General features: G+C 37.6%; 61 protein-coding genes and 1 tRNA gene (2 of these 62 running past the window's edge). 43 read left to right on the forward strand and 19 right to left on the reverse strand.

Features of this window, described 5'->3' with window-relative positions:
* Both AOB46_RS11055 and AOB46_RS11060 read left to right on the forward strand, forming a co-directional pair.
* On the forward strand, positions 1-164 hold the final stretch of the coding sequence (locus AOB46_RS11055; protein ID WP_131724355.1) for a hypothetical protein. 571 nt of this gene lie to the left of the window's left edge; only the last 164 of its 735 coding nucleotides appear in the window; the start codon falls outside the window, past its left edge; its stop codon occupies positions 162-164.
* Between the two features lie 51 nt (positions 165-215).
* On the forward strand, positions 216-965 hold the full coding sequence (locus AOB46_RS11060) for a hypothetical protein (protein ID WP_062699258.1): 750 nt from the start codon (positions 216-218) through the stop codon (positions 963-965).
* 25 nt (positions 966-990) lie between these two features.
* Here AOB46_RS11060 and AOB46_RS11065 read toward each other — a convergent pair whose 3' ends face one another.
* Positions 991-1962: an iron ABC transporter permease gene (locus AOB46_RS11065; protein WP_062699260.1), complete on the reverse strand. Its 972-nt coding sequence runs from the start codon at positions 1960-1962 to the stop codon at positions 991-993.
* Between the two features lie 24 nt (positions 1963-1986).
* On the reverse strand, positions 1987-2547 hold the full coding sequence (locus AOB46_RS11070; RefSeq protein ID WP_062699262.1) for a TlpA family protein disulfide reductase: 561 nt from the start codon (positions 2545-2547) through the stop codon (positions 1987-1989).
* A 32-nt stretch (positions 2548-2579) separates the two neighbouring features.
* Here AOB46_RS11070 and AOB46_RS11075 point away from each other — a divergent pair, with 32 nt between their 5' ends.
* Positions 2580-3704 carry a ferredoxin--NADP reductase gene (locus AOB46_RS11075; RefSeq protein ID WP_062699264.1) on the forward strand — a complete coding sequence of 375 codons (1125 nt, stop codon included), beginning with the start codon at positions 2580-2582 and terminating at the stop codon, positions 3702-3704.
* Entirely contained in the window at positions 3701-4318 is a 618-nt protein-coding gene (locus AOB46_RS11080; RefSeq protein WP_062699266.1) for a vancomycin high temperature exclusion protein, read from the forward strand. Before AOB46_RS11075 ends, AOB46_RS11080 begins: the two co-directional genes overlap by 4 nt.
* Here AOB46_RS11080 and AOB46_RS11085 read toward each other — a convergent pair.
* Positions 4315-6939, reverse strand: a complete 2625-nt coding sequence (locus AOB46_RS11085; protein ID WP_062699267.1) for a BamA/TamA family outer membrane protein — start codon at positions 6937-6939, stop codon at positions 4315-4317. The two genes, AOB46_RS11080 and AOB46_RS11085, sit on opposite strands and share 4 nt — an antisense overlap.
* Between AOB46_RS11085 and AOB46_RS11090 the strand changes: the two genes are divergently transcribed.
* A complete protein-coding gene (locus tag AOB46_RS11090; RefSeq protein ID WP_062699269.1) occupies positions 6925-7650 on the forward strand; it encodes a TrmH family RNA methyltransferase in 726 nt (241 codons plus the stop codon). The genes AOB46_RS11085 and AOB46_RS11090 overlap by 15 nt on opposite strands.
* A 95-nt stretch (positions 7651-7745) precedes the next feature.
* Here AOB46_RS11090 and AOB46_RS11095 read toward each other — a convergent pair whose 3' ends face one another.
* From AOB46_RS11095 to porQ, 5 genes are all read right to left on the reverse strand, one after another.
* Positions 7746-8243: a hypothetical protein gene (locus tag AOB46_RS11095; RefSeq protein ID WP_062699271.1), complete on the reverse strand. Its 498-nt coding sequence runs from the start codon at positions 8241-8243 to the stop codon at positions 7746-7748.
* A 3-nt stretch (positions 8244-8246) separates the two neighbouring features.
* Positions 8247-8555: a phage holin family protein gene (locus AOB46_RS11100; protein WP_062699273.1), complete on the reverse strand. Its 309-nt coding sequence runs from the start codon at positions 8553-8555 to the stop codon at positions 8247-8249.
* Between the two features lie 82 nt (positions 8556-8637).
* Entirely contained in the window at positions 8638-8988 is a 351-nt protein-coding gene (locus AOB46_RS11105; RefSeq protein WP_062699275.1) for a YtxH domain-containing protein, read from the reverse strand.
* Positions 8989-9082: 94 nt separating this feature from the next.
* Positions 9083-9757, reverse strand: a complete 675-nt coding sequence (gene cmk / locus AOB46_RS11110; RefSeq protein WP_062699277.1) for a (d)CMP kinase — start codon at positions 9755-9757, stop codon at positions 9083-9085.
* A gap of 83 nt (positions 9758-9840) precedes the next feature.
* Positions 9841-10833 (reverse strand): type IX secretion system protein PorQ, encoded by a 993-nt coding sequence (porQ, locus tag AOB46_RS11115; RefSeq protein WP_062699279.1) that lies wholly within the window; start codon positions 10831-10833, stop codon positions 9841-9843.
* 165 nt (positions 10834-10998) lie between these two features.
* Between porQ and pyrH the strand changes: the two genes are divergently transcribed.
* On the forward strand, positions 10999-11706 hold the full coding sequence (pyrH, locus tag AOB46_RS11120) for a UMP kinase (RefSeq protein ID WP_002979821.1): 708 nt from the start codon (positions 10999-11001) through the stop codon (positions 11704-11706).
* 102 nt (positions 11707-11808) lie between these two features.
* Positions 11809-12363 carry a ribosome recycling factor gene (gene frr, locus AOB46_RS11125; RefSeq protein ID WP_062699281.1) on the forward strand — a complete coding sequence of 185 codons (555 nt, stop codon included), beginning with the start codon at positions 11809-11811 and terminating at the stop codon, positions 12361-12363.
* Between the two features lie 54 nt (positions 12364-12417).
* Here the strand turns inward: frr and AOB46_RS11130 are convergent, their stop codons facing one another.
* From AOB46_RS11130 to AOB46_RS11150, 5 genes are all read right to left on the reverse strand, one after another.
* On the reverse strand, positions 12418-13059 hold the full coding sequence (locus AOB46_RS11130) for a hypothetical protein (protein ID WP_062699283.1): 642 nt from the start codon (positions 13057-13059) through the stop codon (positions 12418-12420).
* A 55-nt stretch (positions 13060-13114) separates the two neighbouring features.
* Positions 13115-13909, reverse strand: a complete 795-nt coding sequence (locus tag AOB46_RS11135; RefSeq protein WP_131724356.1) for a hypothetical protein — start codon at positions 13907-13909, stop codon at positions 13115-13117.
* Positions 13910-14280: 371 nt separating this feature from the next.
* The gene (locus tag AOB46_RS11140) at positions 14281-15738 is read right to left on the reverse strand and encodes an LptF/LptG family permease (protein ID WP_062699287.1); all 1458 of its coding nucleotides are present in this window, start codon (positions 15736-15738) and stop codon (positions 14281-14283) included.
* A gap of 119 nt (positions 15739-15857) precedes the next feature.
* Complete coding sequence (locus AOB46_RS11145) at positions 15858-16505, reverse strand: LolA family protein (RefSeq protein WP_062699289.1); 648 nt, start codon at positions 16503-16505, stop codon at positions 15858-15860.
* Positions 16506-16565: 60 nt separating this feature from the next.
* A complete protein-coding gene (locus tag AOB46_RS11150; protein ID WP_062699290.1) occupies positions 16566-19130 on the reverse strand; it encodes an FtsK/SpoIIIE family DNA translocase in 2565 nt (854 codons plus the stop codon).
* A 622-nt stretch (positions 19131-19752) separates the two neighbouring features.
* Between AOB46_RS11150 and ccsA the strand changes: the two genes are divergently transcribed.
* From ccsA to AOB46_RS11225, 13 genes are all read left to right on the forward strand, one after another.
* Positions 19753-23004, forward strand: a complete 3252-nt coding sequence (ccsA, locus tag AOB46_RS11160) for a cytochrome c biogenesis protein CcsA (protein WP_062699294.1) — start codon at positions 19753-19755, stop codon at positions 23002-23004.
* A gap of 165 nt (positions 23005-23169) precedes the next feature.
* Positions 23170-24036, forward strand: a complete 867-nt coding sequence (locus AOB46_RS11165) for an SPFH domain-containing protein (protein WP_062699296.1) — start codon at positions 23170-23172, stop codon at positions 24034-24036.
* Between the two features lie 82 nt (positions 24037-24118).
* Positions 24119-24310 (forward strand): hypothetical protein, encoded by a 192-nt coding sequence (locus tag AOB46_RS11170; RefSeq protein ID WP_062699298.1) that lies wholly within the window; start codon positions 24119-24121, stop codon positions 24308-24310.
* Positions 24311-24677: 367 nt separating this feature from the next.
* Positions 24678-26228, forward strand: a complete 1551-nt coding sequence (locus tag AOB46_RS11180; protein ID WP_062699302.1) for an aldehyde dehydrogenase family protein — start codon at positions 24678-24680, stop codon at positions 26226-26228.
* A gap of 166 nt (positions 26229-26394) precedes the next feature.
* On the forward strand, positions 26395-27720 hold the full coding sequence (gene lat / locus AOB46_RS11185; protein WP_062699304.1) for an L-lysine 6-transaminase: 1326 nt from the start codon (positions 26395-26397) through the stop codon (positions 27718-27720).
* A 62-nt stretch (positions 27721-27782) separates the two neighbouring features.
* The gene (locus AOB46_RS11190) at positions 27783-28013 is read left to right on the forward strand and encodes a DUF2007 domain-containing protein (protein ID WP_062699306.1); all 231 of its coding nucleotides are present in this window, start codon (positions 27783-27785) and stop codon (positions 28011-28013) included.
* Between the two features lie 313 nt (positions 28014-28326).
* On the forward strand, positions 28327-28839 hold the full coding sequence (locus tag AOB46_RS11195; RefSeq protein ID WP_062699308.1) for a GNAT family N-acetyltransferase: 513 nt from the start codon (positions 28327-28329) through the stop codon (positions 28837-28839).
* Positions 28840-28955: 116 nt separating this feature from the next.
* On the forward strand, positions 28956-29411 hold the full coding sequence (locus tag AOB46_RS11200; protein WP_062699310.1) for a transcriptional regulator: 456 nt from the start codon (positions 28956-28958) through the stop codon (positions 29409-29411).
* Between the two features lies 1 nt (position 29412).
* Positions 29413-30597 (forward strand): efflux RND transporter periplasmic adaptor subunit, encoded by a 1185-nt coding sequence (locus AOB46_RS11205; RefSeq protein WP_062699312.1) that lies wholly within the window; start codon positions 29413-29415, stop codon positions 30595-30597.
* Positions 30597-33743: an efflux RND transporter permease subunit gene (locus AOB46_RS11210; protein ID WP_062699314.1), complete on the forward strand. Its 3147-nt coding sequence runs from the start codon at positions 30597-30599 to the stop codon at positions 33741-33743. Before AOB46_RS11205 ends, AOB46_RS11210 begins: the two co-directional genes overlap by 1 nt.
* Positions 33744-33828: 85 nt before the next feature.
* Entirely contained in the window at positions 33829-35244 is a 1416-nt protein-coding gene (locus tag AOB46_RS11215) for an efflux transporter outer membrane subunit (protein WP_062699316.1), read from the forward strand.
* 216 nt (positions 35245-35460) lie between these two features.
* Positions 35461-35958, forward strand: a complete 498-nt coding sequence (locus tag AOB46_RS11220; RefSeq protein WP_062699318.1) for a GNAT family N-acetyltransferase — start codon at positions 35461-35463, stop codon at positions 35956-35958.
* Positions 35955-36434: a MarR family winged helix-turn-helix transcriptional regulator gene (locus tag AOB46_RS11225; RefSeq protein ID WP_062699320.1), complete on the forward strand. Its 480-nt coding sequence runs from the start codon at positions 35955-35957 to the stop codon at positions 36432-36434. The genes AOB46_RS11220 and AOB46_RS11225 overlap by 4 nt, the downstream gene beginning before the upstream one ends.
* A gap of 133 nt (positions 36435-36567) precedes the next feature.
* Here AOB46_RS11225 and AOB46_RS11230 read toward each other — a convergent pair whose 3' ends face one another.
* Positions 36568-37365 carry an AraC family transcriptional regulator gene (locus AOB46_RS11230; protein WP_062699322.1) on the reverse strand — a complete coding sequence of 266 codons (798 nt, stop codon included), beginning with the start codon at positions 37363-37365 and terminating at the stop codon, positions 36568-36570.
* A 130-nt stretch (positions 37366-37495) separates the two neighbouring features.
* Here AOB46_RS11230 and AOB46_RS11235 point away from each other — a divergent pair, with 130 nt between their 5' ends.
* From AOB46_RS11235 to AOB46_RS11265, 7 genes are all read left to right on the forward strand, one after another.
* Positions 37496-38818, forward strand: coding sequence for a TolC family protein (locus tag AOB46_RS11235; protein ID WP_062699324.1), 1323 nt, complete (start codon positions 37496-37498; stop codon positions 38816-38818).
* Between the two features lie 4 nt (positions 38819-38822).
* Complete coding sequence (locus tag AOB46_RS11240) at positions 38823-39887, forward strand: HlyD family secretion protein (protein WP_062699326.1); 1065 nt, start codon at positions 38823-38825, stop codon at positions 39885-39887.
* The gene (locus AOB46_RS11245; RefSeq protein ID WP_062699408.1) at positions 39880-41469 is read left to right on the forward strand and encodes a beta-carotene 15,15'-monooxygenase; all 1590 of its coding nucleotides are present in this window, start codon (positions 39880-39882) and stop codon (positions 41467-41469) included. The genes AOB46_RS11240 and AOB46_RS11245 overlap by 8 nt, the downstream gene beginning before the upstream one ends.
* A gap of 244 nt (positions 41470-41713) precedes the next feature.
* A tRNA-Ala gene (locus AOB46_RS11250) sits at positions 41714-41787 on the forward strand.
* A 95-nt stretch (positions 41788-41882) separates the two neighbouring features.
* Positions 41883-42992, forward strand: a complete 1110-nt coding sequence (locus AOB46_RS11255; RefSeq protein ID WP_062699328.1) for a tyrosine-type recombinase/integrase — start codon at positions 41883-41885, stop codon at positions 42990-42992.
* Between the two features lie 172 nt (positions 42993-43164).
* On the forward strand, positions 43165-44109 hold the full coding sequence (locus AOB46_RS11260; RefSeq protein WP_062699330.1) for a hypothetical protein: 945 nt from the start codon (positions 43165-43167) through the stop codon (positions 44107-44109).
* Positions 44106-44807: a hypothetical protein gene (locus tag AOB46_RS11265; RefSeq protein WP_062699332.1), complete on the forward strand. Its 702-nt coding sequence runs from the start codon at positions 44106-44108 to the stop codon at positions 44805-44807. The genes AOB46_RS11260 and AOB46_RS11265 overlap by 4 nt, the downstream gene beginning before the upstream one ends.
* 46 nt (positions 44808-44853) lie before the next feature.
* On the opposite strand, the gene AOB46_RS11270 is transcribed toward AOB46_RS11265, so the two are convergent.
* A complete protein-coding gene (locus tag AOB46_RS11270; protein WP_062699334.1) occupies positions 44854-45201 on the reverse strand; it encodes a DUF2493 domain-containing protein in 348 nt (115 codons plus the stop codon).
* 213 nt (positions 45202-45414) lie between these two features.
* On the opposite strand from AOB46_RS11270, the gene AOB46_RS11275 reads away from it, so the two are divergent.
* The 15 genes from AOB46_RS11275 to AOB46_RS11355 all read left to right on the forward strand — a co-directional run bounded on the left by AOB46_RS11275 (position 45415) and on the right by AOB46_RS11355 (position 55026).
* On the forward strand, positions 45415-46086 hold the full coding sequence (locus AOB46_RS11275) for an antA/AntB antirepressor family protein (RefSeq protein WP_062699335.1): 672 nt from the start codon (positions 45415-45417) through the stop codon (positions 46084-46086).
* Positions 46087-46561: 475 nt separating this feature from the next.
* Positions 46562-46825 carry a hypothetical protein gene (locus AOB46_RS11285; protein WP_062699339.1) on the forward strand — a complete coding sequence of 88 codons (264 nt, stop codon included), beginning with the start codon at positions 46562-46564 and terminating at the stop codon, positions 46823-46825.
* A gap of 60 nt (positions 46826-46885) precedes the next feature.
* Positions 46886-47110 (forward strand): hypothetical protein, encoded by a 225-nt coding sequence (locus tag AOB46_RS11290; protein WP_062699341.1) that lies wholly within the window; start codon positions 46886-46888, stop codon positions 47108-47110.
* 41 nt (positions 47111-47151) lie between these two features.
* The gene (locus AOB46_RS11295) at positions 47152-47577 is read left to right on the forward strand and encodes an SH3 beta-barrel fold-containing protein (protein WP_082377077.1); all 426 of its coding nucleotides are present in this window, start codon (positions 47152-47154) and stop codon (positions 47575-47577) included.
* A 2-nt stretch (positions 47578-47579) separates the two neighbouring features.
* Positions 47580-47948, forward strand: coding sequence for a hypothetical protein (locus AOB46_RS11300; RefSeq protein ID WP_062699344.1), 369 nt, complete (start codon positions 47580-47582; stop codon positions 47946-47948).
* A gap of 143 nt (positions 47949-48091) precedes the next feature.
* The gene (locus AOB46_RS11305) at positions 48092-48505 is read left to right on the forward strand and encodes a recombination protein NinG (protein WP_062699346.1); all 414 of its coding nucleotides are present in this window, start codon (positions 48092-48094) and stop codon (positions 48503-48505) included.
* A complete protein-coding gene (locus AOB46_RS11310; RefSeq protein WP_062699348.1) occupies positions 48492-48842 on the forward strand; it encodes a hypothetical protein in 351 nt (116 codons plus the stop codon). Before AOB46_RS11305 ends, AOB46_RS11310 begins: the two co-directional genes overlap by 14 nt.
* A 106-nt stretch (positions 48843-48948) precedes the next feature.
* Entirely contained in the window at positions 48949-49647 is a 699-nt protein-coding gene (locus AOB46_RS11315; protein ID WP_062699350.1) for a phosphoadenosine phosphosulfate reductase family protein, read from the forward strand.
* A gap of 136 nt (positions 49648-49783) precedes the next feature.
* Positions 49784-50434, forward strand: coding sequence for a DNA methylase (locus AOB46_RS11320; RefSeq protein WP_241489193.1), 651 nt, complete (start codon positions 49784-49786; stop codon positions 50432-50434).
* 179 nt (positions 50435-50613) lie between these two features.
* The gene (locus tag AOB46_RS11330) at positions 50614-50874 is read left to right on the forward strand and encodes a hypothetical protein (RefSeq protein ID WP_062699355.1); all 261 of its coding nucleotides are present in this window, start codon (positions 50614-50616) and stop codon (positions 50872-50874) included.
* Between the two features lie 57 nt (positions 50875-50931).
* The gene (locus AOB46_RS11335; protein WP_062699357.1) at positions 50932-51405 is read left to right on the forward strand and encodes a hypothetical protein; all 474 of its coding nucleotides are present in this window, start codon (positions 50932-50934) and stop codon (positions 51403-51405) included.
* Positions 51395-52846, forward strand: coding sequence for a phage terminase large subunit (locus AOB46_RS11340; protein ID WP_062699360.1), 1452 nt, complete (start codon positions 51395-51397; stop codon positions 52844-52846). The genes AOB46_RS11335 and AOB46_RS11340 overlap by 11 nt, the downstream gene beginning before the upstream one ends.
* On the forward strand, positions 52846-54240 hold the full coding sequence (locus AOB46_RS11345; protein WP_062699362.1) for a phage portal protein: 1395 nt from the start codon (positions 52846-52848) through the stop codon (positions 54238-54240). Before AOB46_RS11340 ends, AOB46_RS11345 begins: the two co-directional genes overlap by 1 nt.
* Before the next feature lie 109 nt (positions 54241-54349).
* Positions 54350-54589, forward strand: coding sequence for a hypothetical protein (locus AOB46_RS11350; protein WP_131724357.1), 240 nt, complete (start codon positions 54350-54352; stop codon positions 54587-54589).
* A gap of 77 nt (positions 54590-54666) precedes the next feature.
* A complete protein-coding gene (locus AOB46_RS11355) occupies positions 54667-55026 on the forward strand; it encodes a hypothetical protein (RefSeq protein ID WP_062699366.1) in 360 nt (119 codons plus the stop codon).
* 238 nt (positions 55027-55264) lie between these two features.
* Here the strand turns inward: AOB46_RS11355 and AOB46_RS11360 are convergent, their stop codons facing one another.
* Genes AOB46_RS11360 through AOB46_RS11375 form a run of 4 tightly spaced genes read right to left on the reverse strand, consistent with a single transcriptional unit; the run spans position 55265 to position 56505 of the window.
* The gene (locus AOB46_RS11360; RefSeq protein ID WP_062699368.1) at positions 55265-55522 is read right to left on the reverse strand and encodes a hypothetical protein; all 258 of its coding nucleotides are present in this window, start codon (positions 55520-55522) and stop codon (positions 55265-55267) included.
* On the reverse strand, positions 55519-55863 hold the full coding sequence (locus tag AOB46_RS11365; protein WP_062699370.1) for a hypothetical protein: 345 nt from the start codon (positions 55861-55863) through the stop codon (positions 55519-55521). The genes AOB46_RS11360 and AOB46_RS11365 overlap by 4 nt, the downstream gene beginning before the upstream one ends.
* A 7-nt stretch (positions 55864-55870) precedes the next feature.
* Positions 55871-56149: a hypothetical protein gene (locus tag AOB46_RS11370; protein ID WP_062699372.1), complete on the reverse strand. Its 279-nt coding sequence runs from the start codon at positions 56147-56149 to the stop codon at positions 55871-55873.
* Positions 56150-56199: 50 nt separating this feature from the next.
* Complete coding sequence (locus AOB46_RS11375) at positions 56200-56505, reverse strand: hypothetical protein (RefSeq protein WP_062699374.1); 306 nt, start codon at positions 56503-56505, stop codon at positions 56200-56202.
* 122 nt (positions 56506-56627) lie between these two features.
* On the opposite strand from AOB46_RS11375, the gene AOB46_RS11380 reads away from it, so the two are divergent.
* Positions 56628-56731: the beginning of a hypothetical protein gene (locus AOB46_RS11380; protein WP_062699376.1), read on the forward strand. It continues 571 nt past the right edge of the window; 104 of the gene's 675 nt are visible here — the first part of the coding sequence; it begins with the start codon at positions 56628-56630; the stop codon falls past the right edge of the window.

Genomic DNA, 56731 nt, shown 5'->3' on the forward strand with positions numbered 1-56731 from the left:
TGCCGCTGATTCGAGGCAGATATATTCCTACACTCTCACGGGCATTTGCAACCAATATAAGTGCACACAACTTTACGGCTAATACCATTCTTAATTTTGCATATCAGTATACCAATTCAAACTACAGATTGGAATCTGGTACTATTAATATTTATAAATACTGATCAATCATGTTTTCAAAAATATTATTTTCTTTTTCTACAGTCTTTTTCTTTATGATACTTTCCTTGGATATGAAAGGACAGGTGGGAATAGGAACTGTAACTCCCGATCCGTCTTCTGTACTGGATCTTTCAAGCTCTGATAAAGGGTTGCTGATTCCCCGTGTCAATCTTTCCAGCATCAATGATACTTCTGTAATTCCTGTTACAGTTGCTGATCAGGGAATTCTGATATATAATCTTACAGACGCGGGAACTGCACCGGATAATGTAAGGAAGGATACTTTTTATATCTGGACAGGTACAAAATGGGAAGGAATAGGTGAAATTAGTGATATCCGACAAGAAATAGCAGATAATAATACTACCCAGCTTGTTTTTAGTGGTATGTCTCCTGTTGCAGCTTATCAATATGGGCCAGCTAACTCTTATCTTCCCTGGACAAATGTGAATTTCAGCACCGAAAATTATGATAATCAGAATATCCATACGGGAGGCGTTTTTACAATTCCGGAAACAGGATTATATTCTATTACAGGATGTGTAAATATAAGTTTGGCTCAAACCGGCGGAACCAGCAAATCTATTGGGAGCCGTATTTTTAATATTACGGATAATACAGTGCTGGCTACCTCTTATTTTGGAACTTCCGGCGGTGGAAATTCAGGAACTAATCCTATTTACTGGATGGGAAATCTTACAGCGGGTACACAGATCAGGATTCAGGCTAGAATGATTGATACATTAGTAAATGTTATGACAGTTAACACCTCAACAAGTATGGCTATAAGAAAGCATTTTTAGGTAAATAATAGCGTCAATACTATTTTTAGACTCTGTTCTGTTTCAAAAGCATCACCAGGATAACTGGTATCCCGAAAACAGAGCTAATCACATTAAGCGGAATATGGGTTTTTTCTGAAATGATGGAAAAAAGAAGCATAATCAACATTCCCAGAAACATATTCAGAATCCATTGCTGCCACAATTTTGACGGGTTATAGACCAGCCTGCAGAAATGGGGAACAATAATTCCTATGAACAGGATAGGGCCTAAAAATGCGGTAATCGATGCTGAGAGCAGGGAAGAAGCCGCAATAATCAGAATTTTCAGCTGGCTCAGATTTACGCCTAAGCTTTGGGCATAGGAAGTTCCCAGTGAATTGCCAATCAAAGGTTTTATGGTTTTAAAACAGAAAAATAATCCAATGAACACTAAAATGGAAAGCACATAGATCTGATTTCTGGATACCATATTGTTGGCCCCGAATGACCATAAAATATAGTTTTTCAGACTTTGATTCTCCGCATAGAACTGAAGAAGGGAAACAATGGCCCCGGCAAATGCCGAAACAAGAAATCCGAAAATAATAAGATAAGATTTATCCTGAAATTTATTCGACATGGAAAGCAAAACCATCATCAGAACTAAGCTTCCTGCAATGGCCGACATACTGAGAAAACTATTCTGCAGAAATTCCGGAATTAAAATATCATGAGAAAAGAATATATAAAACGCAACAGACAAACTGGCCACTGAAGTAATTCCCAGAATATCGGGTCCCGCCAAAGGATTCTGGAAATACTCCTGCATCAAAAATCCGGAAGTTGGAATTGATATACCGGCAAGCAGCATTACCAGAACACGGTTAATACGGAGTTCAGCGATCTGGCTGTTAGAGGAATCCTGAAAGAAATCCTGAAAACTTAAACTGAGAAATCCTGTGTTCAGATTAATCACTGCGGTCAGTATAATGGCAGCTGTTAAGATTAAACACAGGATCTTGAATTTATTTGACATTATTCAGAATGAATTCTGTAAATTTTATTTTAAAAGGGTGCTGATTTTTGAATTCAGAACCTCTTCTGTCATCATTCCTAAATATTCGTCGGTTTTATCTCCTTTTCTCATATAAGTAAAAGGAATGGAGCCGCCGTCCCATTGTTTGAAGTTATTGGCAAAAAACGTCTGGTCCAGTTGCTGCCCATCCAGAAGAATAATGTTTTTAGCCAGATCATTTTGCTGGGCAAAACTTTTTACGGAACTATTCCATTCAGATTTATCATCCAGATTAATGAATGTGAATTTAACAGGCTGGTTTTTCAGCTCCTGCATCTTGCTTTTGAAATGAGGAATTTCTCTCATGCAGGGCCCGCACCATGTTGCAAAAAAATTAGTTACATAAAGAGTATCATTACTTTGAGCTAAATATTTCCCTACATTTTCAGGAGAAAGTTCTTTTGAAACGTAAGCACCTGTTTCCGCAGCTGCATTTTCTTTTACAGAAAGTGAGTCTTCAGCTGCTGTATCTCCTGTTTTCGCACCTTCCTTGTTACAGCTGTAAAGGGCGGAAAGAATAAGCGTTGATAAAATTATCTTCTTCATAAATTATTTTTTGTCTATTTTTGAATTGAAGTATGGAACAACAAATCTATAAAGGGAAACTGATACAGTTTCATCGGTTAAAAGTAGCGAAAAAGGAAGAACTGACCAAAAATACTTTCTCTCTGGAGTTTGAAATTCCGGAGGACCTGCAGGAGAATTTCAGATTTGAAGCCGGACAGTTTGTGAGCATAAAATTTATGGCTCATGGAAAGGAAATAATCAATGATTATTCAATGACTTCTGCACCGTATGAAAAAAGGATATGTCTGGGGATAAAAGTAAACGCTCCGGAAGGAGCGGCTTCACAGCTGTTTCATAATTACCATGAAGGAGATGAAATGCTGGTGAGTGAGCCTTCGGGAAGGTTTACGCTGGTTTCAAAACCCAGTGAATTCAGGACGATCGTTGCTTTTGCTGCCGGTATAGGAATTACTCCGATCCTAAGCCATTTTAAAAATATTCTGCATAATGAGCCGCGAACAAGGCTGTTCCTGTTTTTCGGAAATAAAAGCTCCGAAGAAGTAGTATACAGGAATCAGCTGGATAATATGGCCAGAACATGCGGAGACAGACTTCAGATTTTTTACTTTTTCTCACAGGAAAAAACAGCGGACCCGTTTTTTTTAGGAAGACTGGATGAAAAGAAATTAGCCCTTATTATCAATCAGATCCTACATCTGGATGATACGGATGAAGAATCTACAATCTGGGATGCTGTAGATGAAGTCCTGATCTGCGGAAAAGGAGAAATGATTAAAACGCTGGCTAATGCATGCTATCACCATGGTATTCCTAAAAAAAATATTCATTTTGAATTGTTTGAAGAGTTCAATGATGATATTTATCCGATAGAGAAAGAATTTCCGCTGATCAAAAATGTTGAAGTGAAATTCAGATCATTGGGGAAAGAGTATCAGGCCGAACTTCCGGATAATAAAGAAAAAATACTTCAGCAGCTGCTGGTTCAGAACTTTCCGGTTCCTTATTCCTGCAAATCCGGGATCTGTGGAAGCTGTGAATGCTATCTGGAAGAAGGTGAAGTGGAACTTCTGGAAAATGAATATCTGACAGAGAAAGAAGAGGCACAGGGAAAAATATTAGCTTGCATGTCAATAGCAAAAAGTAAAAAAATAAAGCTTAACTTTGATCTTAGTTGAGAATTATTAAAAACATATTTAATTTAACTTTCGTATCAATAGAAATGGGAATTCTGTTGATTATTCTTTGTAATGCCTGGGTTTTCGGGCTCACAAACGGACGTACCTATACCAAGATTTCAAAAATTCCGCCCAGAGAAATTGCTTTGGTTCTGGGGACTTCTCCCAAAATGAGATCGGGACTTTCCAATCCTTATTTCACAAAAAGAATGGATGCAGCTGCACTTCTTTATCATCATGGAAAAATCAGGAAGATTATTGTAAGCGGAGAAAAAAGTAAGGGGTATAATGAGCCCGCTGCCATGAAGAATTATCTGGTTTATCAGGAAGGAGTTCCTGAAGATATTATTATAGAAGACCCGAAAGGATTCAATACCTATAAAAGTATTCTACGCTGCAAAGATGTTTATAAGAAAACGGATGTGATTATTGTATCGCAGGGCTTTCATAACCTGCGGGCATTATTTTTTGCCAGGAATAATAATATGAACGCGCTGGGATTTGATGCGCAGGATGTGACAAAACCCGAAAGCTACTACAGAAACCAGTTCCGGGAGATTTTAGCCCGAGTGGTTGCTGTAGTATATTTTATATTGGGTATTTCTCCGGATTAGAAAGGATATCCGAATGCTATATTCAGGGTAGGTTTAAAAGGTTGAAAATTCTTAAATCTCCATCGGTCTCCGTCCGGTTTATTCGGATCGTAGATCTTGTAAGCAAGGTCTAGCCTTAGGGTGATGTAAGCAATATTTAGTCTTAAACCAATACCACTTCCAATTCCAACCTGTCCCAGGAACTTATTGAATTTGAATTCGTCTCCATAACCTCCGCTTCCATCAGGTTTTCTAAGACTCCATGTGTTTCCTATATCCGTAAATAATGCCCCTTCATACATCTCATTAAAAGGAATCCTGTATTCTATGTTCGTAGTTAGTTTTACATTGTTCGTCATATAAGTACGTACTCTTTCATCAATCTGGGAATCTGATGGCCCCAGTCCCCCAAAAGCTACCCAGGCTCTGATGTCATTAGATCCACCGTTGAAATAAGACTTAATCACAGGCATATCCGTAGAATTTCCGTAAGGAATACCAACACCAATGAACTGTCTCAGCACTAAGGTCTGATTGCCATTAAACTTAAAATATTTTCGGGTATCGATATCAAATTTCACAAATTGGGCGTAAGGGAGCCCGAAAATTGTTCTCTGAGGGTTTGCTATAACACCTCCCGCATCTCTTTTTTGATTGAATATGCTTAAAATATTACCCGCAAGTTCTACTTTACCGTTAAAATAGAAGGCATTCGGATAGTCTTTTTTACCAATCTCACTATAAACAAAATTATAGATCATAGAAGAGATAAGGATATCCTGAGTCTGTCTGTCTTTATTCACGAGTGACCCCATAAATGCCAACAGGAGATCCTGGCTCTTCTTATCCAGTGAACTTATGTAAGCATTGTCTTTAAGAATCATTTCCGAAATATCATCAATACTAAGCTGCCCTGAAAGATATCTGCTCTCAATATCCGTCATTCCGGAAATAGTAGACGTGTAATCAAAATAATTTCTGAACATATCATCCTTGATCCTTTCGTCATTGGTGAAATAATCATAATAGGCGTCTTTATTTTTGGTAAGGCTGACCTGGGTGTTGAACAGGGTAAGCCTGTGTGAAACCTGATCATTGACGTTGGCCTGATAGTTAAGCCCTGTATTAAAGTTAACCCTTCCCAAACCGATATTATTTTGTACTGATGCTCCCAATAGAATAGAGGAAGTAGGAGTGTATCTTTTAGGAAGAAGCTTGTAATAATCAAAAGGAAGCAGCAGCCTCGGGAAATTAAGGGAAGCCTGGGCAGAAATTTCATAAGCCAGTTCTCTTTTACTGATATCCTTGGTACTTCTTATGGATCCGAAAGCTCCGGAAAGGCTGGTAGAAAGGTTTTCCGCACCCCTGAAGACATTTCTTGTGGTAAGATCTACAGAAGGGGATATTCCAAGATTCAGAATCTGGGAATAATTAACGTCGGTTCCTACCTTCAGTTCATATTTCGGGAGAGGTTTTAAGATGTAAAGAACATCAATGATGCTGTCATTAGGTGCCATGCCTCCGCCTCTTCTCAGCGAGTCTCTTGCTTTTACAAGGCTGAAGTTATTCATGGCAAGAAGGTTTCTCTTGGTAAGATCCAGTTTTTTCTGATCGTATACCTGCTTATTATCCACGATGATAGACCTCCAGAGCGATGATATTTTATAATTATCGTTCACCTTATGGAATCTTATTCTCCTTAGGCTGTCTTTAACCGTATTTTTAGGGTAATCACCGGGTTCATCTATGATAGCTACATCAATATTTCCGATGGTGGAAACCTTATAAGGACGGTCCGTTGAATCTCGGTGGATTTCAAGTATAAGCGGAACCTTTTTTTTGCTTTTTAAGGAATCTGCTACAAAGGATATTTCCTCATTTGAGCTGTTGAATCTATAATATCCGTTTTCTCGCATCAGATCAGTAATTCTGGCAGCTTCCTTTTCAAGGACGGTCTGATCCAGGATCTGCCCGGATCTTATCAGACTTTTATCAAGTTTCTGCCAGTAAAGACCTTTAACGATAGGGTCTGTAATATTATAGTAGTAATCCTTAATATAAGTGGGCTCATTGTGTTTGATAAAATAATTAACCGCAGCCTTTTTTGAAGCAGAATCCAGCACATGTTTAAAGTTTACTTCTGCGTCCCAGAAACCTCTGTAAACCATCCTTTTTTCAACAGATTCGGCACTCTTTTCACTTCTTGTCTGATCTAGGATAACTGGCGGGCTTCCCCAGTTGTGAAGGAGACGGTCAAGAAAGAGTGTTTTTCCTACACTGCTCTTCATATCATATTTAATGAATAGTGAGTCTCTCAGTTTTTGACTTCTCATTTCGCTGGGATAGGTCATGTATTCATTAAGCAGCGTATCATATTTAGGATTAGCCATATTATAGAATCCCAAGCTTAACGGCATGAACAGAAGCTGTTTTTTATTGGGCTTCTGCTGTACATAATCTTTCAGTTCCTCATCAAAAGGTTCTTTTTTATCTTCAAACTCAAAATTGTTCTTGGTAAGCAGATATTCACCATCCGGAACCTTTTTGGTGGTACTGCATGCATAAAGGAGACCAACAAATGTTGCAAATGAGATAATTTTATAATATTTTTGAGGAGAATTCTTATAATGCTTACAGCTCATACAATAAAAGTTTTACAGTCTTTAGATAAAAAGAAGTTCAGACAAAAATACAATTTGTTTTTGGTTGAAGGTAATAAAATCATTTGTGAACTTTTCAATTCAAATATTAAAATTAAGGAAATATTCTCTACCGATCCGCAAAAATTGGGCCGTACGGAGGCTCCTGTTATTCAGATCACTGAAAATGAGCTGAAAAAAATCAGCTTTCTTAAAACTCCGAAAGATTCCGTTGCGGTATGCTATCTGGGGGAAGAGGAGAAAATGGATGACAGGGAAGTACAGCTTGTTCTGGACGGGATTCAGGATCCCGGAAACCTTGGGACCATTATCCGCCTGGCAGATTGGTTCGGAATTGAACAGATTATCTGCAGCGAAGATACGGTAGATGTCTATAATCCCAAAGTGATACAGGCCAGTATGGGATCTTTCACACGTGTAAATGTTGTTTATACTGATCTTACAGAATATCTGTCCGGAACAAAAAGTGTTAATATCGGAACGGATATGGAAGGCGAGAATATCTATACGTTTGAAAAGCCGGAGAAAATGAACCTTATTCTTGGAAATGAAGGAAACGGAATGCGCCCTGAAACAGAAAAGTTACTTCAGAAATGTGTAACAATTCCCCGGTTTGGAAAATCCCAGTCTACAGAAAGCCTGAATGTTTCAATGGCAGCTGGAATTATTTTGGGACAGCTCTTCAGAGGATAAATTAAATATTCAGACATCAGATTTCAGATATGTGATGAGTACTTTTGTCCTCAATAAACCCTCTGAAATCTGATGTCTTATATTCTTATGAGTTATTATATCAGTTGTTCCATACTTGAAACACTTTTGTTTTTCTGATATTCTTCAAGTTTTTTTCTGACATATTTCAAAGCAATAGGAGCAAGGTAAATCATAGCTGCACCCAGCAATTTCTTTTTCCAGTTAGGGCTTTTCATATTCTTTTTGGCGTAGTTGCCAACCAGTGCTGTTACTCCCAATTTAATAAGCCCGTCTGTAACATTTCCACCTAATGCCGTACTGGCAATGCCTACCGCTGTATTTTTATTAATCAGCAGATCTTTTACTTCTGAGGTAAGCTGCTTGGCAATAACATCTTTGCGGAGAACCACTTTTTCATCACCGTCTTCATCTACTTTCTCCTGAAGATACTGATCACTCAGTCCGTTGGTAAAAGCACTTAAACTTTCTTTTGTATTTTTAAAGGTAAGAAGGTTTTCCAGATCGTTTATTTCGCCTTTAAGCAGTTTTTTCTTTCTTCTTAGCTCTTCGATGCTTTCATATTTTCTGCCCATAGCTTAATGATTTAAAAATTTAATAACCTGATCTGCAACCGTATTGACAATTCTATTCTTGAAGACGACTACCAGCGCCATGATAACAGCGTAAAATGCAGCAACAATCAGGAAACCGTAAGAAGTATTATCCAGTGCTTTACCGATAAGAAAGGCAATTCCAAAGTTGAAAAGGATAATAAAAAAAGCAAAAGCAACAAGCAGCACTACAAAGTAGGTAATGAGCCCAGCGGAAAGAGAAGATTTTTCAGTAGCTTCAATTTTCAGAAGATCTATTCTCTTCGAGGCATATTCTTTAATAGTCTCTATCATTGTTTTTTTTTAAAGTTACAAAAAAAGGAACTTTCGCGCAAAAAGTTCCTTCCCATAATTTACTCAAAAAATAAATTACTTATTATTTTTTAAGATCATTCAATTCAGCTTCTACATCTTTTACTACGTCTGCCGTTTTAGAAACGATCTGGTCTTTGTATTTATCATATCCGTCTTTTACCGTATGGGCTACATTATTAGCTGTTTCTTTGAAAGTAGAAGAAATATTGCTGTACTGGTCTTTTACTTTTTCAGAAACCTCGCCATATTTGTTTTTAGCCTGGTCTTTTAGGTCGTTTGCTTTATTTTTGATTTTCTTTCTTGTTTCTTTACCTTCTTCAGGGGCATAAAGCATTCCTAAGATTACACCTGCTGCAGCACCTGCAAGAAGTCCTGCCAATATACCTGCTGTATTTTTTCCTTTTCTAGACATTTTAAGTTTTTTAATAGTTAATAAATAGTAGTTTTTACTGTGTTAAAATGTACAATTTGCATACCAAAGGAGGTCAATAGCCTATTAAAAATTGTTAAATCTTATGGATGTGGGATAAAATCAGGTCTATTGTTTCATCTTTTGTCAGCGTTGTATTATCAATAACAATAGCATCTTCAGCCTGTTTCAACGGTGCGATTTCCCTTTCACTGTCGATCTTGTCACGTTCAATAAGGTTCTGTTTTACCTGCTCTCTGTCTGCTTTGATTCCCAGGCCTTCCAATTCAAAATATCTTCTGTTGGTTCTTTCGTCAATGCTGGCAGTAAGGAAGAATTTATAGTCCGCATTTGGCAGAACAACTGTCCCTATGTCACGTCCGTCCATAATAATGCCTCCTTTTTCTGCCAATGAGCGCTGTGACTGAAGAAGAAAATCTCTTACTTCTTTCTGTTTGGCAACAATGCTTACGTTATCAGATACTTCATTGGTACGGATCTGCTTGGAAATATCAATATGATTAAGATAAAGAACCAGTTCTCCGGCATTATTTCTGAATTCCAGTTCAATTTCATTGAAAGAACTGAACAGTTTCTGAAGATCAACGGTGTTATCCTCGTTCATACAGTTCTGTAATGCAAACCAGGTTACCCCTCTGTAAAGTGCTCCGGTATCCAGATGAATAAGACCCAGTTTATCGGCAATGACTTTAGAGATTGAACTTTTTCCGGTAGACGAGTACCCATCGATAGCTATTACAGGTTTTTTCATACCGCAAATTTCAAGATTTTTTTTAAAAAACCAAGGCTGTAAAGAAAAAAATCTACATAACAATGTAGATTTATAGTGTAGAATTATTCTCCTGCATGGCTGCTAAGGTCTATGGAAACACCAATTTGGTTTACATTGGAAGAGTTATGATAACGGATGTGAGCATAATCGATGCGGAATTTTCTTAGCTTAATTCCGAAGCCTCCGGAAAGTCCCGAAAAGTTTCTCTGATCTGCCACGGCAAGTTCATTACCTCTTTTTACATTATATCCCAGCCTTATATTAAACCCTTTTTCCGGGAAAAGCTCAGCTCCCACAGAAAAGTGGTCTGCAAGCTTTCTTCCGAAGCCTACTTCCTGCCCGTTTACATTATACTGATCTGAAATATCAAACTGCTGAAGATCGTGTGCAGTAATGGTAATGGCAAGCGGAATCATTTTCAGAATCCTGGTATAGCCCAGATCCACTCTGAACGGAAGGTTTTCTCTTGTTCCGTTGAATGATTTCAGCTGAAATCCGAAGTTTCTTAGTACTAAGGAAAGGGTTTCTTTGTTTTTCTTATTATAGTAAGTAACTCCTGCTGTTCCTGAGATGGCAGAAGACGTATAGTTGTCAATTTTTGAAGTGATGAAATTAATCCCTCCGCCAATGGTCCAGTCTTCTTCAAACTGGTAGGCATATCCTGCACCAATGGCTACATCTGAAGCTTTGAAATCTCCGTTTTGATAACCGCTTTCATCAGTTCTCGGAATACTTCCGTAGCTCATATACCTTGCATTAATGGTGGCCATATGTCCGTTATCGAAATCTCTGGCATAGGCAACGGTTCCGTATTTGGAGTCGGCAAGATAGGCTGCAGCGTTTACAGAGAGCTGTTTATCTGAATCTTTATTAAGAAGGGACGGGTTTGCAATAGCAAAGGAAACATCATGATCTCTTATGGAAATTGCATCACCGCCTAAGGCAGCCTGTCTGGCAGATACAGGGATGTTTAAGAAAGGGTAAACATTTGTTCCTGTTTGCGCATAAGAAACAATTCCTGATAGAAATAATGAAAAAATGATAATTTTCTTCAATTCAATTTATAATTAATGCAAAAATAATCCTTTTTCGTACTTATCAAAATATTTCTAACATTATTTGTGTGTAAATATTTTTCTTTTACCAATATTTTTAATGATTATATTTGCAAAATCAAATTTCGGGGAAATCACCTCCAATAAAATTTATTAAAATTAAAGATGAAATATAAAAGAATCCTTCTAAAACTGAGTGGCGAGGCCTTAATGGGGAACAGACAATACGGTATTGATAATGAAAGACTGCAGGAATATGCGGCAGAGATCAAAAAAGTAGTAGATAAAGGATGTGAAGTGGCGATTGTTATTGGAGGAGGAAACATTTTCCGTGGAGTAGCAGGAGCTGCGAAAGGAATGGACAGAGTGCAGGGAGATTATATGGGGATGCTGGCAACGGTCATCAACGGAATGGCTCTTCAGGGAGCATTGGAAGATGCCGGAATCAAAACAAGGCTTCAGTCTGCCATTGAAATGGATAAAGTGGCAGAACCTTTTATCAAAAGAAGAGCAGTAAGGCACCTTGAAAAAGGAAGAGTAGTGATCTTCGGAGCAGGAACAGGAAACCCTTATTTTACTACGGATACGGCTGCCACATTAAGAGCTATTGAAATTGGGGCAGATGTGATCTTAAAAGGGACCAGAGTAGACGGAATTTACGACAGTGACCCTGAGAAAAATGCTGATGCCGTAAAATATAATTCATTATCTTTCGATGAAGTATTTGAAAAAAACCTTAAGGTAATGGATATGACTGCCTTCACTTTAAGCCATGAAAACAAACTTCCGATCATTGTATTCGATATGAATAAAGACGGTAACCTGGAAAAAATCGTGGACGGAGAAAATGTGGGGACTCTGGTTGATTTGTAGACGGTATTAAGCGAAGTAAAGGCTTTTAATAGTATTCGTTGCTGATTACTTATCTCTTATCATTCATAAATAATGTGTAATTTATCAAACTATAATATAATAATGGAAGAATTAGATCTTATATTAGACTCTGTAAAGCAGGACATGGATGCAGCTGTAAAGCACCTGGATCACGCATTTCAAAGAATTAGGGCAGGACGTGCTTCTACGGCAATGGTTCAGGATGTGATGGTGGAATATTACGGAGCAATGACTCCTATCAATCAGGTTGCCAACGTGTCTGTTCCGGATGCAATGACAATTTCTATTCAACCTTGGGACAGAACGGCTATCAATGCCATTGAGAAAGCGATCATCAATTCCAACTTAGGCTTTGCTCCTTCTAATAACGGAGAAAACATTATCCTTAACGTTCCGCCTTTAACTGAAGAAAGAAGAAAGGAACTGGCAAAACAGGCCAAAGCAGAAGCAGAGCAGACTAAAGTAACGGTAAGAAATGCAAGACAGGATGGTTTGAAAGAACTTAAAAAACTGGAAGGGGTTTCTGAAGATGTAGTAAAAGGAGTGGAAGAAGAAATTCAGGCTTACACCGATAAATACGTAAAGCTTTGCGATGAGCATCTTAAAACAAAAGAAGCTGAAATTATGAAAGTATAATTTTCAGTTTTTGATAATACAAAAGAGGTTTCCACGGAAGCCTCTTTTTGTTTTTTAAAGACATTGCTTTTTTTCTTTCTGATCTTTGTTTTTTATGAGCAGTTCATAGGTTTTCATAAGGCCTTCAATTGTACACGGAATTTCTTTTCCGGGGATTTTAGCAGGATCCGGTTTTTCCGAACCATCTGATCGTATGCTGTATGTCTTTTCAAGGCACCTGATAGGTTTTCCGTTTTGGATATAAATTCTGGTTTCTGTAATGTCATCTTTAGTAATAGGCTTTTCCGAAGTTCCGCCATCGAAACTCCATACGGCTTCTTCTCTGAATATAAAGAATGGCTTTCCGTTTTTAATAAAATACTGTTCAACAGCTGAAAAATGGCTGTGTTCAGCATAAGAATGCCGGATTACCTTAATTTCGCCCTTATCCGAATAGAAAGTTACCTCTCCCGAAGGCTCCTCATTGCAGTTGTAAGTGAAGCCTTTGGTAGTGAGTTTTTTAGCTTCCAGAAGAGCATGAAGCCTGTTATACTCTTTTCTGATGCTGTCAGCCGGATCAGATGAATCTGCTGGTGCAGAAACAGTTTGGGCAGCAGAGCGATCTGGATTGGCAGATGGCTGAAAGATTTCCTTACTGTTCTCTTTTCTGCATGAAACAAGGAGTGTCAGGAATGCTGTAATAAATATTGTTTTCATATTTTGTAAGAGGGTATTAAAAACGGAGGCCTCCTTGGGAAATCTCCGTATCTGTTTATTTACAGTTTTCGTTATAATCTGTTATAACTTCTTCCACAATCTGCGGAATGTTTGACATAACGTCATCAATCTGGCTTTTGATCAGTTTTCCAAGTCCGGATCTTTTCTTTTCATCATTTTTAAGAGAAGTATAAGAGCCGGCGGTTAATTTTCCTTTGGCATAGCTGCAGTCTGTAATAATTGTTTTGGCTTTGGCAAAAGTAAGCTCTTCCGGTTTGCTCCCTTTTTTGGTATAAATATAAGAAGGGAAATTTCTCATTCTTTCATTTTCCTTGTCGGCAGCAGCGATTTGTCCGCCGGCGGAGAATGTGGTAGGGTAGCCGTAAAGTTTATATACTTTGATTTTTCCGTCTGTTACCACTTCTGCAAACTGTGTATTTTTGGTAAGGTTATTAAAGGCTTTAAGATTACCGCTAAGTCCACCGGTTGCTGTATTAAAGCCTTCTTTTGTATTGGTGTACTTTATGGTTTCAAAATGTCTTTCATTGTTGTTTTCATCAATAGCGGTGTATCCTTTGATGTCATCTGCATCAAAACCTTTGAACTTCTGTTTCTTTTTAGATTTGTCAATATCAGCAGCTGCAATGAATTTCACTTTTTTCTGATTATCCCAAGGATTTCTTTCATCTCCGTTCAGCCGTACGATTCCTTCAATTTTTTTGCCGTTCTTATCAATGATATACCCTAATTTTTCATCATTTTTCAGATCATAATCATTAGAGGTGTCTTCCTGCGCATACCCATGTATTGACGTCATTGCGAATAAGCTCAACAGTAGTAATTTTTTCATGTAGTTATTATTTATTTTTAACAATTTTTGTAAATATACTCTTTTATGCTAAAGCTGTTCAAACTTTTTTATAAAACCACAAAGTTTCAAAAGATTGAAATACTTTATTTAAAAACTGATGATTACTCTGAAAAAGAGGTGACATAAGCCTTTAAAATCCTAAATTTTTTATTCTTTTGAAAGCTTTTATCGCGTAGGGTTTGGTTAAGTATAAAATGAGTTTAAACAGACTGATTTTATGCTTTTACTATCCTGCAAAAAAGTGCAAATAAGTTTACCTTATGACAAAGCAGGAAAAATATCAGACCGCCAGGGATAAAAAAGACCCGGATCTTTCCGGGTCTGTATTGATCATTATATTTTTATTGTCATTACTGATATCTCGTATGCTCTTTTGTTTTCACAAATAACTTTGTAACAGGCTTAAAGAACGCTTTATATTTCTCTGCATCAAACAACTGTGAATCGGTAAGAGCTTTATACGTCATCCAGACACCGAAAGGAAGAAGAATCAGATTAGGAAGCCATGCGGCCAGATAAGGGCTCATTTTTCCGCCCCAGGCTACGTTTTCAATTCCAAGATTCATCACATAAAAGATGATGAAAATAATGATGGCTATGATCACCGGAAGTCCCATTCCTCCCTTTCTGATAATGGATCCTAAACTGGCTCCGATCAGGAAGAAGATGATACAGGTTACCGAATAGGAAATAATTCTTTGCTGATAGATGACAACCTTACTGAAGTATTTGATATTGGAACTGAATTCATTCTTTTTATCTGCTGCCGTTGTTTTCAGGCTCTCCAGATTATTATAGGAATTATAAAGAAGTTCCATTTTTTTATCTCCTTTTATTGTGTCTAATTTAATCTGTGATTTCGGAGCGGCTTTTGATTTTACATTTTTATCCATGTAGCTGATGACCGAATTGGTACGGCTCAGGACATCAGTTCCGATGTTGGTGAAAAAATCAGCGTTGTCTTTTTTGTTTTTAGCCACCGTGGCGTTAAGCTGGCCGTAAGTCTGGAAACGGTAATCGTCTGTGATCTGTTCTTTTTCAATAGCTTTGTTAACGATTTCGCTGACATCGAAGTGAGAAACCAGCGTATCAAATTTAATAGCCTGATCCGGCTGCTTTTTTCTTACATTTTCTCCCTTTCCTGCAAAATTGTCTTCTAATATATAGCCATTATACAGTTCCAGCTTCAGAAAGTTTTTATTGGCTATGGGTACAAATCTTCCTTTTTCAGCTACAATAGACCTCTGATTTTCATAGGTGCTGGCTTTTTTGTGAACAAAGACCCCTTCAATATGTTCACCGTTATCCCCATAAATCTTATCAAATTTCACCATATATCCGGGAAGCTGATCAATAAACTGTCCCGGTGTGAAATTTAGGGCCGGCTTAGTCTGGGCAATGTTGAAAAGCATATTCTTAGCCTTTTTCTGGAAGTCCGGAATAATATTATTGGAGAAGAAAAAAAGCATGACCGCCAATACAGTTGCCACTCCCAACAGCGGGGCCATTACTCTTGTTAGGGAAATTCCCGCAGCTTTCATGGCGGCAAGCTCATAGCGCTCTCCGAATTCTCCAAAGGACATAATACTTGCCAGAAGAATGGTAAGCGGAAGTACCATACTGATAACGCTTACCCCAAGATAAAAAAGAAGTTTAAGGATTTGCCAGTAGCTTAATCCTTTACCCATAAACTGCCCTAACTGAACCCAGATAATGTTTACAATAAAAATGAAAAACAATACGCTGAATATAAAGAAAAACGGTCCAAAGAAGGTTTTTATGATATATCGGTCTAGTATTTTTAACATGCGCCAAAATTAATCAAAAAGCCACAAATTTTACTTGTGGCTCTTATAATTTTTATATTTTTCTTTAAAAACTAAAAAACAAAGACGAATTTGTAGATTCGTAATTTACCTTTTCCATTTTAAAGTTCTGTGATCACGTAGTTTTTGAACTTATTCTTATCAAAAACGAACATATTAGGATCCAGTTCCTGGTTTTCCTTATATTCTTTAATGGCAATTACAGCTACGTCTTTATTATTTCCGTGCTGTTCAAGTTTTACCATCTGCTTCTTGGCAGAATCTACAAAAAGGTAAACATATTTTATTCCGTTGGATTTTACCGGAGTCAGCTTGATAAAATCTGTGTTTACTCCGTTTACTGTTTTTTTTCCGTTATAGGTTACATTATAATCATTTCTGTAAGTGGAAAGATAGTTGATAGGGGAGAACATGGTGCTGCTTCCGTTAGGTTTGGCAATCGTTACTTCCATATCATCAGCATTGATGTTGTAAATCTTGTTTCCGTCATAGATTTGTTCCGTATCCATGATTTTCAGCTTATATTTATCACCGGCAGAATAGTAGATTCCCGGTTCCGTCTTGGTTACCTGACCGCTTACACCGCTTCCAAATGAAAATTTGAAGTAAGAATTCTTTTTAGAATTATAGTTGGCCGTAATATCATCCAATATCTTTTTCGCTTTTGCATCAATTTTCTGTGCCTGCGCTAATCCAACTGCACCTACAACAAAACTTCCCAATATAACTTTTGAAATACTATTTTTCATTTTCTTTATTTAATAATCTTTAGACTTTTAATTTTAAGGATAAAGCCATCTGTTTTTTCCTTAACTACGCAGATCTTCCAAAAACTGTTCCAAAGAGTGGAGATCACTGATCAGTACCTCTCTTGCTTTGGCTCCGTTAAATCCACCTACAATGCCGCTTGCTTCCAGCTGGTCCATAATTCTTCCCGCTCTGTTGTAGCCCAGTTTAAGCTGTCTCTGAAGCATAGAAGTAGATCCTTGCTGTGTAGAAACAATAATTCTTGCCGCTTCTTCAAACAGGGCATCCTTTTCATTCGGGTCAAAAGCACCAACAGAACCGGATGAATCTTCAGAAACATATTCAGGAAGAAGGAAGGCAGAAGCATATCCTTTCTGTTCACCAATATATTCTGCGATTCTTTCCACTTCAGGAGTATCAACGAAGGCGCACTGGAGTCTTAAAATTTCATTTCCGTTAAAATAAAGCATATCTCCTTTACCAATCAGCTGATCAGCGCCCGGAGAATCCAGGATTGTTCTTGAATCTACACTTGATATTACCCTGAAGGCCGCTCTTGCAGGGAAATTGGCTTTAATCATACCTGTAATTACGTTTACGGAAGGTCTCTGTGTAGCAACAATCAGGTGAATTCCTACGGCTCTTGCAAGCTGTGCCAATCTGGCAATGGGTAATTCCACTTCTTTCCCTGCAGTCATGATTAAATCTGCAAATTCGTCCACTACCAATACAATATAAGGAAGAAAGCGGTGCCCGTTTTCAGGATTCAGTTTTCTTTCCGAAAACTTTTTATTGTATTCCTTCAGGTTTTTACAGAAAGCATTTTTAAGAAGATCATATCTTGTGTCCATCTCAATACAGAGAGAGTTCAGGGTATTGATTACTTTATTGGTGTCTGTAATGATGGCTTCCTCGGCATCCGGAAGTTTAGCCAGATAATGTCTTTCAATTTTTGAATATAAAGAAAGTTCTACCTTTTTAGGATCTACCATTACAAATTTCAGCTCACTTGGATGCTTTTTGTAAAGAAGAGAAGTAAGGATGGCATTAATACCTACCGATTTACCCTGTCCTGTAGCTCCGGCCATCAGTAAGTGAGGCATTTTTGCCAGATCGGCCATAAAAACTTCGTTCGAAATGGTTTTCCCGAACACAACAGGAAGATCCATATCTGTATTCTGGAATTTATGAGAGGCAATTACAGACCTCATGGATACCATGGTAGGATTCTTTCTCGGTACCTCAATTCCAATGGTTCCTTTCCCCGGCATTGGGGCAATAATTCTGATTCCGAGAGCAGAAAGGTTCAGCGCAATATCATCCTGCAGTTTTTTGATGGCTGCAACACGGATTCCCGCTTCCGGAACAATTTCATACAGAGTAACAGTTGGCCCGATGGTAGCCTTAATTTCAGCAATACCTACATTGAAATTCTTTAAAAGACCAACAATTTTATTTTTATTTTCTTCCAGTTCTTCTTTATTGATCGAGATTTCTTCATTTCCGTAATCTTTCAGAAGATCTACTGTCGGCATCTGGAATCCGGCAAGATCAAGCTTATGATCATACAATCCATGTTTTTCAACCAATTCCTGGGATTTCCTGTCTGAATCATCAAGGGTATCTATTACCGGGGCTATTTCCACATTGAATTTGATGTTTTCCTGTGCCGGGGTTGAAACAGGTGCTGTTGCCTGAACAGGAGGCACAGGGCTCATATCAAAGGCCTGCTCGGGAGTGGAAGTGGGAACAGATGGTTTTGTATTAAAATTAAGACTTACCGGTTGAGAGAAATCTTTTTTATCGTCTTCAAAAGAAGTATGGTTGGGGGTGACAATCGTTTCAACTTCTGCTATTGGCATAACTTCGGGAAAACCTTTCGGAACCTGTACAGGCTGCGGTTCCTTTGTTTTTGACCTGTCAGGTTGTTCAGAAACATCAGTTACCGTAACATTGGACGCTGTATTTTCAGCTTCTTCTTCAAGTTCATCATCAGCCTCAAAATTTTCATCAGAGCTTGGCATCATTGATTTTACTCTTCCAATGGTGTTTTCATTAATGCTGTCCAGCTTAGCCTTGATTGAGCTTGGACGAAGGTTAAATTCTAAAATAAAATATAAAAGAATGCTTGCTGCCAAAACAACCCATAAACCTACCGTTCCGATGATGGCATTAAGGTAATCCATGATCTGATAGCCGTAAACACCTCCCATTACTCCTTGTCCTTTGGTGATGGCTCCCATAAAAATAGGAAGCCAGCATATGAAAAAGAGAGAGTGGCCAATGGTTTTCCATGGCTTGAATATTTTTTTCTTAAGGATCAGAGTTCCTACCGCCATAAATAAAAAAGCGATAATAAATGAAGCGATCCCTATACTTTCAAAGATGAAGATATTTCCCAGCCAGTCACCGGCCTTCCCGAAAATATTGGAGGATTTTATGCTTTTGTCAAGCATGGTTCCGGCCTGGCTCTGATCTGCTTTCCAGTTCATTAAATAAGAGATGAACGAGAGTGTCAGAACTACAGAGAAAAGGATGAAAGTAAGCCCGAAAAATATGCGGGGCTTTGATAAGATTTTGCCTGTGTCAGGCGTTTCTGTTGGTTTTGTCTGTGTCTTTTTATCCATAATATCAATGTGGGCAAATTTAATGTTTTTTCAACATTAAAAGAATCTTTTTTACTCAAAAAGAAAGCGTAATTTATGGTTATTTTTTTGAATTTACGGTGCCTTACAATGATAATTTTAAGCTAAAATTTTTTAAATCTTTTTCTTTGATGCTGAAATGAAGTTCCGTTTTTGAAATCACTTCAAATGTTCTGGATTCTGCTGCTATATTTTGTACAGGTACGTTTAAAAAAGTAATACCATGAACATTGTATTGAACAGAATTATGGCACCGGGCCTGATTTTAATTTCATTAGTAACTGCTAACGCACAAAAAAACATGGAAATTACAGCATCATTAATTATTGATGACAGAGTGGTTGTTTCCCGGAGAGAAAATGTTCGTTATATAATGTTAATCATAAAGATGATGTGGTCTTTCAATAGAAGATTTCAATAGTCTGGATAGGTATTATAAATCCTGGTTATTGTAATATTTGAAATTGAATTTTCTTCAATGTTTTTCATGTTATTAAGAATGATTAAAAATAAGTGAAAAGGGCTTTAAAGTGACAAAAAACAGCTTTTTTTAAGCTCTTTGTGGTTTTTCATCCTTATTTTTGCATGTCAAGTACAATAAATCATGAAGAAGCTCCAAGATATTCTTATCTCAACCAGAACAATGGCTGTGTTGTTACTGGTGTACGCAGGCTCAATGGCATATGCGACATTCCTTGAAAACGACTATGGAACGCCAGCAGCAAAAGCATTAATTTATGAAGCAAAATGGTTCGAACTGATTATGCTTCTGCTCATTCTCAATTTCATAGGAAATATCGGAAGATACAGACTGTGGAAAAGAGAAAAATGGCCGGTTCTGCTGTTTCACCTTGCTTTTGTATTCATTTTTATCGGAGGTGCCATCACAAGGTATATCAGTTTTGAAGGAACCATGCACATCCGGGAAGGAGAAACTTCCAATGAGATCATTACAGATAAAAATTTCTTGAAAATTCAGATTGAAGAAAAAGGAGATGTTCTTAATTATCAGGATATTCCTTATCTGATGTCTCCTTTGCATAAAGATCTTAAGGCTACTTATGACTTCCGCGGAAAAGAAGTAAAGGTTATCGCTAAAGAATATGTACAAAGAAAAAAAGACAGCTTAGTTGCTGAACCTAACGGAGCAGAATACCTGCACCTGGTTTCTACAGGAAACACCGGAAGACAGAATATCTATATCAAACCGGGAGAAACAAAATCCATCAACGGAACACTTGTAACGTTTAACAGGGCTATTGATGGTGCCGTAGAATTTAAAAATGAAGGAGGAAAACTGTTTATTAAAACACCGGTTGACGCTACTTTTATGACCATGGCAACACAGGCAACCGGAAATACCAAAAAAGATGAATTCCAGCCTTTGGCGCTGAGAAGTCTTTACAGCATCAACGAACTGAAGCTGGTAGTTCCCGAAGGTCTTAAAAAAGGAAAGCTGATTGCTTTTGAAGGAGATAAAAAGAAAGACCTGAATGTTCCTGATATGCTTAAAGTTGAATTGCAGGGGCCAAAAACAAAGCAGATGGTTGAACTTTCAGTTGAAAAAGGAAATCCGAATGCCTACAAGCAGATTACGATGGACGGACTGAATATTATGCTGGGTTTCGGGCCTAAAGTATACAACACACCATTTGCCTTAAAGCTGGATGACTTCGTAATGGAAACTTATCCGGGAAGTTCATCTCCGAGTGCTTATGAAAGCCATGTTAAAATCATTGATGAAGGAAAAGAAACGCCTTATAAAATCTATATGAACCACGTTCTTAACCATGGCGGATATCGTTTCTTCCAGGCAAGTTTTGACCCGGACAGAATGGGTACCGTGCTTTCTGTAAACCACGATTACTGGGGAACTTTGATCTCTTACATCGGATACGGACTTTTATTTTTAGGAATGTTCATTATCTTCTTCTGGAAAGGAACGCACTTCTGGAAACTGAATAAAATGCTGTCTGATGTTAATAAAAAGAAAGCAGCAGCCGTACTTCTGATCTTCTTAAGCTTAGGACTGAATGCTCAGAAAATTGAAACCCACGGGACCACTGACGGAAGCAGAGAACATGTTCATACAGAAGGAGACGGACATAACCACGCGCCGGCTCCGGAAGCAAATGTTTCTACACAGAATTCTGCTGCATCACCTATCAATAAAATGAGAATGATTTCTGCAGATGAGATTATTGCAAGAAATAAGATCAGTAAAGAACATGCGGATAAATTCGGGTATCTTCTGGTTCAGAATATTGAAGGAAGGATTGTTCCAATGAATACTCAGGCACTGGAAGTTCTGAGAAAACTATACAAGCACGACCGTTTTAAAGGAACCGACGGAAAATCTCTAGATGCCAACCAATGGTTCTTATCCATCAATACCGATACGGAAAGCTGGACAGCTGTCCCTTTGATTAGTGTTGGAGAAGTAAAAGCACTTCAGAGAAAAGCCAAAGCCAATGAAGAAGGATATACATCTCTGCTTAATCTTTTCCCGATTGATAAAAGAACCGGTATGATGACCTATGTTCTGGAAAGAGACTACAATATTGCATTTGCCAAAAAACCGGCAGAACAATCAGAATATGACAAACAGATCATTAAACTTAACGAAAGAGTTCAGATCTTCAATGAGTTTTTCAGTGGTCAGTTCATGAGAATTGTTCCTGTAAAAAATGATGCCAACCATACATGGCATTCATGGCTTGATCAGAAACTGGAACCGGATATGGAGTCTCAACAGGTAATGGGGCCTTATTTTGCCGAAATCCTGCAGGCACAGAAATCAGGAGACTGGAGCAAAGCTGATGCTGAATTGGCGAAACTTTCAGATTATCAGCAGAAATGGGGCAAAGCCGTTGTTCCTTCAAAATCTAAAGTAGATCTTGAAGTGTTCATGAATCAGGTAAATATCAACTTTAAGCTATTGATTTTCTATACCATTATTGGAGGATTATTGATGATTTTAGGATTTGTTGAACTGTTTAAACCCAACAAGACCCTCAACAAAATAATTAAAGCGATTATTGTATTAGGTGCAGTAGGATATGTATGCCATTTCCTTGGACTTATCGCACGATGGTATATTTCGGGACACGCACCCTGGAGTAACGGATATGAGGCGATTATCTTCATTTCATGGGTAGGTATCACGGCAGGATTTTTTCTGTACAGAAATGCCAATGCTCTGATTCCGGCAGCCGGGTTTATGGTAGCGGTTATTATGATGGGGTTTGCTCATGGCGGATCAGCGCTTGATCCACAGATTACTCCGCTGGTTCCGGTATTGAAATCGTACTGGCTGATCGTTCACGTAGCCATTATCGTATCCAGTTACGGATTCTTTGCACTGTCTATGATTATTGCGGTAATCAGTCTGGTGTTCTATATTATTTCCAATAAACCTACCTATAAAATACACCATGATACTACACTGAAAGAATTGGTTATTGTATCTGAAATGTCTCTTACCATTGGTCTTTTTGCCTTAACGGTAGGAAACTTCCTTGGAGGGATCTGGGCCAACGAATCATGGGGAAGATACTGGAGCTGGGACCCGAAAGAAACATGGGCTTTCATCTCTATTATGGTGTATGCATTTGTACTCCACATGAGATTGGTTCCCGGATTGAGAAGCAGATGGGCATTCCATGTAGCCACAATGTTTGCATTCTGCTCAATGGTAATGACCTATTTTGGAGTAAATTACTACTTAAGCGGGCTTCATTCTTACGCAGCTGGAGATCCGGTTCCGGTTCCGGCCTGGGTATACATCGGTTTAACAACGATGGCTTTACTGGCCATAGTGTCTTATTTCAAGTTCAAAGCACTGACTAAAAAATAAAACGATAAAGTTATAATCAAAATCCCGGAACATACATTCCGGGATTTTTTGTGCGTTGAAGTGGAGGTGCTCTATGTGAACCGATCAAAAAAATATATTTTGTAATGGATTATATAGAATTAATTTATATCTTTATGATATCAAAATAATATCAAATTTACTATTATGGAAAAAGTTTTAAAACCGATGTCAGGGTATCTTACCTTAGTGATCTGCCTGGTACTGTTTGTAGCATCGATCTACCTTTTTATTTCCGGGGTTGATCAGAGTATTACGCTTGTAGCCATTGCTATGCTATGTTTTCTGCTGTCCTGTTTTTTCCTGAAAGGCCTGATGATTATTCAGCCGAACCATTCAAGAGTACTAAACTTTTTTGGCCGCTATGTTGGAACCGTGAAGGATAACGGGTTGTTTTTTATCAATCCATTGTATTCGTCCCAGAAGATTTCCCTGCGTTCAGAAAACCTGCAGGGCCAGACTTTAAAGGTAAATGACAAAATGGGAAATCCTATTGAAATTGCCGTTGTCATTGTATGGAAAGTGGGAGATACCTATAAAGCGGCATTTGATGTGGAGCGTTATTCAGACTTTGTGAAAATGCAGAGTGAAGCAGCAGTACGTCATCTCGCGATGAGTTTCCCTTATGATAACCTGGAAGATGATCATGCACCAATTACTTTGAGAGAAGGGGGAGACAAGATCAATTCCATTTTAGAGCAGGAACTTACAGACCGTCTTTCAAAAGCAGGGATTGTTATTCAGGAAGCGAGAATTTCCCATCTGGCCTATGCTTCAGAAATTGCAGGAGCGATGCTTCAGAGACAGCAGGCAACAGCCATCGTAGCGGCAAGAACCAAGATTGTAGAAGGTGCTGTAGGAATGGTGGATCTGGCACTGAAAAAGCTTTCTGAAGAGAATATTGTAGAGCTTGATGATGAAAGAAAAGCAGCAATGGTAAGCAACTTAATGGTGGTTTTATGTGGTGAAAAAGCAGCAACTCCCATATTGAATGCAGGTACGCTTTATAACTAAGTGTAAAAAATTAATCGGTATATTTTACTGTAGACTCCTACCTTAAAATAATTCAGCTAATCATGTCAGAGAAATTTAGAAAATGAAATCAGAGAAAACTCAGAATTCTTCGGAAAGTAAAAGTAAAAAATCCTTTGTTATAAGGATTGATGATTCTACGTATAAACTTCTGGAGAAATGGGCCAATGATGAATTCAGGAGCGTAAACGGACAGATTGAATATCTGCTGCATCAGAGTCTGGTGAATTCGGGAAGAAAAAAGAAGGAAGAATAAAGGTAAATTCCTTTGTGCTTCCGGAAATATATCAATTCAGTTAACCTTACAGCAAAAAGAAAAGCAGAGATTTTTTCTCTGCTTTCTTATTTTATACAACTTTGAAGCGTATCTGCTCCAAAATAGAAGATCACAAGCCACATCAATCCTTTAATGGTAAAAAAGGCAAATCCTGCCCATCCTACACGTTTGAACCACTTCATGAATTTCGAGTTATTATTATTCTCAGAATTTTCCATTTCTGTTAAAAATTACCTTACAAAGATAAGCATGTTTGTAATTAGTCCAAATAAAAAGCCAGTTAAAAATTAAAATTTTGAGGTTCGCATAATATTTTTATCTTTAGAGGAACGAAAAGTAACATTTTATGTCTAAAAAAGTAAAGGATTTCGGAATCGAAAAAACACTCAAAAATCTTGGGATCAAAGAAGAGAATAAAGGAACCTCAACAGGAGGGAAATATTTTGCTTCTGGAAAAACAATAGAGAGCTTTTCCCCCGTAGATGGCAAGCTGATTGCCAAAGTAAAGACTTCCGGACAAAGTGATTATGACAAAGTAATTGAGACCGCTCAGAAAGCGTTTCAGGAATTCAGAATGATCCCTGCTCCTAAGAGAGGGGAAATTGTAAGGCAGTTAGGCCAGAAATTAAGAGAATATAAAGATGATCTTGGGAAACTTGTTTCGTATGAAATGGGTAAATCCCTGCAGGAAGGTCTTGGTGAAGTTCAGGAAATGATTGATATCTGCGATTTTGCAGTAGGAGTTTCCAGACAGCTTCACGGATATACGATGCATTCAGAAAGACCGGGCCACAGAATGTATGAACAATATCATCCGCTGGGTGTAGTGGGAATTATTACCGCTTTCAACTTCCCGGTAGCCGTATGGTCATGGAATACCGCTTTAGCATGGATCTGTGGAAATGTTACCATCTGGAAACCATCAGAGAAAACACCAATGTGTGCTATTGCATGCCAGAACATTATGGCTGAAGTATTGAAGGAGAACAACCTTCCGGAAGGAATTTCAAGCGTATTGGTGGCAGATCACGAAATAGGGCAGAGATTGGTGGATGATAAGAGAGTTTCACTGGTATCTTTCACCGGTTCTACAAGAGTAGGAAGAATGGTTTCTTCTAAAGTAGCAGAAAGATTCGGAAAATCAATCCTTGAGTTGGGAGGAAATAATGCAATTATCATTTCTAAAGACGCGGATATCGATATGTCTATTATCGGGGCTGTTTTCGGAGCGGTAGGAACTGCCGGACAGAGATGTACCACAACCAGAAGACTGATCATCCATGAAAGCGTATACGATGAAGTAAAGAACAGACTGGTAAAAGCATACGGACAGTTAAAGATCGGAAATCCTCTGGACGAAAAGAACCACGTAGGACCGCTTATTGACGTAGATGCTGTAAACCAGTACGAGGAAGCAATCAAAAAATGTAAAAAAGAAGGCGGGAAATTCATCGTTGAAGGCGGCGTACTGAGCGGAAAAGAATACGAATCAGGATGCTACGTTAAACCATGTATTGCAGAAGTGAAAAACTCTTATGAAATCGTTCAGCACGAAACATTTGCACCGATTTTATATTTAATCAAATACAAAACATTAGAAGAAGCTATTGCTATTCAGAATGATGTTCCGCAAGGATTATCTTCGGCTATCATGACCCAGAATTTAAGAGAAGCAGAATTATTCCTTTCCCATGCCGGTTCAGACTGTGGTATTGCCAATGTAAATATCGGAACATCCGGTGCTGAGATTGGTGGTGCTTTCGGGGGTGAAAAAGAAACAGGAGGCGGAAGAGAATCCGGTTCTGATGTTTGGAAATACTACATGAGAAGACAAACTAATACTATAAATTATACAGCTCAACTTCCTTTAGCACAAGGAATTAAATTTGATTTGTAAAAGTTTTAATTTAACTATGAAAATTTAAAATTGAGAGATTTGAAAAATCATTCGGTCTCTCAATTCTTTAATCCAATCCACATTCAAAAATTAATAACCGGGATAATTCTAGGCTTTATTTTTAATCTTTAATTACCCCACTTATTAAATCACACATCAATTTATTATGGAACAAACATTAGATATAAAAGCAAATAAAGTAAAAGAAACAGTAGGAAAACACGTTTTGGCTGATGGCTTTGATTTCGTGATGGACATCGAAAGATCTCACGGCTCATGGTTATATGACAAATTAACAGACAGGGAATATCTGGATATGTTCTCTATGTTTGCATCCGCTTCCATTGGTTATAACCACCCGTATCTTGTTGAAAGATCAGAATGGTTAGGCAGAATGGCGGTAAACAAACCAACCCTTGCAGACGTTTACTCCGAAGAATATGCTCAATTCCTGGAAGTTTTCGAAAGAGTAGTAATTCCTGAAGAACTTCAGTATGCATTCTTTATCGAGGGCGGAACGTTAGGTGTTGAAAATGCGATGAAAGCATGCTTTGACTGGAAGACCCGTAAAAATTTCGAAAAAGGTCTTCAGACAGAAGCCGGAATCTGCATCCACTTCAGACAGGCCTTCCATGGAAGAAGCGGATATACTTTAAGCTTAACCAATACTTCAGATCCAAGAAAATACCAATATTTCCCAATGTTTGAGTGGCCAAGGATCCTAAACCCGAAATTGACTTTCCCAATCACAGAAGAAAACCTGGAAGAAACCATTAAAAATGAAAAACTGGCTCTTCTTCAGATTGAAGAAGCAATCCTGATGCACCCTGATAAAGTAGCCTGCATCATTATTGAGCCCATCCAGGCAGAAGGAGGAGACAATCATTTCAGAGATGAATTCCTGATGGGATTAAGAAACCTGTGTGACCAGAACGAGATCCTTCTGATCTTTGATGAAGTACAGACCGGAATCGGAATTACAGGGAAAATGTGGGCTTTCCAACATTTCACCGCTAAGCCGGATATTATTTCTTTCGGTAAAAAAGCACAGGTATGCGGAGTGTTGGCCAATAAAGAAAAATTTGATGAAGTACCAAACAATGTTTTCAGAGAAAGCTCAAGAATTAACTCCACTTTTGGAGGAAACTTTATCGATATGCTTCGTTTCCAGTTAGTGATGGAAGTGATAGAAAAAGAAAACCTGGTTGAAAATGCAAGAATAGTAGGTGATTATCTGTTGGAAAGATTAAAAGAATTAGCTCAGAAATATCCTGAAAAAATTTCAAATGCAAGAGGAAGAGGGTTAATGTGTGCTATTGATCTGCCTTCAGGAGAACAAAGAAACCATATGATGAATGAATTGTTCAGGGATGGGTTAATTATTCTGCCGTGCGGTGATCAGTCGCTTCGTTTCAGACCTCATCTGAATGTTACCAGAGAAGAAATTCAGCTGGCCTTAGATAAAATTGAAAACAATATTAATAAAATTTAAAACCAAAGATTTGTAATTGTAAAAAAAACATTGTACATTTAGATACTCAAACGATATAGAATATGGAAAGAAGTACGAGAGTATCGGTTTTTGAAAGTGATAAACCTTCAGAAATCCAGTTAATTAAGTCTAAATTGGATGATGCACAAATTACAAATACCGTCGAAAATAATTACCTGACCTTTACGACAACGCCCACTGCAACGTCGCTGAAAATTATGGTAGATTTAGAAGACGAGAAGAAAGCATTCGATATTATTGATGCCTATCTTCAACAAGTTGAAAACCAATAAAAACAATTTCATAATTTTAAATTTTACTACTTCGAACCGAAAATTAATTTTTAATTAGTTTTCGGTTTTTTAATTCAAATGAAAGAAGGTATCTGAAATTGTAGAAATAAGATCCTGATTCACCGGAATTAAGAAGATCATACCCATTATAATAATTAGAAAATCAAGAGGGAAAGGTTATTAAGGTTTTCAATAATGCATCTTTATTCAACAGAGGCGGGCTTTAGCCCATCACAACAAAAATCATTCAGCCGGCTTCAGCCAAACCCTAAATTACACCATCCATCTCTTCATTTTAAAATAACCAGCAACAATGAATTCAGAGACAAAATTAAGAAAAGCAGAAATTGAAGACAGAGACATCATTTGGGAAATCATTCAGCAGTCTATCGAAAGAAGAAAACAGGATGGAAGCACACAATGGCAGAATGGTTATCCTAATCTTGGAACAGTGGAAAGTGATATTGCAAAAGGATTCGGATATGTGATGACAGTGGATGGCCATATTGCAGTATATGCAGCCTTAATCTTAAATGACGAACCTGCTTACAGTAAGATTGAAGGAGAATGGCTGAGCAACGGAGAATTCGTGGTTGTACACAGAGTGGCTGTAGACAGAAAATTTGCGGGCCAGGGTATGGTAAAAAAACTGTTTGATCATATTGAAGATTTTACCCGATCTCATGGAATTCAAAGTGTAAAAGTAGATACCAACTACGATAATATAGCTATGCTGAAGATCCTTGAAAGCAAAGGGTATTCCTACTGTGGAGAAGTTCTTTTAGCAGATGGAATGAGGAAAGCTTATGAGAAGATTATAATTTAACCCAAAAGTTAAATCCATCTTCATTGAATTTTTAAAAGAAGCCCTATTTATAAACTCTATCATCTTTGTTCGTTTAGTTCTGAACTAATTTATACTTTTGTTCAAATTTTTATATTATGCATAAAAGTATAGAAATTGATGAAAAAATTTTTCAGGATGCCGTAAAATTTTATGGCACCATCTTCAATTTACCCCCTTTAGCTTCAAAAATTTATTCCTACCTTCTTTTCGATTATGAGAAAGTAGGAATTACTTTTGACGAGTTTGTTGAAGTGCTCTCCGCGAGCAAAAGCTCTGTTTCCACCAGTATTTCATTATTATTGAATGCACAGTTGATTGTAGATCACAATAAAATGGATGAAAGGAAACGGTATTTTTTCATCAATGATGATTATAAGAGAATACGGTTTGAAAAAATAGTTCAGAAAATGAAAGACGAATTAAAACTACTAGATGACTTAAACAATTTTAAACAAAATCAGGACGATGGATACAATGAAAGAATAGAAGTTTACAAAGCACTTTTAAATAAAAACATAGAAAATATACAGGAATCTCTTAATAAACTATAAAATGAATAATAAGCTAGTTATACTTTCTATTGCAGCGCTCTCACTGACAGCCTGCAAAAAAGAAGCTCCGAAACAGGGCGGCGCTAAGCCTTATCCTGTGATTTCCGTGGAGACAAAAAATATAGTGGGTTATCAGACATTCCCGGCAACCGTTCAGGGAAGGGTAAACAATGATGTCCGTGCAAAAATACAGGGATATATTACTCAGGTATTGGTAGATGAAGGGCAGTATGTTACGAAGGGACAGCCCTTATTTCGTCTGGAAACCAATATTCTGAATGAAAATGCAGCTGCTTCCAAAGCAGGAATAGGTGCCGCAGAATCTAATATTGCTGCTGCCCAGGCTTCAGTGAATGCTGCACAGGTAGAAGTGAACAAACTTAAACCGCTGGTTCAGAAAAACATCATCAGTAATGTACAGTTACAGACGGCACAGGCCAATCTGGCACAGGCACAGGCACAGCTTCAGCAGGCAAATGCCGCAAAAAGACAGGCTGTTGCCAACTATAAAGGAGTAGAAGCCAATATTGAATATTCTATCATCCGTGCTCCTATTTCAGGAGTGATCGGAAAGCTTCCTTTAAAAGTCGGAAGCTTGGTAGGACCTACTGATCAGACCCCTTTAACAACAATTTCCGATACCTCTCAGGTCTTTGCTTACTTTTCCATGAACGAAAAAGAATACTTTGACTTCCTGGAAAAAGCACCTGGCGCCTCTATGCCTGAAAAGATTAAAAATCTTCCCATGGTAGAACTACAGCTGGCCAACGGAAGCCTTTATCCTGAAAAAGGGAGAATTGAAGCCATTACAGGTCAGATTGATCCGGGTACAGGGACTATTCAGTTCAGAGTAGCTTTCACCAATGCCCAGAAACTTCTGAGCAACGGAAACAGCGGAACCATCAGATTCCCTCAGCACTATGACAATGTTCTGGTTGTGCCGGAAAGTGCAACTTATGAGCAGCAGGGTATTGTTTACGTATATAAGGTAGAAAAAGATACCGCTAAAAATGTTGTAGTGAACGTTATTGACAGAATCGACAATATGGCTCTTATTAAATCAGGAGTTAATAAAGGAGAAACGGTAATTGCTGCGGGTATAGGAGGCTTAAAGCCGGGTACACCTGTGATTCGTAAACCTGTAAAAATGGATAGCCTTGTTCAATCAATAAAACCGAAATTCTAATGATAAAAAACTTTATTAACAGACCGGTTTTATCTACCGTAATCTCAATTCTGATTGTGATTCTCGGTATTTTAGGACTTGTCTCGTTACCGGTTACACAGTATCCGGATATTGCACCGCCTACAGTAAGTGTTACCGCCAATTATACAGGTGCCAACGCAGAAACTGTAATGAAAAGTGTGGTTGTTCCTCTGGAGGAGCAGATCAACGGGGTAGAAGGAATGGATTATATTACTTCTTCTGCAGGAAATGACGGTTCAGCCAATATTCAGGTCTTCTTTAAACAGGGAGTTGATCCGGATATAGCGGCGGTAAACGTACAGAACCGTGTAGCCAGAGCAACACCTTTGCTGCCTTCTGAAGTAACCCGTTCAGGGGTCGTAACCCAGAAACAGCAGACCAGTGCCCTGATGTATATGTCTTTCTACTCTGAAAATAAGGATCTGGATGATGTTTATCTTCAAAACTTTCTGAATATCAATGTTATCCCAAATCTGAAGAGGGTCAATGGTGTAGGGGATGCCAATGTTTTCGGGGGTAAAAACTACTCGATGAGAATCTGGCTGGATCCAGCAAAGATGGCGGCTTATAATGTGACACCTACAGATGTTACCAATGCAATTAATGAGCAGAGTAGAGAAGCAGCAGCAGGTTCTATTGGTCAAAACAGTGGTAGTTCATTTGAATATATCATCAAGTACGTCGGAAAGTTCAATGATAAAGAACAGTATGATAATATCATTATTAAAGCATTGAATGACGGCCAGAACTTAATGCTGAAAGATGTTGCCAAAGTAGAGCTTGCCGGTCAGTCTTACAGCGGAATTGGTGAAAACGGGAACAATCCTTCCATCAGTATGGGGATCTTCCAGACTCCGGGATCCAACGCCCAGGAGATCATCAAGAATATCAAAGCTTATCTGAAATCTGCGGAAAGTACTTTTCCAGAGGGGATTAAATATACCTTTAACTTTGATACCAATGAATTCCTTGAAGCTTCTATTGAAAAAGTAGTGCACACCCTTATTGAAGCCTTTATTCTGGTATTTATTGTAGTATATATCTTCCTTCAGGACTTCAGATCAACCCTGATCCCAGCTATTGCAGTTCCGGTATCTATTGTGGGGGCATTCTTCTTCCTGAATTTATTCGGATACTCATTAAACCTTTTAACCTTATTCGCGTTAGTACTGGCGATTGGTATTGTGGTGGATGATGCTATTGTAGTCGTTGAGGCCGTCCACGCAAAGATGGAACACGGTATTTCCGATGCTAAAAAAGCAACTGTAGAAGCTATGGATGAAATTACAGGAGCAATCATTTCGATTACCCTTGTAATGGCAGCTGTATTTATTCCGGTAACCTTTATCACCGGACCTACTGGAGTATTCTATCAGCAGTTTGGGGTTACGCTTATTGTAGCGATCATTATTTCTGCGGTAAATGCATTGACGTTAAGCCCGGTTTTATGTTCATTATTCCTGAAGCCTCACGCAGAGCATCATGAGAAATATCAAAGCATGAATTTTATGCAGAAGTTTTTCTATAAATTCAATATTGCTTTCAAAACAGCTACAGAACGTTATGGAAGAGGATTTGTATTCCTGTTGAGGCATAAATGGGTAACCCTGGTTATTTTTGCTGTTACAGGAGGTATTTTATTCTGGGCGAGCAGCAGCATGAAGAAAGGATTTGTACCTACTGAAGACAGAGGAATTATCTTTACCGATGTACAGCTTCCTCCGGGAGCTTCCATGGAAAGAACCTACAATGCTCTGAAAACGCTTCAGGCTAACGCTATGAAAGTGCCGGGAGTTCAGAATGTAACGATTTCCACCGGTAGAGGATTCTTATCCGGAAACGGTAGCAACAATGGTCTTGCTTTCGTTAAACTGAAACCATTTGAAGAGCGTAAAAAAGACGGCCAGACCTCTGAAGATATTACCAAAAAACTATTTGGAATTGCAGGATCGGTACCGGATGCCAAAGTTGTATTCTTCCAGCCGCCGAGTGTTCCTGGATTCGGGAGTAGTGCCGGATTTGAGATGGTACTGCTGGATAAATCCGGTGGTGAATATGCCGATCTGGATAATAAAACCAATGAATTCATCGGTAAGCTGATGGAGAGACCGGAAATTGAATTTGCCCAGACTTCATTCAATACAAAATATCCGCAGTATCAGATGGAGATTAATGTTCCTCTGACCAAGCAGCTTGGAGTTTCCGTAAGTGATATCCTGGCAACGATGCAGGGATATATCGGAGGGGTCTATACAGCTGATTTCACGAAATACGGGAAACAGTTCAGGGTAATGGTTCAGGCCCTTCCTGAAAACAGAAAGAACATTGAAAACCTGAATGAATTATATGTAAGAACCGGTTCCGGTGTAATGTCCCCGATTTCTCAGTTCGTAACGCTTAAAAAAGCATACGGGCCGCAATCGGTAAGCCGTTATAACCTGTTTACATCAGTGAAGATTACAGGAGCGAACTCTGCAGGATACAGCTCCGGGGATGCCATTGCTGCCGTACAGCAGGTTGCCGGAGAAACATTGAATCAGAATTATGGAGTAGAATTTACCGGATTATCCAGAGAGGAATTGGCTTCCGGTTCTCAGACGCTTCTGATCTTTGCGTTAAGTCTGATCTTCGTTTACTTTATCCTTTCTGCTCAGTATGAAAGTTATATCCTTCCATTGATCGTTGTGATTTCCCTTCCTTTAGGAGTAATGGGAGCTTACTTCGGCCAGAAAATCATGGGCTTGGAAAATAATATCTACTTCCAGATTGCCCTGATCATGCTCGTCGGATTATTGGCGAAAAATGCAATTCTTATTGTAGAATTTGCCGTTCAGAGAAGACATCATGGAGAGACCATTGTTATGTCTGCCATTAATGCGGCAAAAGCCAGATTAAGACCAATCCTGATGACATCATTTGCCTTTATCTTCGGATTATTGCCATTGGTGCTTGCAAGCGGAATTGGTGCAGTGGGGAACAGATCCATTGCAACGGGTGCAGCGATCGGGCTTTTAATAGGTACTATCTTAGGATTATTTGTAATTCCGGTACTGTATGTGATCTTTGAGACACTTCAGGAAAAAATCAAACCAATCAAGAGAGAAGACATTAACTTAGCAGAATAAAAATTAAAAATTTGAGGTTTGAAGTCAGATTCCAATATTAAAATCTAACTTCTAACCTCTGATTTCTAACTTCTAATTTTATATAATGAAGAGTTTATTAAACATTATAAAAGGAATAACTTTTTCAGCGGTTATACTAGGAGCCATTACGTCCTGTATGGCCAGGAAGGAGTACGAGAGACCGAAGAATGTTGTGGACGAAAAGCTTTTCCGTACAGATATGCTTCCTTCAGACAGTACTACAATTGCGAATGTTTCATGGAAAGAAATTTTCACAGATCCTATACTTCAGGGACATATTTCCAAAGCTTTGGAAAACAATCTGGATATCAGAATAGCCCTTCAGAGCATTGGTTCTGCGGAAGCGTATTTAAAGCAGAGTAAGGCAGCCTATCAGCCTACGCTTTCAGTAGGTCCCAATTATACGTTCCAAACCCAGTCGATCAATACCCAGTTTGGACAGATCATCGGAGAAAGACGTTATATCAACCAGTTTGACATTACCGCCAGCATTGGCTGGGAAGCAGATCTTTGGGGAAAACTGAAAGCACAGGAAAAAGCACAGCTTGCCACATATTTAGGAACTGTAGCAGCCCATAAAGCCGTTAAAAGCGACTTGGTGGCATCTGTTGCGTCTGCTTATTATCAGCTGCTGACTTTTGATGCACAAAAAAGAATTATTACAGAAACCATTGCTGTAAGAGAAAGAAACCTGGAGACGACCAAAGCGTTAAAAGCCTCTGGAAATCTGACAGAAGTTGCTGTACAACAAAGTGAAGCGCTGGTATTAAATGCAAAATCTTTATTGATTGATATTGATACCCAGATCCAGCTTCTTGAAAACACAATGAGTCTTCTGATGGGAGAACCTTCTCATTCTATTGAAAGATCTACTCTGGAAAGCCAGAAACTTCCGATTGATGTGAAATTAGGATACCCCGTACAGCTTCTTGCCAATCGTCCGGATGTGATGAGAGCAGAGTATAACCTGATGAATGCTTTTGAATTGACGAATGCTGCAAAAGCACAGTTTTATCCTACTTTGAAGCTTACCGGGAGTGGTGGACTGCAATCGGTGGACCTTGACCACCTGTTCAGTGTAAACTCTCTTTTCGCTAATGTTGTAGCAGGTCTGGCACAGCCTATTCTGAATAAAAGACAGATCAAAACAAATTATGACGTAAGCCTTGCCAACCAGGAAACAGCTTACCTGAACTTCAGAAAAACAGTGCTTACTGCCGGAAAAGAAGTTTCTGACGCTATCAGGGTATTTTCAGTACAGGATTCTTTCATAGAATTAAAGCAGAAAGAGCTGGAAGCCTACAAAAAATCAGTAGATTATTCCCAGGAATTGGTGAACTATGGTATGGCTAACTATCTTGAAGTATTGAATGCCAGTGTCAATTCATTGAATGCAGAATTGAATATTTCAAATGCAGAATACAACAAAATGAAAGCGGGTATAGAACTTTATCAGGCTCTTGGAGGAGGCTGGAAGTAAATATTTTTGCTTAAAATAAATTAAAACGTATGTCAGTAATGGCATACGTTTTTTTGTTTCCCGCAGAATTCTAAATTGTATTGAATTGATTGGGATAATTGGAACAGCTAATACAGATTTAATTCTTTAAGTTTAGTTAAAAAATTGATAAAATCAGGTTTTTGTTTGTATATATGTAGTTAACTACGTAGTTTTAATTTGTAAAAATTATATGTTATGGCTCTAGAAATTCAACAGATAGGAAATTTATATTCAGAACAGGTTATAGATCTCATCCTGAATATCCAGCAGAAAGAGTTTAATATTCCGATTACGATAGAAGACCAGCCAGATCTTACCCAGATCGAAAGCTTTTACAGGGAAGCTGGCGGAAACTTTTGGGGAGCTTTTGCAGAGGGAGAGTTGGTTGGTTCCATCGCTTTGGTTAAATTTGATGAAAAGGCGGGAGCAGTGAGAAAAATGTTTGTAAAAAAAGAATTCAGAGGAAAAGAACTGAATATTGCACAGCATTTACTGGAAGTCCTGATCCGTTTCTGCCGGGAAAACAAAATAGATACTATTTACCTTGGAACCATTGATGTTCTGAAAGCAGCCATGCGCTTTTATGAACGTAACCATTTCAATCAGATCGAAAAACAAAAGCTGCCGGTACGTTTTCCGTTAATGAGCGCAGACAATGTATTTTATTATTTAAACCTTAATACAGCAATATGAATATAATAGACGAATCAGGTATTCTTGCCATATCTACAAGACTTCAGCGGCTTAGTGAACAGCTGAGAAAAGATGGCGCTCTGATCTATAAAGCCTTCGGTATCGACTTTGAGCCTAAATGGTTTCCTGTGATATTTACACTGCATCACAAAAAAAGACTTGGTGTTGTGGAAATTGCGAATGAAATCGGGTATACCCATCCTTCCACCATCAGCCTGCTCAAAGAATTGGAAAAGCAGAAACTGATCGTCTCTAAAAAAGACAAGCAGGACGAACGCAGAAGACTCATTGAACTGGCCCCAAAAGGAAGTGAACTGATTGAAAAAATGAAACCGGTATGGGAGCTGATGTCCAAAGTGCTGGGTGAAATTGCAGACAATGAAAATCACCTGCTCACGGCCATTAACGAAGCAGAGGAGAAAATCGCGCAACAATCATTTTATCAAAGGGCAATGTATAATAAAAGCAAGCTGTAGCAAATTGTGCAGCCTTTTTGGTTTACCAATTAACTTTATATATTTTTTCTGAAACAAGGGTAAAACACAGTATATTTTTGGATACTTGAGAAATTAACTCCTGTTCTTGCATAAACTTTTTATGTTGAGTGCATTAACGTGATCCCTTGGTCTTTCTCAGATCTGTAGGTCTCGACTGTGTAAATTCATGAAAAGTATCACTAAACGAGCTGATAGAGCTGTAGCCTACATCATCCGCAATTTCATTGATGGATTTATCAGTATTAAGAAGCAGTTCAATAGCTTTGATAATCCTCAATGTTTTCAGATACTGGAGAAAAGAAATATCCATATCAGCCTTAAAGAGGCGTGAAAGCGTGCGTTCACTAAGCCCGAATTTTTCACTGATGCTGGCCAGACTGTGCTTTCCTTCTATATTTTGTTCCAGATACGAAACAATTTTCATCATCTGTTTGTTCTGCGTAGCGGGAAGAATGATTGGTAAAGGCTGCTGATGGGTTTTGGGAAGTATTTTTTTTAAAGCCACTAAAAATTCGAAGTTCTCATCTGCAGCGGTCACGTGCCGTTCATCCCAGATTTCAGTGTACTTGATCATCTGTATGAGTAATTCGGAAGCCGGGTATATTCCCAATCTGTTAAAGAAAGGATCAGAGAGATCATCATGGGCATAAAAATATAATGATCTCAGTACCGTTGCAGAATGCCCGATCTGAAGAATATGTTCCATTCCCTGGGGAATCCAGAAAAAGTGCCTGGCGGGAACCACATAAGTACGGTTATCTATGGTGATATAAGCAATACCGCCTTCCACATAGCTCAGCTGTCCCTTTGTATGTTTGTGAAAAGGAATGAGTTTCTCTGATTTTTCGTGCATAACAAACACACTGTCATCATGTTTGTCGATATCCGGGAGCGCCGCAATTAATCCCATAAAATAGTTGTCAATGAATGGATAGGCAAAGATAATAATTTGGCCGGAATCATGTAAAACTTGACTATTTTAGATAAAAATAATCTCGGAAGAGCCAATAAATTTGCAGTGCAATAATTCGAAAAATCAGATGAAAATCTACCTCACCGGACTGCTGATCCTTGGAAGTTCCCACATTGCAACAGCACAGACAGGCAGTCCAGTCAATGACACAGTACGGCTTAGTTTAAAAGAAGCATGGCTGAAAGCCGAAGACAACAGCCGCCACATCAGAATCAGAAATATAGAAACAGAAATAGCGGATGCTGAACTGAAGGATGCCAAAAGAGAACGCCTCCCGGAAATTGAAATTAAAGGTTCCGCAGAAAAAGCCTCCAACATCCCAATCTATGAAAACGGCTTGTTTTCCAGACCAACCCAGCACGAAGTAATTCATACCCTCTACAGAGCCGGAGCAGATTTCTACCTGAATATCTATAAAGGGAACAAGCTGAACCTTAAGATCAAAGAAGAAGGAACATTGCAGAAGATCAAAGAAATCCGGAAAGATCAGGCTGTTTCCGATATTCACTATAAAACAGCTACCCTTTACCTTGAGCTTCAGAAAACAATGATATTCCGGGATCTGGTCACACAGGATATTGCCGACCAAAAGGCACAGCTGAAAGAGATAAAGTCCCTGTATAAAAACGGAGTAGTTCTGAAAAGTGACCTTCTGCGCGTAGAACTGGAACTTTCCCGCCGTGAAATGGCCCTTATCACCATTAAAAATGATATTCTCATCGCTACCCAGAAGCTGAATATTATTTTAGGCCTTCCAGATGAGCAGACTATTATTCCTGAAGCTCCTTTTAATCAATGGGAAGAAAATATTACCTATGAAGAATATGTAAAAAGAGCTTTGAAACATTCTTTTGATTACCATATTTCAGAACAGCAGGCGGAACTGAGCATGCTAAAACTCAAACAGGTAAAAGCCAATGTAAACCCGAAAGTTGGCCTGTATGGAGAGTTCTACTATGCCAATCCGCAGATATTTCTATATCCTTATAATCCATACTGGTATTCATTAGGGATAGTGGGTATAAAAGCTTCATTCTCCCTGTCCTCACTGTATCATAATCCTCAAAAGGTAAAAGCAGCCAGGCTGGAATTTGAAAAAGAGGAAGAAGCGCATAAAGATACAGAGGATAAGATACGCCAGCAGGTTAAGGAAGCTTATCTGAGATATGAGGAAGCCCTTGAACAGATTAAAGTAGCAGAAGCTAACGTGGTTCAGGCTAAAGAAAATGCGAGAATTATTAAAAACACCTACTTCAGCCAGACCTCCCTGGTGACGGATCTTCTTGATGCAGATATTCAGCTGCTTCAGACAAAATTTGAACTGGAAGCCGCTAAAATTACAGCACAGAACAATTATTATTCATTACAAAATATCATAGGGACCTTATAATACAATGAAAAAAAAATACACGCCTACAGACAGGCTCATTACCAGAATTACAGGATGGATAGCTGCTTTTATTGTGGCCGCACTCGCCGTTTGGGGCATGATCAGCCTTTTTAATTTTTATCAATATGAACAAACCAATGATGCTCAGGTTCAGGAATATGTAAATCCTGTTATTTCAAGAGCCGGGGGCTTCATTGTTGATGTCAAATTTGAGGAAAACCAGGAAGTAAAAAAAGGAGACACTCTTCTGGTAATTGACAACCGTGAATATAAGCTGCAACAGGAACAGACCCAGGCGGCTATTCAGAAAGCCCGTGCAGAGCTGAAGGTACTGGAAAGCAATACCCATACAACAGAAAAAGAAGCAGCTTCCGCTCTGGCGCAGGTAGAAGCCAGTAAAGCCAAGGTCTGGAAACAGGAACTTGATTATAAACGGTATCAGGATCTTTACAATGAAGAATCTGCAACAAGACAACGTCTTGAAGACATTAAAGCCGGACTGGACGTTAATAAAAGTGATTATAAATCTTCGCAGGATAATTATGCTGCTTCCCGATCTAAAATAAATGATATTCAGGCCGAAAAAACAGTGGTGCGGGCAGAAATAGCCAAACTGGAAGCGCTGCTGGACCGCCATAAGCTTGATGTAAGCTATACCGTAATTACAGCTCCTTACAACGGAAGGATGGGCAGACGAACCGTGGAAGCGGGGCAGATGATTGATGCAGGAGAAACCCTTGCGTTCATCGTAAATAATGAAACCGATAAATGGGTGGTTGCCAATTATAAAGAGACACAGATCAGGAATATGCATATCGGGGATCATGTGAAAATTGTAGCAGATTCTTATCCCGACCAGAAGTTTCAGGGAACCATTATTTCTCTGTCTCCGGCCACAGGTTCCAGCTTTTCCCTGCTGCCTCCGGATAATTCTACTGGGAACTATGTGAAAATTGTACAACGTATTCCGGTAAGGATCAGAATAGACGGAAGGAGAAAGGATATAGAAGTTCTTAAAGTGGGAATGAACGTTAATGTATATGCCCGGAAAAAACGTTTCAATGGTTAGAAAAGTTCCTTTTTTTAAAAGTCGGATTCCCGAATGGCTTGTTAAGATCATTCTTTTCCTGATGACCCTTCCCGGAATTACCATATTTTTCCTTCCTCTGGCGAATGTAAATGCTGCGGCGGGGTATTATGGCTGTGAGCCCGCTGATATTCAGTTTTCAGTAGCTTTGTTTTATGCCGGATATGTCGGATTTTACAGTCTGGAAAGAAGATTTTTCAGTTTTCTTGCCGCTAATGAGTATTTCCTTTTATTTATGACCCTGCAAATCACAGCCTGCCTTATCTGTTATTTTACAAGGGAAATTTATATTCTCTTTCCTGTACGTTTTATTCAGGGTATGCTGTTTGCCTGTAATGTTAACTTGTCGCTGACCTTAATTTTTACACGATTGAGCAGTGAAAGAGGACGGGAGATCAGCTTTTCTGTGTTTTTTGGAATTCTCATCTGTGCCCTGCCTTTCAATAACCTGATTACGGCTAACCTCATCGATTCCTATAATTTTAATATTATTTACAAGGGAGCTATATTCTTATACGTACCGGGATTTATTTTTCTGGCTGTTGCTATGAGTCATTACCGGATTAATGCAAGATTTCCATTGTACAAGCTTGATTGGGAAAGTTTCGCGCTTTACAGTGCAATGCTGGTGCTCATCGGCTATATCATGATTTTCGGGCAGGAATACTACTGGCTGGAAGATAAACGTATTTTGGGAAGTGTAATAGCCATTGCCGTTCTGTCGGTTTTATCGGTATTTCGTCATAATGCTATGAAAAGACCTTATATTGATCTGCGTGTTTTCAGATACCGCAATTTTAAAGTGGGGCTTGTGATTCTTTTTGTGATGTACATCTGCCGTTTTGCATCGGGAATTACCAATAATTACTTTATTTCTGTACTTCATTTTGATCCTTTTTACCTTTCCTATATCAATGTTTTTAATATTATAGGCCTGGTTACGGGAGTTATTATTGCGTGCTGTATGGTGCTTCAGAAGAAAAACATACGTTATATCTGGGGACCGGGTTTCCTGCTGCTCCTGATATTTCATGTGGTGATGTATTTTTCATTTGATGTACAGGCAGATGAGTTCAACTATTATATTCCGTTATTTATTCAGGGGTTAGGAGTAGGGTTGATTATGGTTCCTACCATCATTTTCATTATTTCTTCAGTTCCTGCATCCATCGGGCCATCAGCAGCTGCTACAGCGCTTGCCATCAGATATCTGGGATTCTGTGTAAGCATTGCACTGATCAATTTTTTTGAGCTTTTTGAAAAAAGCAGGCACTATAATGCTTTTCAGGATCATCTCAGTGTAATAGACCCTGCTGTAAAGAACTTTATTCACAGCCAGACGGTAAAACTCAACAGCAAAGGAATGCCTGAGGACCATGCGTTGAAAGGAGCGGATAAACTATTGGCAGCAAGGATGAACGTACAAAACCAGGTACGTTTTGCTATGGATTATTATGAAATGATAGTCTGGATTCTTTTCGTATCGCTGCTATTGATACTTCTTTTTCCTTATCTGAACCGTACAGCGCTTTACCTGAAATCTAAACGTCTGTCACCGGCATAGCTAATTACTCTTTCTTATAATTTGTAATACAGATGGCAATGAATACAATAATCAGAGTGGAAGAGGATTTTGAGTGAAATAATATATTGTCTGGAAAAATAAAACAGGCCATAAAAAATATAGATGGCTGTAATCCATGAAATTAGACTTTTGGAGCCAATAATGATTTATATTTTTAAGAAAATAATTTGATAAAATATTTGCATATATCATTTAAATACTTACTTTTGTACCGCTTAAACAAGGGGGATTGGCGCAGTTGGCTAGCGCGTTTGACTGGCAGTCAAAAGGTCACGGGTTCGAATCCCGTATTCTCCACATTGACAAAGCCCTTCCCACAAGGGCTTTTTTCAGAATTATACTTTTTGGAAGCGTATTAATCAGTAACAAAAACAGTAACAAAATTAATACGTATGAAAAACCTTAATTTCGGATGCAAAAGATCCGATTTCCTTGTGACCAATTCAAAAGATGATTGGTTCGTTCAATGTCGCTTTTACGAACCAGATCGGGAAAAACCATTTACCTACCGGCGAAGACTAAACAGGTTTAAAGATGAAAAAGAACGTAAGCAAATTGAAAAACTGCTTCTAAAGCAGATGACAGTTTTGCTTGATGAGAAAGATTATAATCCTAGAACAAAACAATTCATGTTTGAAGAAGAAGAGTTGAATCCAAATCTATCATTGAGCGAAGCATTAGAGAAAGCGCTGGAAAGAAAAACTTATACACCGGAACATGTAAAAGTTGTTGTATCTGCATTAAATCGATTTAAGTTGAACTTGACAAAATTGGAATTGGATTACCTTAAAATCAAAGATGTTGAGCTGATCCATGTGAAAAAAATTCTCGAAGCCTGCAGCCTGTCAAACTATAGTTATAATCAGTACAAAAAAATGCTGTCATCTCTTTTTACAGATCTGGTTGATGAATCCTGCTTGAAAGTAAACCCTTGTACCGGGATTAAATCAAAAAAGCATATTGTAGAGAAAAAGGAAATATTCACGGATAAAGAACTTGAAAGAATTGCTGAAAGAATTCTAAAAGATGCTCCATTGTTTTATAACTTTTATCAGATCTTTTATATGTCCGGATGCAGGATACCAGAAATGATCGGATTAAAAGCCAAAGATGTTAATTTAGAAAAGCAGGAATATACTATTTTACTAAAAAAAGGAGATTTATATGTTCGAGAAAAAAGAGCTATCGTTCCTGATGCAATGGAGTTTTGGACGCGACAAATGAAAAAAGTGAAAGACGATCAATATATTTTTTCTTATGGCTTTATTCCAGGGGACACATTGTTAACAAGGGATTATGTTTATAAATTCTGGAAGAAAAAAATAAGAATTGGTACAATTTACAAGTTAAAGTACACATGGCTGGATAAGGTTGAAGAGGCTCATTATAGCGCACAAATCATGGCCGGGCACCGTGATGATAGAACAACATCAATTTACACAGTAGGGCGTGAAAAAAGGAGATTAGAAGCTCAGAAGCAAATTAAAATCAAAATGTTTTAATAGCAGGGACTATAAGTAGTCCCTTTTTTATTACCTTATGGGAAACCGTATTCCTAATTATGTAAATAAATGTATATTTGTCTATAACTAATAAGAATGATAATAAAATTAATTTGGAGCTTAAATCCTCCTAAAGAGAGTGTGTTTCAAACCCTTTCAAAATTACCACAAAATGAGCAATGAATTAAAAATTAGGATCGTTAGGGATTCTCAAGGTAATGATCTTGATCTAAACAGGATTAGCATTGAGGCGGCAGATGCTTTAAATATATTTATAGATTCTCTTTCTAGTTTTGCCAAAACATATGATGATACTTCTGGTATTAAAATGCGCCTGGACAATGGATCTGTTACAGCTTGTTTGGTGCTGCCTGACGACGGCGCAAATATAGCGGATGAAATAGAGGAAATAATGATGAATAGGTCACAGAATAATGAAAGGATTAAGCCTCTAAAAACAATTCAAGATAAAATTCAACAAAACGGTTCAGTATACGAAGTTTATCTTAAAAAAAATAGCGCTCAGGAAATAAATGTAACAAATTACTTTAAAGGAGATAAGTTTCAGACAAGGAGACAGCAATTAAATAGAGTATATGCAATAGAATTTATTAAAGGTAATCTCTATGCAATTGGAGGAAAAAAGAATCCTAATGTTCATATTGAAGATTTAGAGAGTAATACTACGTCTAAAATTTCTTGCTCTGTTGAGGCTGCAAAAGTTCTTAATAAAGGATTATATGAAGAAATGTACTTTTCAACAATTAGGACAGAATCCGAGCAGGGTATTTCTCATAGTTATGTTGATAATTACTCAAGTCTTGAAGATTTTCAGAATTTCAAAACACTACATGAAACCTTATTAAGCACAGATAGTATTGAAAAATACGATATTATTTATGATTATATTTTAGAAGTCGTAAATAATGAAGATAGATCTAATGAGGAAATTATTAAATTAATGACTTTGTACAACAATAAATTTAGTGAGAAAGGAATTGTCCGAACAATACTCATGACCCTAAAGCCAATAATTGAAAGAGAGACAGGGTTAATACCGCATTATCAAAGTTTAGTAGAAACATTTAGGTCAAGAAGTAAAACTGGGAAGATATGAGTTTAGATTTAGAAAATCAGTTAGTAAAATACAATGAAAGAAATCTTCCAAACACCTTTGTTTCATTAGCAGTTACTTTAGGTGATAGCAATATACCTGAACATGCAGTAATATTAATACGATATCGAACAGTTGACTATATCTTTCATTTTCCTGGAGCAGATCCTCCATTAATAGAAAACATTACTTCTAGAGTTGATCCAGTTTTATTTTACAAAATTCTTGACAATTTTGATACGGAGGACGATTCTGATGTTGGAGCTTTTTTAAGACAATGTCAAAGAATATGTAACGAAACAGATATAACTTATGGATTTATATTCGATGCATCTACATATGGGGAAGACGGAAGGTATTTGAGCCTTTCCGGGCTACCCGAGATTGCAAGTTGTGTCGGGTTTTGTGTAAATGTCATTTCTAAATACGTTATTGATTTTTCCAGCACATATTTTAATCTCGATGATTGGGATGATAGCGGAATAGAAGGTCGTATCGCATTTTTTGACCAATGGGCACAGGAGGAAGTAATAAAAAAATACCCATCAGTTGATTGGAGCTTGTATAATGCATTCAAAAAAAGGATTACCCCATTAGAGTACCTGTGTTCAGGCTTCTGCAGTGTTTACCCAATTACAAAACAAACTATAGAAAATATTAAACCATATGTAGAAAGAGAAATAGCAAGAAAATTGGCTTAAAAATATAAATACATGTTAAGATTATGCCCCGTATTCCGGGGCTTTTTTATATAAGAACGATTTTTACTTTCAATCCCAATTCCTTGGCAATGTTAATCATGCTCAAAGTTCCTTTGCTTTTACTGTCCCAGAAAGCTATAAGCGCGTCAGCATATTCTGCCATTTCCCTGTTGCGAATCGGGCCTGCTTTTGGACCTAAATCCCAATTAGCAGGAAAACGGGAAATATTGTAGCCATTCTCTACAGCATATCTTTCCCCTAAAAGATCAGCTCCCCGGGCGCCTCCAGAAATTATTTCAATTTCCTGATAGTTCTGCAAATAATAATCACACCTCTCCTTCAAGAAAGAATAGTCCTCAAATGTTCGGGTTCCGGCAATGATTACTTTGAACATATTTATTAAAGTATAACTTTAGATAAAAAATATAAATTGTTGTTAAATAGTTGTTGGAATATTCGTTCCTCGTTTTTATATTTGTACCGTCAATACTTCATGCTTACTAAATAGCTATAAACTTTACGAACATAAAAAAGCCACTTTAAGGGTTTACACTGCGACATGTATGATGTATTGACACCCCTTATTGTGGCTTTATTTTTTTAGACAATGACAAATATAACAAATTTTGGTGGAAAAATCGGAAATGAATTAATTAGAATTTCCGAACAAAATGGGAAACAGGCTGTATCAGCCAGAGAGCTGTATGAATTTTTAGGTTATGATCTTAAAAACTGGAAAAGATGGTACCTGAAAAATATAGTTGAAAATCAATTTGCAGTAGAAAATGAAGATTATCAAACGTTCGTCATTGAGAGGAACGGTAACGAAACGCTAGATTTTGCCCTGTCCATTGATCTTTCAAAAAAAATATCAATGATGGCAAAGACTGTTAAGGGTGAAGAGGCAAGAGATTATTTTATCAACTGTGAGAATAATTACAAAAATTCAATTCAGATTTTCCAAAATGATCCCTTCATCCAATTACGGATGAATCAAATTCAGCAGCAGCAACAGATTGTACAATTGGAGACAAAAGTTCAAGAAATAGAAGCAAAGACAACGACAAGACCAGATTATTTTTCAGTTATGGGATATGCTATTCTCAACAAAATTACTGTCGGACTAACATTAGCATCAACCATAGGAAGAAAAGCGGCAGCGATTTGCCGGAAAAACAATTTGCCAACAGACGAAGTTCCGGACCCAAGATTTGGAAAAGTCAAACTTTACCCTCGCAATGTCTTGGAAGATGTTTTTAATCAAACAGTATTCGCATAAAATAGAGCTCCAGTAATTGGAGCTTTTTTATTTCTTTCTTATTCCTAGATAATCAAACTAAGTTATTTCCTTGCCTTTATTGTACTCTTTTTTTTGAAAGTGGTAGGCATTGTTGTATTCAAACTGGAATGTATTCGATTTTGTAAACTGTCTATAGTAATAGTCGTAAGACCTTATATCTCGTATTTCTGAAGGCAGAGCAGATATAAGGTCTTTTAAATTACTGTCGCAGCCAATCACCTCATTATTTTTTATTACAAAAAACAGCTTGCTAACATTTTGATTCATAAGGATATTTTTATAATGCAAATATACATTTAAATATTTGTAAAACAAGCGAAATTTTTCACCTTGAAAATCAAATAGTTACAAATAATCGTAAGAATAATTGTAATTATATTTGCATAATACAAATAAACGTATGTATATTTGTAACATCAAAACGAAACAATAATAACAAATAAATAATACCATTATGAAAACAGTAGCTAACACAGACAAAATGTTTATGATCGAAGTAACTAACATTGCAATGCCTCAGGCTGATGACGCAAATTTTGATGTAGAGGGTGTTATACATGAAAGAAAATTTTTCGAAACTGAAAAAGAAGCAAAAAAATACTTCAATAAGATAGTTAAAGAGAATGACATGAGAGTAATAAGAAATATGGCCCGTGGTAATCACAAAGAACTTTATTTAACGCCTGTACAGCCTTCTTACGCTGAGAAATTCAAATAAGTACAATGAACCTGGGTAAGTTCAAAAAAGGCCCTTAATTAACCTTACATATATTATACCATGAAAAACACCATGCCGACATTAAAACCAAGAAAACAAGCAAAAGAAAGAGAAATATATTTCATGCAGGCCGTGGCCCTTACGAATTACGCTAAGCTCTGCAACAAATTAAAAGAAGTGCCGAATCTTGATGTAATACATACGCTGGCCAATAGCGAAGACATAAAGAAGTTAATAAAATCAAATAATCTATTCATTTCACAATTTGAACAATCAGCGGGGTAAAGCCCGCTTTTGGTGGTAAAAGACAAAAAAAATACAGCAATATGAAAACTTCAAATACCTTCAGAAAAACAGTAATGCTGCGAGCATATCACATAATGCAAGAAACTGGCAAAGAGTGGGCAGAATGCTTGCGTAAAGCTTGGCAGTTATACCGAATAAATAAAGAGATGCACCAAGGCGAAGTAACATTTTATTTCGAGAAAAAAGACGGTTCTATAAGAAAAGCGATCGGCACGTTAAAAATTGACTACGAATTTAAAACACAAAGCCAGCCGAGTACTTCTACCTTTTCATATTTTGATGTAGATATAAATGATTGGCGTTGCTTTAAAATAGCTAATTTTATCGGCCTTGCTACTGTAGATCACTTCATGCCATTAATGACCGAATTGCCTACCGGCAGCAACTATATTAAGCCTAAGGCTCAGAACCTAAGAAACAGAAGACAAAAACTAATAAGCAAATAAATATGAAAACTAAAAAAAGACCCTCAACAGTTCAAAGACGCAGAATGAAAATCGTTACAACGCCTAAGGCGTTAATAACTAAAACAGAAGAAAATGAGCAGGTAAAACCTCTCTTTTTGATCATGCAAAAGAAATATTTTGACCAGATCGAAAAAGGCGAGAAAATCGAAGAGTATAGAGACGACACATCATTTTACCGATCAAGACTACTAAATAAGGCGCAAACCGCATTTAAAAGATATAACACGGTTATTCTGCAAGAGGGTTACCACAAAGGGGCCAGAAGAATGATTATCGAAGTAAAGCAAGTAACATTGAACAATTATTTTACTATTCACCTGGGCAAGATACTTGATCGGCAAAATTTCTAAGCATAATCAAAATAAGAAAATTAACCACTCTAATTATTTGAGTGGTTTTTTTGTGGTTTAAAAATCAAATATGTATAAAGCAATGCTTTAGTTGTTGTTTGTATATATCAATAAGTCAATGTAATAAATAATTTTGTTATAAGATGATTACGGCCGAATTAAGAAGCAAATACAAAGGCAGAAGCATTGAGAGCCTTATTGATACTTTACAGAAGCTTGTAAACGCTAAAGTTCGTAAGAGAGACAGTAAAGACGGGTATTTTATCTGCATTTCGTGCGATGAAATGAAGCCAGTACAACAGATGAATGCCGGGCATTATTTTGCCAAAGAATTTTATAAGTCGGTACGGTTTGATCTCGATAATATGCACGGGCAATGCGTAAGATGTAACAAGTATTTAAGCGCGAATTTGATACCGTATAGGTCGAATTTACTTTTAAAGATAGGTGAGCATCGTTTACGTCAATTAGAACAAAAAGCAGCCTTAAAAAACTTCAAATTCAGTCGTGACTTTTTGATTGAACAAATAGAAAAATATAAACATGAAAAATACTAAAGAACTGTATTTGGTTCTGACCAAAAAAAACTTTGTTGATATTCTTAAAGGTGTCAAAAAAGAAGAGTACCGAGCATTCTCAGATTATTATATCGAACGCCTGGGTGAAGTTGATGCAGATGGTGAGTTAATCGGGACAGTTGTACCTGAAGCTATTCGCTTTCAGATGGGATATAGCAAAAATGCACCCCAGATGGTTGTCCAGTGTAAAGATGTTCTTATTGATGTTGATAAAGATGTCAAAGAAGGCGAAGACCTGACAACCGAGAACAGCAATTTCGCCTTAATTCTAGGTGCTGTACTCGAGAGTTCCAACTGTGAAAAATTAATTGTTTAACCTTAAATACGATTGCAATGTCAGAAGCTACAGCAAGAAGAGCAAGAAGAGCGGTAAGTCGATCTTTCGCCAGAATTGCGCCAAGAGTAATTAGACGTAGAGGATAATGGATTTATCAGCTACATTAAGCAGTATCATTTCCCTGTCAAAAAAACATGACAGGGTGATACTCTTTCATTCTGGGGCGGGAAAGGATAGCATTGCGCTGCTTAACATGATGGCGCCTCATTTCCGAGAAATCGTCTGTGTTTACATGTACATGGTTAAAGATCTGGAACACATAAACCGGTATATACATTGGGCAGAAAAGAAATATCCGAATTGTCGTTTTATCCAAACTCCACACTATGCACATTACAATAACAAGAAACATGGGGCCTTCGGAGCTGAACCGGTGAAATACGCAGAGTGGAATGTTTCAAAGATCAACGAAAAAGTAAAGGAAGAGACTGGCATTGAATGGGCGGTACTTGGGTTCAAGAAAAACGATTCTCTTAATCGTAGATTGATGTTGAATTCCTATCCTGATAGTATGACAAGTGAATCCGGCCAGAAGCTTTACCCGTTGGCGGATTGGAGCAATAAGCAAGTACTGGCATATATTAAGAAAAACCGATTGATTGAGCCAATAAAATATGGGAATACCGGAAACGTACGCAGTCAGGGTACTGATGTCACAGACCTGTCTTTTCTGCTTTGGTGTAAACAACATTATCCAGGTGATCTGAAAAAGATCATTGAAGAATTCCCGGACGTGGAAAGAATCCTATTCGAGTATAACCATTCACAAAAACAACGTGCATAATAAAGTAAAACAGAGTGAGACAATTATCCTGAAGCGTTCAGAGATAACACCAGCGGACTACAACCCTCGTACTATTACTGAGGATGCGAGAAAAGCTTTAAAGAAAAGCATCAAAGAGAATGGTATTATAGGTGGTATGGTTTGGAATAAGCAAACTGGGAACCTCGTATCTGGGCATCAAAAGCTAAGTATTGCTGATGAAGTGAATAAGTACGAAGCTGGAAATGATTATGATATCAAAGTAGAGGTGATTGATGTGGACCTGAAGAAAGAGAAGGAATTGAATATTTTCTTCAACTCGAAAGCTGTTCAGGGCGAAATGGATTATAAAAAGCTTGCTCAGATATTTCCGGATATCGACGCTTCTCTGGCCGGTCTCGATGATGTAGATATTTCCATGATTGAAATTGAGCTACCAAACACAGATGACATTGAGATACCGAGCTTTGAGCCTCAGGAGGAGAAGAAGATCAATACCGAATATGAAAAGGCGATCACCCAAGAGCTGAACAACACAAAGCATGTTCCGGAAGCCAGTCTTAATGAAATGGAGCGTAAAGAAGCTGCAGAAGAATTGACACCTGAGGAAAAGAAAGCAAAGATCAAGGAGATCAAGGAAAAAGTAAAAGAAGGTGCCAGATTAGATGGCGATCCATACTTTACAGTATCCTTCTCTGATTATGACGCTAAAGTGATGTTTCTCGAATACCTGGGCTTTAATCCGGAAGACAAATTCATCAAAGGTGAAGAGCTGCAGGAAAAAATAGATGAAGTCTATGCGAGTTGACAAGCAGGCCAGTACATGCAGCAAATTCATGTACACCACAGAGAGAGAAGCGCAGGAAATCATCACCAAATGCAAATCTGCCAGCAGTAGAAGTAAAATACCAAAAAGAAAGTATTACTGCAAAGAATGCGGAGGATGGCATGTAACAAGTCAGAAAACAAAATCAAAATTTCAATAGTATGAAAAGAGAAGATATACAGAAAGCGGTTGAAGTAGATAATGAGATCTTAGAAATCGAGAGATCAATTACCGCATGGAAGAAAAGCGCAAAATTCAATGGCAGTTCTAAAATTCAAATAAGAGAACCATACATGCAAGGATCTTATTTTGATATAGACCTTTCAGCAATACCATTTGAAGAGTTGAAAAACACTTTTATTAAATCTTTAGATGAGCAGAAAGCTAAGAAAGAAGATTTGCTGAATATTATTTTACAATAGAGTTATGGCAACAAGAAGCAGAAAGACAAATTACAGAAATATTTAACATTACTTAATATGGCAAATGTAGATTCATATACAGATGAGGAATTAAAAGAAGCTCTTATAAAATCAAATGGGCAGCCAACAGTTGCAGCAAAGATGTTGGAAGTCACATACATTTCCGTGTATGGTCGTATTCGTAAAAATCCTGAATTATTAGACATACAGAAGTCAGCAAGACAAAAGACATTCCAGGACCTCCATAATTTTCAAATTGGCGCTGTATTAGGAGGAACAATGAAGACACCAGAATTTGACGAAGAAGGAAGCATCAAGAAAGATGAAGATGGTAAAATAGTGTATTATGATGCAGCTGTTGGCGTCAATACCCGAATGGAGTATGCTTCCAGATTGATGACACTGTTTAAATCTGACGAAGGAATAAAAGATGAGACAGATATAAATATTAAAAGTGCAATTGATCCCTCCAAATTATCTGATGATACTCTTAATGATTTGATGACAGCTCTTAAAAACGATGAGAAGTGATAAAATTTTACTTTCCCAATTAAAAATACAGCTCTTTGAAATCTATGTAGAGAAATTCAGAAGGGGAAATTTTGATTTTATTACAACTCACCAAGGTGAAAAGCATTTAAAACAAGAAGAAGCCTTAAAGATCCTTTGTGACAAAGATACAAGAGAGTTCCTTTATGGCGGTGCTGCAGGTGGTGCTAAATCCTGGACCGGTGCAAGCTGGTTGCTTTTCATGTGTCTCCTTTATCCTAATTCCAAATGGTTCATAGGCCGAGAGGAATTAAAGCGTATTCGTTCTTCAACATTAATCACTTTCCAGAAAGTTTGCAAGGCATACAGTATTCCGGCAAGCGAATGGAGTTACAATGGTCAGGATAATTATATCCAGTTTAAAAACGGTTCCCGTATTGACATGTTGGATCTGCAGTTTAAGCCAAGTGATCCACTATATGAAAGATTCGGTTCCTTAGAGTATACCGGTGGATGGATAGAGGAAGGAGGAGAAATCAACTTCGGGGCTTTTGATGTACTAAATACTAGGGTCGGCCGCCACCTCAACAAAGAATTCGGCTTGGTTCCGAAAATGTTCGTTACCTGCAACCCGAAAAAGAACTGGATGTATTCCCACTTCTATAAGCCTTTCAAGGAAAATATTCTGTCGCCGATTCAGAAGTTTTTACAGGCTTTTGTGCAGGATAACCCGTTTATTGACAAGCTCTACATTGAACAGCTTGAAAACACCAAAGACAAGGCAAAGAAGGAAAGACTTTTAAAAGGGAACTGGGAATATGATGATAACCCTTATAAGCTTTGTATTTATGATAAAATTCTGGACCTGTTCCGGAATGATCACCTTACAAATGAGAAGAAAAAATACATCACTGCTGACGTAGCAAGGTTCGGATCTGATTTAGCAGTTATCGGTGTATGGGAAGACTGGGAATTGATAGAAGTACATGAGTTTGAGATTAGCAAGACAACGGAAATTCAGGCATGCATTAAGGTCCTACAACAAAAGCACTCAATTCCGAAAGATCAATGTATTGCTGATGCTGATGGCGTAGGAGGAGGTGTAGTCGATAACCTGGATATTATTGGATTCCATAATAACGGCAGACCATTTGATGAAGACTTGGGAGACGAAAAAGACACTCCTAAATATAAGAATGCTCAAACACAGTTACTCGTTTACCTGGCTGAAAAAATAATCAATAAGAGCAAAATGTTTATTTCCGCGGAATTATCAGAAGAACAGAAAGAAAGGATCAAGGAAGAACTAGACACTATAGAACAGGATCCAGATTATGACATCATAACCTTAGTAAATAAGGCTACAATCAAAGAAAACATAGGAAGATCCCCTGACTATCGAGATATGATCCTAATGAGAGCTTATTTCGATTTCAACAAACCAATCAGAAACAATTTGAACAGAATAGCATCTTTAATATAATGGACGAGAAATATTATCAACTACAGACCATCGGAGAGAAAATAGCCTATCTTAAAGATAACGGAATTCCTCTGCCAAATATTGAGCAGTTTAATTCTGAATGGGATGAAACCCGCCACCGTATAATGACAGATCTGTATAATTATCCTGATCGCATTGTTGAGTATGAGTATACCGATGAAAAAGGAGAGAAGAAGGAAGGGAAACGTATAGAAAAGCTTAACCGTATACCGTTGGCATATCAAAAGGATATCGTAGCGAATGCAGTAACTTTCTTGTATGGTAATCCGGTGAAGTATACTAACAATATTGAAGATACGTCCTTATATGATGCTTATTTAAAGCTAGTCGACAAGGAAAAGCTCATGTTTGTAGACAGGGAAATAGCTAAGACAAACGGACGTTTCACTCAGTGTGCAGAATTGTGGTGGGTAGAAGATGAACCAAATGAGTTTTATGGATTTCCTTCTCAATTCCGAATGAAAGTAACATTGCTTTCTCCGGATAAAAACAAAATGTATCCATACTTTAATGACCAAGGAGACATGATTGCATTCCTGAGAGAGTATGAGAAGCGTATCGAGGGTGTCAAGGTCAAATATTACGAAATATACACCGCAGACAGAATTGCTATTCTAAGAGATGCTAACGGAGGGATAGAGCTTGTTTCTGAAAGTGTCAATTCAATAGGTAAAATTCCTATTGTCTGGTATTCCTTTGAAAATGTTGAGTGGTCCAAAGCTCAGAAAGCCATTGAAAGGCTAGAGGAAATTGCCAGCGACACCGGTGAGGTGAACAAGAAGTTCTCTGCGCCAATTTTGGCCCTTACAGGTGAGGTTACCGGAAGTTTTTCCAAGGATAAAACTGGAAAGGTGCTGCAGCTTAACGGAGATAAAGCCAGTGCAAACTTTGTGCAGCCTCCTAATGCCAGTGAATCCCTTTCTAATGAAAAGGAAAACCTAGAAAGCATCATCTACAAAATGACAAATTCTGTCAATATTTCCCCAGAAGCCTTGGAGGGGTTAGGAAACATGTTAGCCACTGAAAACGCTGCTTTTCTCTTTATGTTGCCGCACCTGAAGGTAATGGATAAGATGAGCGTGTATGTACCAGCCCTGAAACGGAGAATGTCCATTGTTAAATCTTTCTTCCATTTAATGAATACGGGTTTCCGCAATAGCGATCTGGATGCTGAACCGGTTATTACTCCTTACATCATAAACAACGAAGCTAAGTTCTATGAAATGCTAATGTCTGTCAATGGAAATCAGCCGTTATTCAGTCAAAAAGCAACAATGGAGAAGGCCGGAATCAAGGACGTGGACAAGATGCAAGAGGAGATTAAGAAAGAAACTCCAGTTCCTCCAAAAGAAATTTTGAAAAATTCTGTATAAATTTTTTGATAATTAGAATTTATTCATTATATTAGAGATAGAGCCATATAAAACAAATGGTATAAACGTTATGAAGAAGGATAGTCAATTAATAATCAAAAAAATTGAAATGGAGAAGATCAAAAAGGTCGCAGCTGAAATTAGTAAGCTAGGAGAGGAATTAAGCAATAAACTTAATAAAGCTGGTATATCTTTACAGGGTCTAAATATTGTCACGCCCGAAGTGTGCAAAATAGACTGGTCGAAAGTATCAACAAAAACGGGAGCAGATTACCAAGTATGTAATTATAAGGTCAATCCAGATTTAGAATTTACACCTCCTATCTACATTAGATTGAAAATCGATTAGTGGCATTAATCATAAAATGCTTTTACGGCCTTCTCTTTGAGAGGGCTTTTCGTTATATTTGTGGAAATTAAAAATTTATGGAAACAATCAACAAGACATTTGAATTAGAACTGGAAGGAACACCTGTAAAAGGAATTATCACATCATTATCTGATGATGAACTAGATGGTATAAAAAATTTAGGAAGTGAAGAATATTCAGGCGCAGCATTTAAAGCTCTAATATTGACAGCTCCAGAATTAGGAGCAACCTATTTTGAAAATGAAACCCCAAAAGTTTTTGTTGTTGGATACAAAGGAAAAGAAGGGCAACTAGGTTCTATTGAAAATGGAGAATTTAAACCTTTTTACAGTGATGATATGGTAATAAGGAAGATCTCATTAAATATCTTGGAAGTATTAATGTTAAATGATAATACCGGACATTTTAAAGCTTAACAAAACAGCCCCTTAGTTGGGGCTTTATTGTATTAGTACAAATTCGTTTACAGGAGCCACGTATTCTCCGCCAGTGTCAAGTTTGATAAGCCATGATGTTGGTTGATCAGGCGAATTTGACGGGATTACCTTTACAAAGATTCCTATAATTCCGGAAGGGATATGTTTCACTCTTTTCATATTACTTTTTTTATAAAGTTAACTCTTTTCTTTTAAGTGCAAAGAAAAGGTTATGGAGTTAATATTCCTCAATTTGTTTTAAAAGAATATCTGCTTCTTCTTTTGTCTTCGGCTGAGGGGCATTCTTGAATAGCAGCCCGTTTTTAGGGGAGGCTCCGGATATTGTCTTGTCTTTTTGAAAGGTAACACAATTCCAGATGTTCTCTGTTAATTCTTTTTGATAATTGTAGCAGAATGTTTCTCCATTCGCTTGGCGGATAGTCTCTTTTTGATATCCGTTTTCTTCTAAGAAGCTGTAGAAATTAAAGTTGTTCATAGTTTATTAATCTTAATGGTTTTTCTCTTTTCTTTTTTAAGAAATTCAATGTCAGATTTCAAAGAATCTCTTTTCTCTGTAAGGAAATGAATTTCGTTTCTGAGATTATAAGAAGTCATTTTTATATGATCTCTTCGATGATGTAAAATATATAACAGTGCTTCATGGGAAGTGAACAATTTCCCGCATTTTTCGCAATTATGCTCGTTTAATTCTTCATCAATTTCTAAAGCATGGGTGCAATATCTTTGCTGAAGTGATATAACATCTGCTTCTTCCTTTTGTTCAAACCTTTCTCTATTCAAAGGCTTAACAAACATTTGGATAATTTGACCTTCCATGAGTATTTTATTTTGATGAATTAATAGCTTCAAATTCTAAACACCATCCTAGATTTCCATCATCGGCCTTTTTCTGCGGAAATACTTCATCCAATATGATATAGAAAATCAATTTCGGTATTTCTCTTCCTATTATGATCTGATATTTCTCAAAGACAATATGTTTAGCAACCGCAATATCTGATGGTAAAAATATTTCTCGTAAAGATGGGAATGATAAATTATGTTTTTTCGGATTAGCTAAACATTCTTTGTAAGCTGAAACCATTTCTTGATTTATAGTCATATCCTTTATTGTTTAAGCCACTCAATTGCCTTATGAGTGAAGATTGATTTTTAGATCGATATTCTCTTTGAAGGGAATTCTGCTTCCATTTGGTTTCTCAACCATTCTAAGACCTTCTCTGTATCAAATAGTACTTTAGTTTTCTGTTTTCTGTTTTCGTAGCCCCCCAGGATTATACCCTCCGGGAGAAGCTTGTTCTTTAATAGCTTATGAATAGAGCTTCTATCTTTCCCAATTACTCTGCAGAACTCTTCAAAAGTCAGAGTGATTTTTTTTACTCTCTCAATCCTATAAGCAGCCTCCATCATATCAATCACAAGCAAATCAGCTGTTCTTTTCCTTAGTAATTCATCCATAATTAGAATTTATATGGTTATAAAGTAAAACTTTAATTAACTACTGCTAAAATACGAAAAACGTTATTGTTATACAATATTAACAAAGGTAATTTTGAACATAATAAATAACAATCTAAGTAATGTTTGAACAAGAGATCCTACAACAGCTAAAAACCAGATACAAGAATCTGGGGTTAAGCGAAACTATTTTGAAAGCAAAGGCAAAGCAACTGTCTAAGGCGGT

This window comes from Chryseobacterium indologenes (assembly GCF_001295265.1).
GTDB classification, from domain to species: Bacteria; Bacteroidota; Bacteroidia; order Flavobacteriales; family Weeksellaceae; genus Chryseobacterium; species Chryseobacterium indologenes_A.

What these genes read in the sequence shown, in the direction of transcription:
- AOB46_RS11360 (WP_062699368.1), bottom strand. Translation starts at nt 55,522, where the DNA reads ATGAACAACTTTAATTTCTACAGCTTCTTAGAAGAAAACGGATATCAA.
- AOB46_RS11215 (WP_062699316.1), top strand. Translation starts at nt 33,829, where the DNA reads ATGAAGAGTTTATTAAACATTATAAAAGGAATAACTTTTTCAGCGGTT.
- AOB46_RS11305 (WP_062699346.1), top strand. Translation starts at nt 48,092, where the DNA reads ATGATTACGGCCGAATTAAGAAGCAAATACAAAGGCAGAAGCATTGAG.
- AOB46_RS11290 (WP_062699341.1), top strand. Translation starts at nt 46,886, where the DNA reads ATGAAAAACACCATGCCGACATTAAAACCAAGAAAACAAGCAAAAGAA.
- AOB46_RS11265 (WP_062699332.1), top strand. Translation starts at nt 44,106, where the DNA reads ATGAGTTTAGATTTAGAAAATCAGTTAGTAAAATACAATGAAAGAAAT.
- AOB46_RS11170 (WP_062699298.1), top strand. Translation starts at nt 24,119, where the DNA reads ATGAAATCAGAGAAAACTCAGAATTCTTCGGAAAGTAAAAGTAAAAAA.
- AOB46_RS11210 (WP_062699314.1), top strand. Translation starts at nt 30,597, where the DNA reads ATGATAAAAAACTTTATTAACAGACCGGTTTTATCTACCGTAATCTCA.
- AOB46_RS11135 (WP_131724356.1), bottom strand. Translation starts at nt 13,909, where the DNA reads ATGAAAAAATTACTACTGTTGAGCTTATTCGCAATGACGTCAATACAT.
- cmk (WP_062699277.1), bottom strand. Translation starts at nt 9,757, where the DNA reads ATGAAAAAACCTGTAATAGCTATCGATGGGTACTCGTCTACCGGAAAA.
- AOB46_RS11200 (WP_062699310.1), top strand. Translation starts at nt 28,956, where the DNA reads ATGCATAAAAGTATAGAAATTGATGAAAAAATTTTTCAGGATGCCGTA.
- AOB46_RS11180 (WP_062699302.1), top strand. Translation starts at nt 24,678, where the DNA reads ATGTCTAAAAAAGTAAAGGATTTCGGAATCGAAAAAACACTCAAAAAT.
- AOB46_RS11075 (WP_062699264.1), top strand. Translation starts at nt 2,580, where the DNA reads ATGGAACAACAAATCTATAAAGGGAAACTGATACAGTTTCATCGGTTA.
- AOB46_RS11375 (WP_062699374.1), bottom strand. Translation starts at nt 56,505, where the DNA reads ATGGATGAATTACTAAGGAAAAGAACAGCTGATTTGCTTGTGATTGAT.
- AOB46_RS11370 (WP_062699372.1), bottom strand. Translation starts at nt 56,149, where the DNA reads ATGACTATAAATCAAGAAATGGTTTCAGCTTACAAAGAATGTTTAGCT.
- AOB46_RS11300 (WP_062699344.1), top strand. Translation starts at nt 47,580, where the DNA reads ATGAAAACTAAAAAAAGACCCTCAACAGTTCAAAGACGCAGAATGAAA.
- AOB46_RS11145 (WP_062699289.1), bottom strand. Translation starts at nt 16,505, where the DNA reads ATGAAAAATAGTATTTCAAAAGTTATATTGGGAAGTTTTGTTGTAGGT.
- AOB46_RS11150 (WP_062699290.1), bottom strand. Translation starts at nt 19,130, where the DNA reads ATGGATAAAAAGACACAGACAAAACCAACAGAAACGCCTGACACAGGC.
- AOB46_RS11345 (WP_062699362.1), top strand. Translation starts at nt 52,846, where the DNA reads ATGGACGAGAAATATTATCAACTACAGACCATCGGAGAGAAAATAGCC.
- AOB46_RS11240 (WP_062699326.1), top strand. Translation starts at nt 38,823, where the DNA reads ATGAAAAAAAAATACACGCCTACAGACAGGCTCATTACCAGAATTACA.
- AOB46_RS11295 (WP_082377077.1), top strand. Translation starts at nt 47,152, where the DNA reads ATGAAAACTTCAAATACCTTCAGAAAAACAGTAATGCTGCGAGCATAT.
- AOB46_RS11365 (WP_062699370.1), bottom strand. Translation starts at nt 55,863, where the DNA reads ATGGAAGGTCAAATTATCCAAATGTTTGTTAAGCCTTTGAATAGAGAA.
- AOB46_RS11085 (WP_062699267.1), bottom strand. Translation starts at nt 6,939, where the DNA reads ATGAGCTGTAAGCATTATAAGAATTCTCCTCAAAAATATTATAAAATT.
- AOB46_RS11070 (WP_062699262.1), bottom strand. Translation starts at nt 2,547, where the DNA reads ATGAAGAAGATAATTTTATCAACGCTTATTCTTTCCGCCCTTTACAGC.
- AOB46_RS11230 (WP_062699322.1), bottom strand. Translation starts at nt 37,365, where the DNA reads ATGGGATTAATTGCGGCGCTCCCGGATATCGACAAACATGATGACAGT.
- AOB46_RS11190 (WP_062699306.1), top strand. Translation starts at nt 27,783, where the DNA reads ATGGAAAGAAGTACGAGAGTATCGGTTTTTGAAAGTGATAAACCTTCA.
- AOB46_RS11245 (WP_062699408.1), top strand. Translation starts at nt 39,880, where the DNA reads ATGGTTAGAAAAGTTCCTTTTTTTAAAAGTCGGATTCCCGAATGGCTT.
- AOB46_RS11355 (WP_062699366.1), top strand. Translation starts at nt 54,667, where the DNA reads ATGGAAACAATCAACAAGACATTTGAATTAGAACTGGAAGGAACACCT.
- AOB46_RS11350 (WP_131724357.1), top strand. Translation starts at nt 54,350, where the DNA reads ATGGAGAAGATCAAAAAGGTCGCAGCTGAAATTAGTAAGCTAGGAGAG.
- AOB46_RS11275 (WP_062699335.1), top strand. Translation starts at nt 45,415, where the DNA reads ATGACAAATATAACAAATTTTGGTGGAAAAATCGGAAATGAATTAATT.
- AOB46_RS11320 (WP_241489193.1), top strand. Translation starts at nt 49,784, where the DNA reads ATGGTTTGGAATAAGCAAACTGGGAACCTCGTATCTGGGCATCAAAAG.
- AOB46_RS11235 (WP_062699324.1), top strand. Translation starts at nt 37,496, where the DNA reads ATGAAAATCTACCTCACCGGACTGCTGATCCTTGGAAGTTCCCACATT.
- AOB46_RS11195 (WP_062699308.1), top strand. Translation starts at nt 28,327, where the DNA reads ATGAATTCAGAGACAAAATTAAGAAAAGCAGAAATTGAAGACAGAGAC.
- AOB46_RS11130 (WP_062699283.1), bottom strand. Translation starts at nt 13,059, where the DNA reads ATGAAAACAATATTTATTACAGCATTCCTGACACTCCTTGTTTCATGC.
- AOB46_RS11225 (WP_062699320.1), top strand. Translation starts at nt 35,955, where the DNA reads ATGAATATAATAGACGAATCAGGTATTCTTGCCATATCTACAAGACTT.
- lat (WP_062699304.1), top strand. Translation starts at nt 26,395, where the DNA reads ATGGAACAAACATTAGATATAAAAGCAAATAAAGTAAAAGAAACAGTA.
- pyrH (WP_002979821.1), top strand. Translation starts at nt 10,999, where the DNA reads ATGAAATATAAAAGAATCCTTCTAAAACTGAGTGGCGAGGCCTTAATG.
- AOB46_RS11095 (WP_062699271.1), bottom strand. Translation starts at nt 8,243, where the DNA reads ATGGGCAGAAAATATGAAAGCATCGAAGAGCTAAGAAGAAAGAAAAAA.
- AOB46_RS11140 (WP_062699287.1), bottom strand. Translation starts at nt 15,738, where the DNA reads ATGTTAAAAATACTAGACCGATATATCATAAAAACCTTCTTTGGACCG.
- AOB46_RS11285 (WP_062699339.1), top strand. Translation starts at nt 46,562, where the DNA reads ATGAAAACAGTAGCTAACACAGACAAAATGTTTATGATCGAAGTAACT.
- ccsA (WP_062699294.1), top strand. Translation starts at nt 19,753, where the DNA reads ATGAAGAAGCTCCAAGATATTCTTATCTCAACCAGAACAATGGCTGTG.
- AOB46_RS11060 (WP_062699258.1), top strand. Translation starts at nt 216, where the DNA reads ATGATACTTTCCTTGGATATGAAAGGACAGGTGGGAATAGGAACTGTA.
- AOB46_RS11065 (WP_062699260.1), bottom strand. Translation starts at nt 1,962, where the DNA reads ATGTCAAATAAATTCAAGATCCTGTGTTTAATCTTAACAGCTGCCATT.
- AOB46_RS11315 (WP_062699350.1), top strand. Translation starts at nt 48,949, where the DNA reads ATGGATTTATCAGCTACATTAAGCAGTATCATTTCCCTGTCAAAAAAA.
- AOB46_RS11100 (WP_062699273.1), bottom strand. Translation starts at nt 8,555, where the DNA reads ATGATAGAGACTATTAAAGAATATGCCTCGAAGAGAATAGATCTTCTG.
- AOB46_RS11330 (WP_062699355.1), top strand. Translation starts at nt 50,614, where the DNA reads ATGAAAAGAGAAGATATACAGAAAGCGGTTGAAGTAGATAATGAGATC.
- AOB46_RS11310 (WP_062699348.1), top strand. Translation starts at nt 48,492, where the DNA reads ATGAAAAATACTAAAGAACTGTATTTGGTTCTGACCAAAAAAAACTTT.
- AOB46_RS11255 (WP_062699328.1), top strand. Translation starts at nt 41,883, where the DNA reads ATGAAAAACCTTAATTTCGGATGCAAAAGATCCGATTTCCTTGTGACC.
- AOB46_RS11335 (WP_062699357.1), top strand. Translation starts at nt 50,932, where the DNA reads ATGGCAAATGTAGATTCATATACAGATGAGGAATTAAAAGAAGCTCTT.
- AOB46_RS11270 (WP_062699334.1), bottom strand. Translation starts at nt 45,201, where the DNA reads ATGTTCAAAGTAATCATTGCCGGAACCCGAACATTTGAGGACTATTCT.
- AOB46_RS11220 (WP_062699318.1), top strand. Translation starts at nt 35,461, where the DNA reads ATGGCTCTAGAAATTCAACAGATAGGAAATTTATATTCAGAACAGGTT.
- AOB46_RS11105 (WP_062699275.1), bottom strand. Translation starts at nt 8,988, where the DNA reads ATGTCTAGAAAAGGAAAAAATACAGCAGGTATATTGGCAGGACTTCTT.
- AOB46_RS11090 (WP_062699269.1), top strand. Translation starts at nt 6,925, where the DNA reads ATGCTTACAGCTCATACAATAAAAGTTTTACAGTCTTTAGATAAAAAG.
- AOB46_RS11205 (WP_062699312.1), top strand. Translation starts at nt 29,413, where the DNA reads ATGAATAATAAGCTAGTTATACTTTCTATTGCAGCGCTCTCACTGACA.
- frr (WP_062699281.1), top strand. Translation starts at nt 11,809, where the DNA reads ATGGAAGAATTAGATCTTATATTAGACTCTGTAAAGCAGGACATGGAT.
- AOB46_RS11340 (WP_062699360.1), top strand. Translation starts at nt 51,395, where the DNA reads ATGAGAAGTGATAAAATTTTACTTTCCCAATTAAAAATACAGCTCTTT.
- AOB46_RS11260 (WP_062699330.1), top strand. Translation starts at nt 43,165, where the DNA reads ATGAGCAATGAATTAAAAATTAGGATCGTTAGGGATTCTCAAGGTAAT.
- AOB46_RS11165 (WP_062699296.1), top strand. Translation starts at nt 23,170, where the DNA reads ATGGAAAAAGTTTTAAAACCGATGTCAGGGTATCTTACCTTAGTGATC.